The organism is Halomonas getboli, from assembly GCF_023094245.1.
GTDB lineage: Bacteria > Pseudomonadota > Gammaproteobacteria > Pseudomonadales > Halomonadaceae > Halomonas > Halomonas getboli.
Genome location: NZ_JALMEW010000001.1, coordinates 676,429 through 733,741, shown reverse-complemented (window position 1 = coordinate 733,741; position 57,313 = coordinate 676,429). Strand labels below are relative to the sequence as shown.

50 protein-coding genes, 4 tRNA genes and 2 pseudogenes (2 of these 56 running past the window's edge) are annotated in these 57,313 nt (G+C 64.5%); 14 read left to right on the top strand and 42 right to left on the bottom strand.

Features of this window, described 5'->3' with window-relative positions:
- From lon to MYL53_RS03500, 8 genes are all read right to left on the bottom strand, one after another.
- Positions 1–2,157, bottom strand: the 5' portion of a protein-coding gene (gene lon / locus MYL53_RS03535) for an endopeptidase La (protein ID WP_247852035.1). 252 nt of this gene lie to the left of the window's left edge; 2,157 of the gene's 2,409 nt are visible here — the first part of the coding sequence; it begins with the start codon at positions 2,155–2,157; its stop codon lies beyond the left edge, outside the window.
- 166 nt (positions 2,158–2,323) lie between these two features.
- Positions 2,324–3,601, bottom strand: a complete 1,278-nt coding sequence (gene clpX / locus MYL53_RS03530) for an ATP-dependent Clp protease ATP-binding subunit ClpX (RefSeq protein WP_247852034.1) — start codon at positions 3,599–3,601, stop codon at positions 2,324–2,326.
- Between the two features lie 76 nt (positions 3,602–3,677).
- Complete coding sequence (gene clpP / locus MYL53_RS03525; RefSeq protein ID WP_016855021.1) at positions 3,678–4,298, bottom strand: ATP-dependent Clp endopeptidase proteolytic subunit ClpP; 621 nt, start codon at positions 4,296–4,298, stop codon at positions 3,678–3,680.
- A gap of 233 nt (positions 4,299–4,531) precedes the next feature.
- Positions 4,532–5,884, bottom strand: coding sequence for a trigger factor (gene tig, locus MYL53_RS03520; RefSeq protein WP_247852033.1), 1,353 nt, complete (start codon positions 5,882–5,884; stop codon positions 4,532–4,534).
- 322 nt (positions 5,885–6,206) lie between these two features.
- Positions 6,207–6,281: transfer RNA gene (locus tag MYL53_RS03515), tRNA-His, on the bottom strand.
- 22 nt (positions 6,282–6,303) lie between these two features.
- Positions 6,304–6,378 (bottom strand) — tRNA-His (locus MYL53_RS03510).
- 49 nt (positions 6,379–6,427) lie between these two features.
- Positions 6,428–6,504: transfer RNA gene (locus MYL53_RS03505), tRNA-Arg, on the bottom strand.
- Between the two features lie 67 nt (positions 6,505–6,571).
- Positions 6,572–6,648: transfer RNA gene (locus MYL53_RS03500), tRNA-Pro, on the bottom strand.
- A gap of 235 nt (positions 6,649–6,883) precedes the next feature.
- Between MYL53_RS03500 and folD the strand changes: the two genes are divergently transcribed.
- The 4 genes from folD to MYL53_RS03480 all read left to right on the top strand — a co-directional run bounded on the left by folD (position 6,884) and on the right by MYL53_RS03480 (position 10,065).
- Positions 6,884–7,759 (top strand): bifunctional methylenetetrahydrofolate dehydrogenase/methenyltetrahydrofolate cyclohydrolase FolD, encoded by an 876-nt coding sequence (folD, locus tag MYL53_RS03495; RefSeq protein WP_247852032.1) that lies wholly within the window; start codon positions 6,884–6,886, stop codon positions 7,757–7,759.
- Between the two features lie 107 nt (positions 7,760–7,866).
- On the top strand, positions 7,867–8,340 hold the full coding sequence (locus MYL53_RS03490) for an S-ribosylhomocysteine lyase (RefSeq protein ID WP_247852031.1): 474 nt from the start codon (positions 7,867–7,869) through the stop codon (positions 8,338–8,340).
- 63 nt (positions 8,341–8,403) lie between these two features.
- Positions 8,404–9,138 (top strand): 5'-methylthioadenosine/S-adenosylhomocysteine nucleosidase, encoded by a 735-nt coding sequence (mtnN, locus tag MYL53_RS03485; RefSeq protein ID WP_247852030.1) that lies wholly within the window; start codon positions 8,404–8,406, stop codon positions 9,136–9,138.
- Between the two features lie 3 nt (positions 9,139–9,141).
- Entirely contained in the window at positions 9,142–10,065 is a 924-nt protein-coding gene (locus tag MYL53_RS03480; RefSeq protein WP_247852029.1) for an alpha/beta hydrolase fold domain-containing protein, read from the top strand.
- A 77-nt stretch (positions 10,066–10,142) separates the two neighbouring features.
- On the opposite strand, the gene pyrC is transcribed toward MYL53_RS03480, so the two are convergent.
- A complete protein-coding gene (gene pyrC, locus MYL53_RS03475) occupies positions 10,143–11,180 on the bottom strand; it encodes a dihydroorotase (protein WP_247852028.1) in 1,038 nt (345 codons plus the stop codon).
- Between the two features lie 340 nt (positions 11,181–11,520).
- Between pyrC and MYL53_RS03470 the strand changes: the two genes are divergently transcribed.
- The gene (locus MYL53_RS03470) at positions 11,521–11,964 is read left to right on the top strand and encodes a hypothetical protein (RefSeq protein WP_247852027.1); all 444 of its coding nucleotides are present in this window, start codon (positions 11,521–11,523) and stop codon (positions 11,962–11,964) included.
- A gap of 3 nt (positions 11,965–11,967) precedes the next feature.
- Here MYL53_RS03470 and MYL53_RS03465 read toward each other — a convergent pair whose 3' ends face one another.
- Positions 11,968–13,224, bottom strand: coding sequence for an NAD(P)/FAD-dependent oxidoreductase (locus tag MYL53_RS03465; RefSeq protein ID WP_247852026.1), 1,257 nt, complete (start codon positions 13,222–13,224; stop codon positions 11,968–11,970).
- A 72-nt stretch (positions 13,225–13,296) separates the two neighbouring features.
- Positions 13,297–13,752 carry a tellurite resistance TerB family protein gene (locus MYL53_RS03460; protein WP_247852025.1) on the bottom strand — a complete coding sequence of 152 codons (456 nt, stop codon included), beginning with the start codon at positions 13,750–13,752 and terminating at the stop codon, positions 13,297–13,299.
- Positions 13,753–13,764: 12 nt separating this feature from the next.
- On the opposite strand from MYL53_RS03460, the gene MYL53_RS03455 reads away from it, so the two are divergent.
- The gene (locus tag MYL53_RS03455) at positions 13,765–14,226 is read left to right on the top strand and encodes a DUF3592 domain-containing protein (RefSeq protein WP_247852024.1); all 462 of its coding nucleotides are present in this window, start codon (positions 13,765–13,767) and stop codon (positions 14,224–14,226) included.
- 9 nt (positions 14,227–14,235) lie between these two features.
- On the opposite strand, the gene MYL53_RS03450 is transcribed toward MYL53_RS03455, so the two are convergent.
- From MYL53_RS03450 to MYL53_RS03355, 20 genes are all read right to left on the bottom strand, one after another.
- Positions 14,236–15,507 (bottom strand): CDP-glycerol glycerophosphotransferase family protein, encoded by a 1,272-nt coding sequence (locus tag MYL53_RS03450; protein WP_247852023.1) that lies wholly within the window; start codon positions 15,505–15,507, stop codon positions 14,236–14,238.
- 41 nt (positions 15,508–15,548) lie between these two features.
- Entirely contained in the window at positions 15,549–16,010 is a 462-nt protein-coding gene (locus MYL53_RS03445; protein WP_345740350.1) for an adenylyltransferase/cytidyltransferase family protein, read from the bottom strand.
- A 20-nt stretch (positions 16,011–16,030) separates the two neighbouring features.
- Entirely contained in the window at positions 16,031–16,942 is a 912-nt protein-coding gene (locus MYL53_RS03440) for a glycosyltransferase family 2 protein (protein WP_247852022.1), read from the bottom strand.
- Positions 16,921–17,838 carry a ParB N-terminal domain-containing protein gene (locus MYL53_RS03435; RefSeq protein ID WP_247852021.1) on the bottom strand — a complete coding sequence of 306 codons (918 nt, stop codon included), beginning with the start codon at positions 17,836–17,838 and terminating at the stop codon, positions 16,921–16,923. Before MYL53_RS03435 ends, MYL53_RS03440 begins: the two co-directional genes overlap by 22 nt.
- Before the next feature lie 35 nt (positions 17,839–17,873).
- Positions 17,874–19,673: an ABC transporter ATP-binding protein gene (locus tag MYL53_RS03430; protein WP_247852020.1), complete on the bottom strand. Its 1,800-nt coding sequence runs from the start codon at positions 19,671–19,673 to the stop codon at positions 17,874–17,876.
- The gene (locus tag MYL53_RS03425; protein ID WP_247852019.1) at positions 19,670–20,458 is read right to left on the bottom strand and encodes a glycosyltransferase family 4 protein; all 789 of its coding nucleotides are present in this window, start codon (positions 20,456–20,458) and stop codon (positions 19,670–19,672) included. The genes MYL53_RS03430 and MYL53_RS03425 overlap by 4 nt, the downstream gene beginning before the upstream one ends.
- 324 nt (positions 20,459–20,782) lie before the next feature.
- Positions 20,783–21,763, bottom strand: a complete 981-nt coding sequence (locus tag MYL53_RS03420) for a hypothetical protein (RefSeq protein ID WP_247852018.1) — start codon at positions 21,761–21,763, stop codon at positions 20,783–20,785.
- A gap of 22 nt (positions 21,764–21,785) precedes the next feature.
- The gene (locus tag MYL53_RS03415; protein WP_247852017.1) at positions 21,786–23,609 is read right to left on the bottom strand and encodes a hypothetical protein; all 1,824 of its coding nucleotides are present in this window, start codon (positions 23,607–23,609) and stop codon (positions 21,786–21,788) included.
- A gap of 27 nt (positions 23,610–23,636) precedes the next feature.
- Complete coding sequence (locus MYL53_RS03410) at positions 23,637–25,619, bottom strand: polysaccharide biosynthesis protein (RefSeq protein WP_247852016.1); 1,983 nt, start codon at positions 25,617–25,619, stop codon at positions 23,637–23,639.
- A 34-nt stretch (positions 25,620–25,653) separates the two neighbouring features.
- The gene (locus tag MYL53_RS17325) at positions 25,654–26,625 is read right to left on the bottom strand and encodes a D-2-hydroxyacid dehydrogenase (RefSeq protein ID WP_247852015.1); all 972 of its coding nucleotides are present in this window, start codon (positions 26,623–26,625) and stop codon (positions 25,654–25,656) included.
- Positions 26,622–27,482: an aldolase/citrate lyase/malate synthase family protein gene (locus tag MYL53_RS03400; RefSeq protein ID WP_247852014.1), complete on the bottom strand. Its 861-nt coding sequence runs from the start codon at positions 27,480–27,482 to the stop codon at positions 26,622–26,624. The genes MYL53_RS17325 and MYL53_RS03400 overlap by 4 nt, the downstream gene beginning before the upstream one ends.
- Positions 27,479–28,132 carry a sugar transferase gene (locus tag MYL53_RS03395; RefSeq protein WP_247852013.1) on the bottom strand — a complete coding sequence of 218 codons (654 nt, stop codon included), beginning with the start codon at positions 28,130–28,132 and terminating at the stop codon, positions 27,479–27,481. Before MYL53_RS03395 ends, MYL53_RS03400 begins: the two co-directional genes overlap by 4 nt.
- Positions 28,129–29,289: a glycosyltransferase family 4 protein gene (locus tag MYL53_RS03390; RefSeq protein WP_247852012.1), complete on the bottom strand. Its 1,161-nt coding sequence runs from the start codon at positions 29,287–29,289 to the stop codon at positions 28,129–28,131. Before MYL53_RS03390 ends, MYL53_RS03395 begins: the two co-directional genes overlap by 4 nt.
- The gene (locus tag MYL53_RS03385; RefSeq protein ID WP_247852011.1) at positions 29,286–30,440 is read right to left on the bottom strand and encodes a hypothetical protein; all 1,155 of its coding nucleotides are present in this window, start codon (positions 30,438–30,440) and stop codon (positions 29,286–29,288) included. Before MYL53_RS03385 ends, MYL53_RS03390 begins: the two co-directional genes overlap by 4 nt.
- A gap of 45 nt (positions 30,441–30,485) precedes the next feature.
- Positions 30,486–32,741, bottom strand: coding sequence for a polysaccharide biosynthesis tyrosine autokinase (locus MYL53_RS03380; RefSeq protein WP_247852010.1), 2,256 nt, complete (start codon positions 32,739–32,741; stop codon positions 30,486–30,488).
- A 13-nt stretch (positions 32,742–32,754) separates the two neighbouring features.
- The gene (locus MYL53_RS03375; RefSeq protein ID WP_247852384.1) at positions 32,755–33,831 is read right to left on the bottom strand and encodes a polysaccharide export protein; all 1,077 of its coding nucleotides are present in this window, start codon (positions 33,829–33,831) and stop codon (positions 32,755–32,757) included.
- Positions 33,832–34,214: 383 nt separating this feature from the next.
- A complete protein-coding gene (locus tag MYL53_RS03370; RefSeq protein ID WP_247852009.1) occupies positions 34,215–35,540 on the bottom strand; it encodes an O-antigen ligase family protein in 1,326 nt (441 codons plus the stop codon).
- An 89-nt stretch (positions 35,541–35,629) separates the two neighbouring features.
- Positions 35,630–36,973: a UDP-glucose dehydrogenase family protein gene (locus tag MYL53_RS03365; RefSeq protein WP_247852008.1), complete on the bottom strand. Its 1,344-nt coding sequence runs from the start codon at positions 36,971–36,973 to the stop codon at positions 35,630–35,632.
- Between the two features lie 63 nt (positions 36,974–37,036).
- Positions 37,037–37,399, bottom strand: coding sequence for a four helix bundle protein (locus MYL53_RS03360; protein ID WP_247852007.1), 363 nt, complete (start codon positions 37,397–37,399; stop codon positions 37,037–37,039).
- Positions 37,400–37,435: 36 nt separating this feature from the next.
- A complete protein-coding gene (locus MYL53_RS03355; protein ID WP_247852006.1) occupies positions 37,436–38,437 on the bottom strand; it encodes an NAD-dependent epimerase in 1,002 nt (333 codons plus the stop codon).
- 167 nt (positions 38,438–38,604) lie between these two features.
- Between MYL53_RS03355 and MYL53_RS03350 the strand changes: the two genes are divergently transcribed.
- The 5 genes from MYL53_RS03350 to MYL53_RS03330 all read left to right on the top strand — a co-directional run bounded on the left by MYL53_RS03350 (position 38,605) and on the right by MYL53_RS03330 (position 44,777).
- Positions 38,605–40,512 (top strand): LTA synthase family protein, encoded by a 1,908-nt coding sequence (locus tag MYL53_RS03350; protein WP_247852005.1) that lies wholly within the window; start codon positions 38,605–38,607, stop codon positions 40,510–40,512.
- A complete protein-coding gene (locus tag MYL53_RS03345; protein WP_247852004.1) occupies positions 40,509–41,591 on the top strand; it encodes a glycosyltransferase in 1,083 nt (360 codons plus the stop codon). The genes MYL53_RS03350 and MYL53_RS03345 overlap by 4 nt, the downstream gene beginning before the upstream one ends.
- Complete coding sequence (locus tag MYL53_RS03340) at positions 41,588–42,304, top strand: lipopolysaccharide kinase InaA family protein (protein ID WP_247852003.1); 717 nt, start codon at positions 41,588–41,590, stop codon at positions 42,302–42,304. Before MYL53_RS03345 ends, MYL53_RS03340 begins: the two co-directional genes overlap by 4 nt.
- 62 nt (positions 42,305–42,366) lie before the next feature.
- On the top strand, positions 42,367–43,440 hold the full coding sequence (locus MYL53_RS03335) for a 60S ribosomal protein L14 (RefSeq protein ID WP_247852002.1): 1,074 nt from the start codon (positions 42,367–42,369) through the stop codon (positions 43,438–43,440).
- A 29-nt stretch (positions 43,441–43,469) separates the two neighbouring features.
- Positions 43,470–44,777: an asparagine synthase-related protein gene (locus tag MYL53_RS03330; RefSeq protein WP_247852001.1), complete on the top strand. Its 1,308-nt coding sequence runs from the start codon at positions 43,470–43,472 to the stop codon at positions 44,775–44,777.
- A gap of 152 nt (positions 44,778–44,929) precedes the next feature.
- On the opposite strand, the gene MYL53_RS03325 is transcribed toward MYL53_RS03330, so the two are convergent.
- Together MYL53_RS03325 and MYL53_RS03320 are read right to left on the bottom strand one after the other, a co-directional pair.
- Entirely contained in the window at positions 44,930–45,844 is a 915-nt protein-coding gene (locus MYL53_RS03325) for a hypothetical protein (RefSeq protein ID WP_247852000.1), read from the bottom strand.
- A gap of 14 nt (positions 45,845–45,858) precedes the next feature.
- Positions 45,859–47,220: an O-antigen ligase family protein gene (locus tag MYL53_RS03320; protein WP_247851999.1), complete on the bottom strand. Its 1,362-nt coding sequence runs from the start codon at positions 47,218–47,220 to the stop codon at positions 45,859–45,861.
- Positions 47,221–47,491: 271 nt separating this feature from the next.
- Here MYL53_RS03320 and MYL53_RS03315 point away from each other — a divergent pair, with 271 nt between their 5' ends.
- On the top strand, positions 47,492–48,691 hold the full coding sequence (locus tag MYL53_RS03315; RefSeq protein WP_247851998.1) for a glycosyltransferase: 1,200 nt from the start codon (positions 47,492–47,494) through the stop codon (positions 48,689–48,691).
- On the top strand, positions 48,675–49,964 hold the full coding sequence (locus tag MYL53_RS03310) for a PIG-L deacetylase family protein (RefSeq protein WP_247851997.1): 1,290 nt from the start codon (positions 48,675–48,677) through the stop codon (positions 49,962–49,964). Before MYL53_RS03315 ends, MYL53_RS03310 begins: the two co-directional genes overlap by 17 nt.
- 95 nt (positions 49,965–50,059) lie before the next feature.
- On the opposite strand, the gene galE is transcribed toward MYL53_RS03310, so the two are convergent.
- The 7 genes and pseudogenes from galE to MYL53_RS17365 form a co-directional block, all read right to left on the bottom strand.
- Positions 50,060–51,070: a UDP-glucose 4-epimerase GalE gene (gene galE / locus MYL53_RS03305; protein ID WP_247852383.1), complete on the bottom strand. Its 1,011-nt coding sequence runs from the start codon at positions 51,068–51,070 to the stop codon at positions 50,060–50,062.
- Between the two features lie 19 nt (positions 51,071–51,089).
- A complete protein-coding gene (locus MYL53_RS03300; protein WP_247851996.1) occupies positions 51,090–52,349 on the bottom strand; it encodes a hypothetical protein in 1,260 nt (419 codons plus the stop codon).
- Between the two features lie 21 nt (positions 52,350–52,370).
- Positions 52,371–53,723, bottom strand: a complete 1,353-nt coding sequence (locus tag MYL53_RS03295) for an undecaprenyl-phosphate glucose phosphotransferase (RefSeq protein ID WP_247851995.1) — start codon at positions 53,721–53,723, stop codon at positions 52,371–52,373.
- Between the two features lie 61 nt (positions 53,724–53,784).
- Complete coding sequence (locus tag MYL53_RS03290) at positions 53,785–54,258, bottom strand: adenylyltransferase/cytidyltransferase family protein (RefSeq protein WP_345740349.1); 474 nt, start codon at positions 54,256–54,258, stop codon at positions 53,785–53,787.
- 12 nt (positions 54,259–54,270) lie between these two features.
- Positions 54,271–54,678: a hypothetical protein gene (locus MYL53_RS03285; protein ID WP_247851994.1), complete on the bottom strand. Its 408-nt coding sequence runs from the start codon at positions 54,676–54,678 to the stop codon at positions 54,271–54,273.
- A pseudogene (locus MYL53_RS03280) lies at positions 54,675–55,295 on the bottom strand (ISAs1 family transposase); the annotation flags it as partial. The pseudogene MYL53_RS03280 and the gene MYL53_RS03285, both read right to left, overlap by 4 nt.
- Positions 55,235–55,390, bottom strand: a complete 156-nt coding sequence (locus tag MYL53_RS17365; RefSeq protein WP_425591734.1) for a transposase family protein — start codon at positions 55,388–55,390, stop codon at positions 55,235–55,237. The pseudogene MYL53_RS03280 and the gene MYL53_RS17365, both read right to left, overlap by 61 nt.
- Before the next feature lie 180 nt (positions 55,391–55,570).
- Between MYL53_RS17365 and MYL53_RS03275 the strand changes: the two are divergent.
- Positions 55,571–55,741, top strand: a pseudogene (locus MYL53_RS03275) (transposase); the annotation flags it as partial.
- A 153-nt stretch (positions 55,742–55,894) separates the two neighbouring features.
- Here MYL53_RS03275 and MYL53_RS03270 read toward each other — a convergent pair.
- Together MYL53_RS03270 and MYL53_RS03265 are read right to left on the bottom strand one after the other, a co-directional pair.
- On the bottom strand, positions 55,895–56,785 hold the full coding sequence (locus MYL53_RS03270; protein WP_247851992.1) for a GT-D fold domain-containing glycosyltransferase: 891 nt from the start codon (positions 56,783–56,785) through the stop codon (positions 55,895–55,897).
- 35 nt (positions 56,786–56,820) lie between these two features.
- Positions 56,821–57,313, bottom strand: partial view of a bifunctional glycosyltransferase/CDP-glycerol:glycerophosphate glycerophosphotransferase gene (locus MYL53_RS03265; protein ID WP_247852381.1) — the end only. It continues 3,044 nt past the right edge of the window; 493 of the gene's 3,537 nt are visible here — the last part of the coding sequence; the start codon falls outside the window, past its right edge; its stop codon occupies positions 56,821–56,823.

The window sequence follows — 57,313 nt, the reverse complement described above, 5'->3', positions numbered from 1 at the left end:
CATCACCTCGCCGCGCAGATTGACCTCACCGGTCATCGCCACGTCACAGCGAACGGGCCGGCCGGTATAGGCCGAGATCATCGCCGTGACCATGGCAACGCCGGCGCTGGGGCCGTCCTTCGGGGTCGCCCCCTCCGGCACGTGGATGTGCAGGTCTTCCTTCTCGAAGCGCTCGGGGTCGATGCCGAAGCTGGCGGCACGGGCCCGCACCACGGTCTGGGCCGCACTCACGGACTCCTTCATCACGTCACCCAGCGAGCCAGTCTTGTTGATGCGTCCCTTGCCGGGGGTCACCACCGATTCGATGTTGAGCAGCTCGCCGCCCACCGAGGTCCAGGCCAGGCCGGTGACGCGCCCCACCTGGTCTTCCTGGTCGGCCAGACCATAGCTGTAGCGACGCACACCGGCGTAGCGCTCGATATCGGCGCCCGCCAGACTCACGGGCGCCTGGGCACCTTCCTTGCCCTCCTGCTCGAGACGCTCGCGCAGCACCTTGCGGCAGACCTTGGCGATCTGACGCTCGAGTTCGCGCACGCCGGCCTCGCGGCTGTAATAGCGGATCAGTTCCAGCAGCGCCTCGTCGGCGAAGCCGAGCTCGTCTTCCTTGAAGCCGTTGGCCTTGAGCTGCTTGGGCACCAGATAGCGCTTGGCGATGGCCAGCTTCTCGTCCTCGGTGTAACCCGGCAGACGGATCACTTCCATGCGGTCGAGCAGCGGGCCCGGAATGTTCATCGAGTTGGCGGTGCAGATGAACAGGGTCTCGGACAGATCGTAGTCCAGCTCCAGGTAGTGGTCGCTGAACTTGTCGTTCTGCTCCGGATCGAGCACCTCGAGCAGCGCCGAAGACGGGTCGCCGCGATGGTCCATGCCGACCTTGTCGACCTCGTCGAGCAGGAACAGCGGGTTCTTGACCCCGGCCTTGCTCATGCGCTGGATCGGCTTGCCGGGCAGCGAGCCGATATAGGTACGGCGGTGGCCGCGGATCTCGGACTCGTCGCGCACGCCGCCGAGCGCCAGCCGCACGTATTTGCGGTTGGTGGCGCGGGCGATGGAGCGGCCGAGCGAGGTCTTGCCGACCCCGGGCGGTCCCACCAGGCACAGCACCGGGCCCTTGAGCTTCTTGACCCGCTTGTGAACGGCCAGGTACTCGAGGATGCGCTCCTTGACCTCCTCGAGGCCGTAGTGATCCTCGTCCAGCACCTTCTGGGCATGGGCGAGGTCGTGGCGAACGCGGGTGCGCTTCTTCCACGGCACCGCGATCAGCCAGTCCAGATAGGAGCGCACCACCGTGGCCTCGGCCGAAGAGGGCGACATCATGCGCAGCTTGCCGAGCTCCTGACGGGCCTTCTCCTCGGCATCCTTGGGCATGCCGGATTCCTCGATGGCCTGCTCGTACTTGTCGGCCTCGTTGGGCGCGTTCTCGAGCTCGCCCATCTCCTTCTGGATGGCCTTCATCTGCTCGTTCAGGTAGTACTCGCGCTGGGACTTCTCCATCTGGTCCTTGACCCGCGAGCGGATGCGCTTCTCCACCTGAAGCAGATCGATCTCGGACTCGATCAGCGCCATCAGATGCTCGATGCGGTCGCGCACGCGATCCATCTCGAGCAGCTGCTGCTTGTCGTCGATCTTCAGCGACAGATGGGCACAGATGGTGTCCACCAGCCGGCTGGGATCCTCGATGCCCGACAGCGAGTTGAGCACCTCGTTGGGCACCTTCTTGGACATCTTCACGTACTGCTCGAACTGATTGAGCAGCACGCGCACCAGCGAATCCTGCTCGCGCTCGGACAGCGGCTCGCTGTGGCGCAGCACCACCTCGGCGCGGCTGTAGCCGTCGTCGACGGCCAGGATGTCCTGGATGTCGGCGCGGGATTCGCCCTCGATCAGCACCTTGACGGTGCCATCAGGCAGCTTGAGCAGCTGCATGATCTCGGCCACGGTGCCGATGGCGAACAGGTCCTCGTTATCGGGATCGTCCTTGCTGGCCTCACGCTGCGCCACCAGCAGCACGCGCTTGTCGGCCTCCATGGCGGCTTCCAGCGCCTGAATGGACTTTTCACGGCCGACGAACAGCGGGATGACCATCTGCGGGTAGACGACCACGTCCCGCAGCGGCAAAAGGGGCAGACTCAGGGTCTGTTCGGCGTTCTGCTGCATCGCAGACCTTCCTCAAACGATCAGTGGAGATACCCAAGGAATGGGGGCGATGACGCGGCATTGCAAGGCCAGGGCAATGACGGCGCAAAGAAAAGGGCCGCCGGGGGGCGGCCCTTGGATCGACGGCGCCCTCTTCGGGGCGCCGCACCGGCGCGAGACGGGCGTCTCAGCCGTCGGTGCCGTCGACCTTCGGCGATTCCTGCTGGGAGTAGATCAGCAGCGGCTCGCTTTCGCCGGCGATGACGGAAGCATCGATCACCACCTTGGAGACGCCTTCCAGGGACGGAATCTCGTACATGGTGTCGAGCAGCACCGACTCGAGGATGGAGCGCAGGCCGCGCGCCCCAGTCTTGCGTTCCATGGCCTTGTGGGCCACGGCGCGCAGGGCGTCCTCGCGGAAGTCGAGCTCCACGTTTTCCATCTCGAACAGCCGACCGTACTGCTTGATCAGCGAGTTCTTCGGCTCGGTGAGGATCTGGATCAGCGCATCCTCGGAGAGCTCGGTCAGGGTCGCGATCACCGGCAGACGACCGACGAACTCGGGAATCAGGCCGAACTTGACCAGATCCTCGGGCTCCACATCCATCAGCAGGTCGCCGACGCCCTTGGTCTCGTCCTTGCTCTTCACCTCGGCGTTGAAGCCGATGCCGCCCTTCTCGGCGCGGTCACGAATGACCTTGTCGAGGCCGGCGAAGGCGCCGCCGACGATGAACAGCATGTTGGTGGTGTCGACCTGGACGAACTCCTGCTGCGGATGCTTGCGGCCGCCCTGGGGCGGCACCGAGGCGGTGGTGCCCTCGATCAGCTTGAGCAGCGCCTGCTGCACGCCCTCACCGGACACGTCCCGGGTGATGGACGGGTTATCCGACTTGCGCGAGATCTTGTCGATCTCGTCGATGTAGACGATGCCGCGCTGGGCCTTGTCCACGTCGTAGTCGCACTTCTGCAGCAGCTTCTGGATGATGTTCTCGACATCCTCGCCGACGTAGCCCGCCTCGGTGAGCGTGGTGGCATCGGCGATGGTGAACGGCACGTTGAGCAGCCGCGCGAGCGTCTCGGCCAGCAGCGTCTTGCCGCTGCCGGTCGGGCCGATCAGCAGGATGTTCGACTTGCCGAGCTCCACCTCGTCCTTGGACGCATGGCGAAGCCGCTTGTAGTGGTTGTAGACCGCCACCGACAGCACCATCTTGGCGCGGTCCTGGCCGATCACGTAGTCGTCGAGGGTGTGACGAATCTCGCGGGGGGCAGGAAGACGCTCTTCGTCGCTCTCGGCATCGGCATCGAGCACCTCCTCGCGAATGATGTCGTTGCACAGATCGACACACTCATCGCAGATATAGACGGACGGGCCGGCAATCAGCTTGCGCACTTCGTTCTGGTTCTTGCCGCAGAACGAGCAGTACAGCAGCTTGCCGCCTTCGTCCTTGCCTTTGCCGTCGGCCATTCGCGTACCTCTCTCGCAGCGGCGGCCCGCGGGCCGCCGGGAATCACGTAATCACAGCGTGGTTGATTTCACGCTATCAGGATGTCGGCCGCTTATCCAGCACGGCGTCGATCAGGCCATATTCCGCCGCCTGAGGGCCGCTCATGAAGTTGTCGCGGTCGGTATCCCGGGCGATGGTCTCGAAGTCCTGACCGGTGTGGTCGGCCAGAATCTGGTTGAGCTTTTCGCGGATGCCGAGGATCTCGCGGGTGTGGATCTCGATGTCCGAGGCCTGACCCTGGTAGCCGCCGAGCGGCTGGTGGATCATCATCCGCGAGTTGGGCAGGCAGTAGCGCTTGCCCGCCGCACCGCCGGCCAGCAGCAGCGCACCCATGCTCGCCGCCTGACCGATGCACACGGTGGAGACATCGGGCTTGATGAACTGCATGGTGTCGTAAATCGACATCCCCGCGGTGACGGAGCCACCCGGCGAGTTGATGTACAGATGAATGTCCTTGTCCGGGTTCTCGGACTCCAGGAACAGCATCTGCGCCACCAGCAGGTTGGCCGTGTAGTCCTCGACCGGCCCCACCAGGAAGATCACGCGCTCCTTGAGCAGGCGGGAGTAGATATCGTAGGCCCGCTCGCCGCGTGCGCTCTGTTCGACCACCATCGGCACCAGGCCGCCGGCGGATTGGGTATCGAACTCGTTGCTCATGGTGATGTCCTTGCGTCCGATGTGTGGGGGCGACACCAGTCGCCCGCCGGGCTGGCTGATCTCGCGGAGGGTCACGGTGTTTTCTTACCTCAGGAAGAGATGGGGGTGAATAGCGGACTATTCAACGCCGCGCCTTCATGACGGCGGAAAAACGCCGCGAGCGATCGCCGATCAGCGCGCCCCGGCGAGACGACCGCCCTCCCGCCAGACGGACGGGAAGGCGGAAACGGCCATCAGGCCTGGGCTTCGGCCTCGTCGGCCTCTTCGTCGGCGTCGCCACCCTGCTGCTGAGCGGCGGCCAGCGCATCCTGATAGCTCATCTCGACGTCCTTGACGCTGGCCTGGGCCAGCAGCACGTCGACGGCCTTCTCTTCGAGCACCGCGGACTTGACCTGATCCTTCATCTGGTCGTTGCCCATGTAGTACTCGACGACCTGCTCCGGCTCCTGGTACTGCTGGGCCAGCTCCTCGACCTTGGCCTTGATCTCGTCGTCGGAGACCTCGAGCTCGTTGACCTTGATCACTTCGGCCAGCAGCAGGCCGATCTGCACGCGGCTCTTGGCCTGCTCGGCGAACAGCTCGTTGGGCAGCTGGCTGACGTCGAAGTCTTCGCCAAGGCCGAACTGCTGGGCAGCCTGACGCTTGAGGCCGTCGGTCTCCTGCTGGATCAGGGCCTGCGGCACCGGGATGTCGTTGGCCTTCTTCAGCGCGTCGAGCACCTGCTGCTTGACGCGGTTATCGACGGCCTGGGTGGCCTCGCGGGTCATGTTCTTGGTGATCTCGTCACGGAACTTGGCCAGATCGCCGTCGTCGACGCCGAACTTCTCGACGAAGGCGGCATCGATCTCGGGCAGCGACTGCGCCTTGACGCCGTTGACCTTGACCTTGAAGGTCGCTTCCTGACCGGCCAGCTGCTCGGCCTGGTAGTCCTCGGGGAAGGTGACCTTGAGCTCCTTGTCCTCACCGGCCTTGGCGCCGATCAGCTGCTCTTCGAAGCCCGGGATGAAGCTGCCGGAGCCGATCACCAGGTCGTGGCCTTCGGCGCTGCCGCCTTCGAACGGCTCGTCGCCCAGGTAGCCCTGGAAGTCGATGTTGAGCTGGTCGCCGTCTTCGGCGGCACGCTCGACCTCTTCCCAGTCGGCGTTCTGCTTGCGCAGGGTCTCGATCATCTCGTCGACGTCCGCGTCGGTCACTTCGACCACCGGACGCTCGACTTCGGTGCCCTCGATGGAGGCCAGCTCGACTTCCGGATAGATCTCCAGGGTCGCGGTGAACTCGAGGTCCTTGCCGGCCTCGTTGACGTCGGCTTCGATCTGCGGGTAGCCGGCCGGGTTCAGGTTCTCGTCGGTGATGGCCTTGACGTAACGCTCGCGCATCACCTCGCCGACCACCTCGTCACGCACGCCGCGGCCGTAGCGCTGGCGGATCACGGACATCGGCACCTTGCCCTGGCGGAAGCCGTCCAGGCGCACGTTCTTGGCGGCATCCTTGAGGCGAGAGGCGACGGCCTCGTCGATTTCGGCGGCCGGCACCTGCACCTTGATGCGGCGTTCAATCTGGGAGGTCGTATCGACGGAAACTTGCATGAATGGTCCTCTACCGACTGGGGCGTTCTGTGTGTAAAAGCGCTGCGTATAAAGCGTTCAAACGTTCAAGGGCAAGAATTCTATGAATCCCGCCGAGCACTGGCAAGCGCCATGGGTGTTCACATGGGGACGACAGGCCGGCAACACAAGGGTCCGGCGGCGAATTTCCGGTATCGCCACCCGCGCCGATGCCACCATCCTGCGCTAGAGCGCCGTGACGCACGACAGGCTGACACGAGAAATCCGCCGCACACCCGAAATGGGCGGCAACGTCATGATTCGAATGCAATAAAAACCAAGGAACGACTGGGAAGGGAGGCAATGGGGTGGATGATGGGGATCGAACCCACGACCACCGGAGCCACAATCCGGGGCTCTACCACTGAGCTACATCCACCACTGCCTGGGTGATATCGAAATGGGGTGGATGATGGGGATCGAACCCACGACCACCGGAGCCACAATCCGGGGCTCTACCACTGAGCTACATCCACCATTTCGATTTCGCTCGACCGTCACGAGCCTACATAGACGCCACCACGGTGGCACGCCCAGCAGGACTCGAACCTGCAACCTACGGCTTAGAAGGCCGTTGCTCTATCCGGTTGAGCTATGGGCGCATTCTACGTTCCCGAGCATCTTACCGCAAGCAGAAAATTGATTTTTTTCTATTCAATCAACAGCTTGTGGTCGGGGTGGAGGGATTTGAACCCCCGACATCCTGCTCCCAAAGCAGGCGCGCTACCAGACTGCGCTACACCCCGCCGGCTCTTGCACGGCCTCGACGCCGCCGCAGGGGCCTCATCGAGCGCTGCGTATTCTACGGATCTCTCCGCGTCCGTCAAGCCACAATGCCCTTTGATCAGGATGTTAGCCCACGGCACCGCCTGGACCGCCCTCCCCGCGGGCCGCGCCGACGAGATCGCTTTGCCTGAACGCCGGCTCATGCGAAAATCGCCCCTCTTTTTTCTCACCGTCTTTCATCCAGAGGAAATCTCGATGTCCGCCCAACTGATCGATGGCAAGTCCATTGCCGCCCGAGTCCGCCAGCAGGTCGCACGCCAGGTGCAGGCACGCCGCGAGGCCGGCGCACGGGTCCCCGGACTGGCCGTCGTGCTGGTGGGCGAAGACCCGGCGTCTTCCGTCTACGTGCGCAACAAGCAGCGCGCCTGCGAAGAAGCCGGCATCGAATCGATCAAGTACGAGCTGCCCGCCGAGACCGCCCAGGCCGAGCTCGAGGCCTTGGTCGACCGCCTCAACGCCGACCCGAGCGTCGACGGCATCCTGGTCCAGCTGCCGCTGCCCGAGCATCTGGACTCGCGCCCGATCCTCGAGCGCATCCTGCCGCACAAGGACGTCGACGGCTTCCACCCCTACAACCTGGGACGGCTGGCCCAGCGCCTGCCGCTGCTGCGCCCCTGCACCCCCAAGGGCATCATCACCCTGCTGCAGGACACCGGCGTGGACATCCGCGGCCTCGACGCCACCGTGGTCGGCGCTTCCAACATCGTCGGCCGCCCCATGGCGCTGGAGCTGATGCTGGCCGGCTGCACCACCACCGTCTGCCACCGCTTCACCCGCAACCTCGAGGAGCACGTGCGCCGCGCCGAGCTGCTGGTGGTCGCGGTGGGCCGCCCGGGGCTGGTCAAGGGCGAGTGGGTGCGCGACGACGCCATCGTCATCGACGTGGGCATCAACCGCCAGGACGACGGCCGCCTGGTCGGCGACGTGCAGTTCGAGCCCGCCGCCGCCCGCGCCAGCTACATCACCCCGGTCCCCGGCGGTGTGGGCCCGATGACCGTCGCCTCGCTGCTCGAGAACACCCTGCTCGCCGCCGAGATGCACGACGCCATGGACGCCAAGGGCGAGCGCTGAAGCGCCACGCCCGAAACGGGCCGCGGAGGCCGGCCGCTGCCGTGCACCCGTGGCCCGATTTCGTTAAAATGTGCCGCTAATTTCCCCCGACTCGCGAGGATCGCCCGATGAGCGACAAGATGAACGTCGAAAGCTTCAACCTGGATCACACCAAGGTGAAGGCACCCTACGTCCGTCTGGCCGGCGTCACCGTCGGTCAGCACGGCGACGAGATCACCAAGTACGACATGCGCATCTGTCAGCCCAATCAGGATCACATGGCGATGCCCGGCCTTCACTCCCTCGAGCATCTGATGGCCGAGATGTCGCGCAACCATACCGACAAGGTCGTCGATATCAGTCCGATGGGCTGCCAGACCGGCTTCTACTGGGCGATGATCAACCACGACGACTACGACGGCATCCTGACGCTGATCGAGAAGACCCTCGAGGACGTGCTCGAAGCCACCGAAGTCCCCGCCTGCAACGAGATGCAGTGCGGCTGGGCCGCCAGTCACAGCCTGGAAGGCGCCAAGGACATCGCCCGCGGCTTTATCGCCAAGCGTGACGAGTGGCACCAGGTCTTCGGCGACGAAGACTGACAGACGCTCCGCCTCACGCCCCCTAACCCCTCACTCCCTTCACCCTGCGGAGACACCGGATAGATGAAACGCATCGGCATCATCGGCGCCATGGCCCAGGAAGTCGCCCGACTGGCGGACATGCTCGAGGACCGCGAGACCCGCACCCACGTCGGCTCCACCTTCCACCAGGGCCGGCTGCACGGCGTCGAGGTGGTGATCCTGCAGTCCGGGATCGGCAAGGTGAACGCCGCCATCGGCACCACCCTGCTGATGGACATGTACCAGCCGGAAGCGATCATCAACACCGGCTCCGCCGGCGGCTTCGGTGAAGGGCTCGAGATCGGTGACGTGGTGGTCTCCAGCGAGGTACGCCACCACGATGTCGACGCCGTGGTGTTCGGCTACGAGCATGGCCAGGTGCCGCAGATGCCGGCCGCCTATCTGCCCGACCAGCGCCTGGTGACGGTCGCCCGCGAGTGCGTCGAGGCGATGAACGAGGTCAGCGTGGTCGAGGGGCTGATCGCCACCGGCGACGTCTTCATGGCCTGCCCCGAGCTGGTGGCCAAGACGCGTTCGCGCTTCCCCACCATGCTCGCCGCCGAGATGGAGGCCGCAGCCATCGCCCAGACCTGCCATCTCTACGGCTGTCCCTTCGTGGTGATCCGCGCGCTGTCCGACATCGCCGGCGGCGGCGACAACCATCTGTCCTTCGAGGAGTTCCTCGACAAGGCCGCCGATCACTCCACGCGCATGGTCACCGCCATGGTGGCCCGGCTCGGCGAACCCGCGACCGCGAGCGTCGCCGTCGAGGACTGACGAGTGCCCGGGCCCCGCTACCGCCTGCTGGGGCTGGCCCTGTGCCTCCCCCTGCTGTTCGGCGGCTGCGCCAGCCAGCGCAGCACCGAAGGCGCACCGGCCATCGAGACTCTAGCGAGCAGTTCCATCAGGGGCGAGACGTCCTTCAGCCGGCTGCCGGATCTTGTCTATACGCCGCCGGAATGGCCCGTCCCGCTGACTGCCCAGGTCTACTTACCGGACACGCCAGGCAAGGCCCGACGCCCGACGGCGCTGGTCGTCCACGGCGGCGGCTGGCAGCGACGCGACCCCGGCGATATGGTGCCGATCGCCGAACGACTGGCCGCCCGCGGCTTCGTGGTTGCCAACATCGCCTATCGCTTTGCCCCCGACTACCGCTTCCCCGCCCAGCTGCACGACCTGCAGATCGCCATGGCCTGGCTGCATGATCACGCCGATGCCTGGCGCATCGACACCGATCGCATTGTCGGCGTGGGCTATTCCAGCGGTGCGCACCTCGTCAGCCTGCTCGGCGTGCAGCAGTCGGGCTCCCCGCTCGATACGCCCTACGGCGGCGACAGCACCCGCCTGGCCGCGGTAGTGGCCGGCGGCCTGCCCAGCGACCTGATGAAGTTCGACGACGGCCGCCTGGTCAGGGAATTCATCGGCGGTACCCGTGCCGAGAAACCCCGCGCCTATCGTCTGGCCTCACCCGCCCGACAGGTCGGGCCGCAGACGCCGCCCCACTTCCTGTTCCACGGCGATCGGGACAGCCTGGTGCCGGTGGATCACGCCACCGACATGTATCGTCGCCTCGACGCCGCCGGCGTTCCCGCCGAGCTCTACCTGCAGAAATGGCGAGGTCATATCACCGCCTTCCTGACCCGCGACGGCGCCATGGACGCCGCCCTGGCCTTTCTCGACGAGCAGCTCTCGGTTACGGAGTGAGAGGCCCGGCGGCGAAAGGCAAGTCGGTGGTACGGGATCAGACCACTTAAGGGTCTGACCCCACTCGGATCCGCCCGCTAGTCGCGCAGCTTCCACCCCAGCGTCTCGCCGCCCTGCAGGGGCACGATCTCCTGCCCATCCACATACGGCAGCGTCTGCGGAATGGTCCAGTCCTCACGCACCAGGGTCACGGTCTCGGCATTGCGCGGCAGGCCGTAGAAGTCCGGACCGTGGTGGCTGGCGAAGCCTTCCAGACGATCCAGCGCGCCGGCCTGCTCGAAGGCCGTGGCATAGAGCTCCAGGGCGTGCGGCGCGGTGTAGGCGCCGGCGCAGCCGCAGGCGCTTTCCTTGTCGCCCCTGGCGTGGGGCGCGCTGTCGGTACCGAGGAAGAACTTGCCACTGCCCGAGGTCGCCGCCTCGATCAGCGCCTGGCGATGTCGCTCGCGCTTGAGGATCGGCAGGCAGTAGTAGTGCGGCTTGATGCCGCCCACCAGCATCTGGTTGCGGTTGAACAGCAGATGGTGGGCGGTGATGGTCGCCGCCACGTTGGCCGGCGCCTCGGCGACGAAGGTCGCGGCATCGGCGGTGGTGATGTGCTCGAAGACCACCCTGAGCGACGGGTGGCGCGCCAGCAGGGGCTTCATCACGCGCTCGATGAAGGTCGCCTCACGGTCGAAGATATCGATCTCGGCGTCGGTCACCTCGCCGTGCACCAGCAGCGGCATGCCGAGCCGGGCCATGGCAGCGATGGCCGCATCGCAGTTCGCCAGGTCGGTGACGCCGGAGTCGGAATTGGTGGTGGCGCCGGCCGGATACAGCTTGACCGCCTGCACCCGCCCGGAGGCGTGGGCGCGCTCGATCTCCTCGGCCGAGGTGCGATCGGTGAGGTAGAGCGTCATCAGCGGCTCGAAGTCGACGCCCTCCGGCAGCGCGGCCAGGATGCGCTCGCGATAGGCCAGCGCCTGCTCGGTGGTGGTCACCGGCGGCTTGAGGTTGGGCATGATGATGGCACGGCCCATCTGCCGGGCGCTGGCGGGCACCACCGCGTCCAGCGCCGCGCCATCGCGCAGGTGAAGGTGCCAGTCGTCGGGGCGGGTCAGGGTCAAGGAGGTCACGATCTATCCTGTCTCGGCGGGTCCGGGAGTGGGCCGCGAAGGCCCGGCGATGGCGGCAGTATACCGGAAGCGGGCCTCGGGCCGGGATGCGATTTGCGCCCTCGGCCTTGCGGGGCACGCCCCACGGCCCGTTCGCGCGCCCGACGACGGAGGCGAACACGGGTGCGTCCGCCGGGCTCGATGCCGTATCATGGGCGCGGATCTCGCCCCGCCTGACCGACCCTCGCGCGCCCCGTGGACGTGGCCCGCACGACGCGATGCGTCATGCCGGCGCCCCTGGCCAGGCCGACCGGCCCGGGAGAGATCCGCGACACGTCCGACAGAATTTCCGGGAGAGAACATGCCGAAGGTACGTCGCTACGCCGACCTCGTCGCCATCCTGGCCGGCCTGATGTGGCTGCTGGTCTACTGGTCGGTGAGCTATTCGGTGTACATCGACAACATCGAACCGACGCTGGCCTCGCTGCTGATGGCCGGCAGCCTGATCACGATCAGCTTCGTGCACCGCCCCATCCGCGTGCTGCTGAGCCGCTACCACGTGCGCAAGCGGCGCACCGAGATGTGGATGCACATCCTCGCCCTGCCCCTCGGCCTGGCCTTCCTGCTGGCGATTCTCATCGAACATCTGATCACGCCGCTCAACGGCATCCAGAAGATGCTGCTGTTCAATGTCCTGGCCACCGCCGGCTGGCTGGTGTTCATCGTCACCCTAGCGGTCAAGCTGCTGTTCCACGTGTTCAAGGAAAAGCGCCGCCATCACGACGAACACCAGGCCCAGGGCTGAGCCTCAGCCCCTGAAACGCTCGACCCTGAACGGCCGCATGTCGATCGCCGGCCGCTCTCCCGCCATCATCTGCGCCAGCAGCTCGCCGGTGGCCGGCCCCAGGGTGAAACCCTGATGGCCATGGCCGAAGGCACACCATAGCCCCGCCTGGCCCGCGACCGGGCCGATCACCGGCTTCATGTCCGGCGTACAGGGACGCGCCCCCTTCCAGGGCTCGGCGTCGAGACGCTCGCCGAGCGGATAAAGCTCGCGGGCGCGCGCCTCTGCCGCCGCCAGCTGTTGTGTATGGGGCGGCGCCTCCAGGCGCTCGAGTTCGGCTCCGGTGGTCAGACGAATACCGGCCCGCATCGGCGCCAGCAGATAGCCGACCTCGGCATCCATCACCCAGTGGTTCAAGCGCGCCTCGCCGGCGCTGGCGTAATGCATGTGATAGCCGCGCTTGGGAAACAGCGGCACCGACACGCCCAACCGCGACAGCCACTGGCGCGACCAGGGCCCGAGCGCCAGCACTACCGACCCGGCCGACAGCGCCTCTCCCCTCGCGGTGGTGACGCGCCAGCGCTCGCCCTGCCGCGACAGCGCCTCGACCTCGTCGCGCACGATGCGACCGCCCTCGCGTTCGAAGGCGCGCGCATAGGCCGCCACCAGCGCACCGGGATCGGACACCGTCCAGGGATCCAGCCAGTGAATGGCGCCGGCCAGGCCAGCGCTCGCCCCCAGACTCGGCTCCATGGCAACCAGCGCCTCGGCGTCGAGGGCCCGGTAGCGCACGCCGAACTCCGCGGCGTTGTCCTCGGCCTGGGCAAGACGTTGATTGAGGCCGTGTTCACTGCGATACACCTCGAGCCAGCCGTCGCGACGCACCAGCGACTCGGCGCCGGCCGCCTCGATCATCTCGGCATGGGCGTCCAGGCAGCGCGCGATCAGCGACGCATATTCGGGCACGATCCGGCGATAGCGATGCGGCGCGGAATGCTTCCAGTATTGCCACAGGGGACCGGCGGCCTCGAGCATGCCGCCGGGACGATAGCGAATATCCACCTGACGATTGGGCAGCACCCGCCACAGGGTGCCGAGATCGCGCGGGAAGGGATAGGGCCTCACCGCCTCGCGCTGGATGATGCCGGCATTGCCGAACGAGGTCTCCCGCCCCGGCTCGCGGCGATCCACGAGGGTCACCTCGTGTCCTTGCCGCACCAGATGCCAGGCCACCGATACGCCGACCATGCCCGCGCCCAGCACGATGATGTCCCGCGCCATTCGTCTCTCCCCGATGTCATGCCATGAGGCCCCATCATCGGGGAGAGCGGCGACACAAGACAAGCGCGACGCTCACTCGCCGTCGCGCTCCACCTCGAGCCTGGTGCGGATGAAGTCGCCGTGCCCGACGTGCAGCAGTTCGGCCAGCCGGCGAATGCGATGCTCCTCCAGCGGGTCCTTGACGCCATCGACCAGCGCCAGCGTCCACATCTCGCGCACCAGTTCGACCCGTTCGGCGTACTCGCAGCCGTCGCGCACCGCCTTCAGGAAGCGGTGATGATCCACCGCCGACTCCGTCTCGTCGCAGGCCTGCCGGACCAGCGCCTGCGCCTCGTCCTGCGGCAGGGAGAAGCGCGCCGCCAGCAGCGACGCGAGCCGCTCGAGCTCGACCTCTTCCAGATGATAATCCGCGCGAATCACCTCGCACAGCAGCACCGCGGTGGCCAGAGCGCGGCCGGGCTCGGCCTTTTCAGCGGCCGCCCCGGCCGCCATCATGTCCTGGAAGATACGCTGCAGGGATTGAATCATGGGGACTCCGCTATGCCTGATTTGACGCTCCTCATCGCCTTCGCCTGTGGTGCGGGCGCGGTGCTGGCCGCGCGCGGCGCCTGGCGACGTCGTGCCGTCAATCGCTGGCCCACGGCCCGGGCTCGCGTCGAGCATACCGAGGTGCAGGTCGTCGATGACCACCATCGCCGGGCCGACCGCGACGACCATCCGCGGCGCTTTCTGGCCCGCGTCCACTATCGCTTCGAGGTCGAGGGAGACGAGTACCGCTCTGACAACGGCCGCTTCGACGGCGTTCCCGACTTCCCCAACCGCGAGGCCGCCGAGGCCTTCCTCGCCCGCACGCCGCCGGGTAGCCGGCTGACCGTGCGCTACGACCCCGCCTCGCCCGAGCTCACCCAGCACGGCGAGTATCGACTGCCCACGGCCCGCCTGGGACTGGCGGCCTTTCTGGCCGTGGCGTCCATCGGGGCACTGTGGCTGAGGATCGGCTGAGACGTCCCACTATCGCTGCGTGTCCCCTCTTTTCAACGCGGCTCCCGTCTCGCTTGCCCGACCGCCGTCTCCCTCTGGCGGCCATGATGACGCCAAGCCCAGGCGCCGTCGCATCTCGGCAACGATACGCGAGCACGACTGACCGTCATAGCGGCTGGCGTGCTGGGCCACGAAGCCGGCCAGTCGCTCGGCGAACCGGCCCGACGCGACTTCCTGCCAGGCGAGCGGCAGCTGGGACCAGGTTTCGATCACCGGCCCCGGCGCATCGGCCAGATAGTCGCCATACAGGCCGACGTCGTGGTCCCGGTAGTCGACGAGATCCGGCGCTAGCAGGATGATCGGACGCTCCAGGCAGGCATAGTCGAACATCAGGCTGGAATAGTCGGTGATCAACGCGTCGACCGCAGGCAGCAGCGCGTTGACGTCGGGCACCGTCGACACCGGCACCTCGAGGATCCGCGGCTGACCGGCGAGCGCCTCCCTGCCCTGCAGGCGCAGCGAGGCGTGGCCGCGCACCAGCAGCAGCAGCCGCTCCCGCGCCAGCCAGTCGCGCAGCGCCGGCAGGCCGTCCGCCGCGCTCACGTCCAGGCTGCCGCGCCCCTGTTGTCGCAGCGTCGGCGCGTACAGCAGCACGCCGGCATGCTCGCGGGGCTCCACGCCGAGGCGACGCAGCAGCGCCGGGGCATCCTCGCGAAAGGCCTCCCAGCGCGGATAGCCGAGCGCCAGCACGTCTTCCTCCGGCAGTCCGTACGCCGACATCATGCGCCGCTGCGACGTCGTCGAGGCCACCACCATCAGATCCGCCAGGCGCCGCCCCGGCAGCTGCCCCATGGCGTACCGATCGATGAGGCGAGTCCAGCGTCCGAGCCGCCGGGAGCGTGCGTCGCGCCCCATGCGCTTGAGCGGCGTGCCGTGGGTCAGGTTGACCAGCAGCGCTCCCAAGGCGGCGTGGGCGTTGACGTCTTCGGCGTTGTGGGTGACCACGCAGGCCCCGGCGCGCAGCGCCGCCGCGATGCCGGCCCGGGAATAGGCCAGCGCCGCCTCGCCGCCCTCGGCCTGCACCTCGCGCACCGCGCCGATATCGTCGGCCAGCCACACGGCGCGCAGGTCGGGCTCGCGGTCGCGCACGTGGCGATAGAGATAGCGGGCATTGTCCGCATAGCGCTGGCCGTGCCAGGCGCCGAACACCCACAGCCGGGGATCCCTGGGCCAGGCGCGTGCCAGCGGACACAGCCACGACCAGCCGAGCTGACGGATGATGCGCCCTCGATAGTCGCTCATGACGATCTCCCGATTGGCCTTCGTGTGCGCTCGGCCGCCCCTCAGCCGAAGTCCTGCCGCAGCCGCTCCAGCACCTCGAAGGCGTGGAGCACGTCCTCGCGCGAGACGCTGCAGAAGCGGTTCAGGGAGCGTTTCAGCTCGGTCGTCGACACGCCCTCGGTGCGCGGCAGGTACACCACCTCGCAGTACGGCCGGAGAAAGTCGAAGTGACCTTGCCAGTCGTCGCCGATGGCGAAAGTCGACACGGCGTAGCGCTGCACGTCCTCGACCTTCTGCTCCCAGCTGAGCTCGGGAATGACCTCGTCGACGTAGCGGATCGAGCGCACGATCTCGGCCCGCTGCTCGAAGGGGATCAGCGTGCGCTTACCCTTGCCGGCATTGAACTCGTCGGTGGAGACCGCCACGATCAGCCGCTCGCCCAGTCCGGCGATGCGCCGCAGCAGGTTGAGGTGACCGATGTGGAACATGTCGAAGGTGCCGTAGGTGATGACCGTCGATGGCATCGTTACCCTCCCGACTCGCGTCAGTGTGTGGTCGTTCTCGGCCGGATCACCGGCAGCATCAGCGTCACGGCATGGTAGAGGTGGCGTGGACGCAGCGCCCCCAGCCGCAGGGCGCGCAGATCGTCCGCGACCGACTGCCCCAGGCGCCGCTTCTCCACCGCCCAGGACAGCACCTTGCGGTTCACCGCCGCCCGCAGGTAATGCCGTTCGCAGCGTCCCAGCTCCGCCTCGCACTCGTGACGCGCGTCCACGCTGGGATGCAGGGCGCGCAAATTCTCGGGGTTGCGCGTGACGCCGCTGTGATCGAGCAGCCACAGGCTGGTCACGGTGGCGTCGTAGTGCATGCTGTCGAGGGCGCACAGCGTCTTGAGCCAGAAGTAGACGTCCCCGCCGCGGCGGTAACGCTCCTCGGGAAAGCCACCCAGCGCGAGAAAGCGCTCCCGTCGCAGGCAGGCGCCATTCATGTGGATGAAGTCGCAGCGGGCGAAGGCCGCCAGCGCCTGGCGCCGGGTCAGCGTGCCTTCGGGCAGACCGCCGATGCGGGGCAGCCGTTGATGGTTCTCCATCTTCTGATAGGCGTTGACGAACAGCTCCAGCCGGGGATGCAGCTGGATGGCATCGGCGAAGCACGACAGGTGATCGAACAGCAGCAGATCGTCGGCATCGAAGAACACCAGCCAGCGCCCGCGCGCCTCGCGAGCACCGAGATTACGCGCGGCATAGCCCCCCGCGCCCGGAACATCGCGCTGCAGCAGCCGCAGCCGACCCGCGGCGGCCTCGCGTTCCAGTATCGCCAGGCCACCGTCGGTAGAGCCGTCGTCCACCGCGATCAGCTCGAAATCGCGGCAGGTCTGCTGATACACGCACGACAGCGCCGCTCCCAGCGTCGCGATCTTGTTGTAGACCGGCATCACCAGCGAGAACTGAGGCATGGGTCCGTCCTCCGTGCCGTCCGCGATCCCTTCGGCCTCGCCCCTGCCTCGTCCGCCGGCGGAAAACCTCCGTCGAAGACCTCGAGCGCCGCCTCGACGGAAAACGTGCTGTCGACCACCCGCGGCCAGTAGATGGCCTGATCACGGTGCACGAAGCGCGTCACTCGCACCGCGATACGCTCGTGGCCCAGGCCACGCAGCACCGCGAAGCGGTGCTGGCCGGACAGCACCTGCCAGCCCCATCGGCCGTCTGCATCCACCAGCACGATGGCGCGAATGTCGCCGTCGTCGCCGCTATGGCGCCGCACGCCGTGCTCGCGTATCGACACGGCCAGCCGCCAGAGCCGCTCGACCTCGACCTCCAGCTTGCGCGGCGACACCGGCCCGCAGAACTTCCAGCCGTCGCGCTCGACGTCGAGGGCCCGACCGGCCAGGCGGCGCGTCTCGCGCCCCTCGGTGCGGCGGCGCTGCGCGCGTTTCGCCTCGACGCTCAGCGGATCCCAGGGCCAGGCCAGGCTCCAGCAGGGGCGCTCGGCCAGGGCCGCGTGCTGCTCCGGGTCCAGGCCGAAGAAGGCCGCGGCATTGGCCGGCTGCCACTGCTCGTAGTAAGTCGTCAGGGCCTCGCGCAGCGCTTCGCGGCCATGCCCCGCCGCGGTGTCGTCCAGGGCGCCGGACAGCGGCGAGCGGCGCACCGGCGGATAGTGAAAGAGGCCGATGCCGCTCGCGGCCGGCAGCGCCAGCAGCAGATCGCGCCCCGGATATCTCAGCCCGAACACCAGCGGATGGTCGCGCTCTTCACGCAGGTCGATCGCGCACTGCCGCGCCCGCGAGCAGACGTGAATCCCCAGCCGGGCGGCACCATGGCGCACCAGGCGCTTCAGATAAAAGGCATCCATCGATATCCTCCTTGGCCCGATGGCCGGCGACGGGCTCAGAGATCGGCCATCAGCCGGAAAGTGGCGTTGCGACTGGCCAGGCCGTCAAAATCCCCCGCATCGACCAGGCGGCCATGATCGAGCATGTAGATAGTGTCGCAGTGGCGCACGGTCCCCAGCCGATGGGCGATCAGCACCACGGTCATCTGGCCGGCGAAGCGCTGGATGTCGGCCATCACCTGCCGCTCCGTGACGCCGTCCAGGGCGCTGGTGGCCTCGTCGAAGACCAGCACGCCGGCGCGCCGATAGAGCGCCCGGGCGATGCCGATGCGCTGGCGCTGCCCACCGGACAGCTGCACGCCCCGCTCACCGACGTGGCTGTCCAACCCGTCCGGCAGGCTCGCGACCAGCTCGTCGAGCTGGGCCATGCGCACCGCCTCCAGCACCCGCGCCTCGTCGATGGCATCCCGCGCCATGCCAAACGCCACGTTCTCGCGGATGCTGCCTTCGGTCAGGAAGATCTGCTGGGGAACGAAGCCGATGCCCTCCTGCCAGCGCCGCAGGCGAGCCGCGTCCAGCGGCACGCCATCGATCGTCACCCGCCCCGCATCCGGCGTGAGCAGGCCCAGCAGGATGTCGACGAGCGTGCTCTTGCCGCTGCCCGAGGCCCCGACCAGCCCCACCATGTGATTGGCGGGAATGCGCAGGCTCACCCCCGACAGTGCCGCCTCAGCGGCCCGGGGATAGCGAAAGGAGACCTCCTCGAGCTCGATCGCGACGGCCGGCACCAGCGGCCGCACCGAGGGCTCCTCCGACACCGGTGGCGGGGCATCGCGACTGGCGGCGAGATCCTCGCGCAGCACCTCGAAGGCCGCCAGATTGCCGCGGATGTGCGCCACGTTGACGTAGATCCGCTGGAAGGCGGGCAACATCTTGAAGCCCGCCAGGGCATAGACCGACAGCGCCGGCAGGATATGCGACGCCTCGCCGTCGTGTCGGCCCAGCAGGTAGAGGACCAGCAGGATCACCGAACCGAAGGCCAGCAGCTCGATGGCGTAGCGCGGCGCCTCGCCCAGGCCCTGGCACACCCCCTGCCCCCGCGCGACCTTGTGACTGGCGGCCTCGAAGCGCTGCACATAGGGCCCCTGCCGATGCCACAGCAGCAGCTCACGGATGCCGCCGAAGCCCTCGCTCATCAACTGGTAGCGCTCGGCCTGATGCCGCGACACCCGCTTGCCGGTGGCGGTCAGGGCCTTGCGCACCGTGCGATAGAGCAGCAGATAGGCGCCGACGAAGATCGCCAGCCCGGTCAGCGCCACCCAGGGGTTGTAGAGGAACACCATGGTGGTCATGAAGACGACCAGCACCAGGCGAGCGTTCAGCTGCAGGCAGGGAATGACGATGCGCTGGGTCAGGCGTTGCACCTCCTGAGAGGTCTTGTGCATCAGTCGGCTGCTGCTGTGGCGAACGTGGAACAGCCAGGGGCGATGCAGGAAGTCCCGATACAGCCGGCTCGAGAGCTCGGCGCCGATCTGGGCGCCATAGAGCGACAGCCGCCAGGTGGTATAGCCCGAGCAGGCCCCCGCCAGCACCAGGGCGGCCAGGGCGCCGCCCCCCATCAGCAGCAGAAACGCCTCGGGGCTGGCGCTACCGCTCAGCTGGTAGAGCCAGGCCATGCGTCCCTCGCCGCTCGTCAGGCGACCGGGATTGCCGATGAGCGCCATGAATTGCGCCACCGCCACCACGCTGACGATCTCGCCCAGCGCCATCAGCACGATCAGGCACTGCAGCCACAGCAGCCGGCGCCGCTGCCGGGGCTCGAGCAGCCGATAGAGCGCCCTGAGATCGGCGATCATGCCAGCACCCTGCCGACATGCTCGGCGTAGTTGCGCGCCGCGTTGTCGGCCGTGTAACGCCGCGCCAGGGCATAGGCGCGGGCGTGCAGTGCCGCCCGGTCGGCGGCCAGGTAGGCCTCGATGCGCTCGGCGATGTCCTCCGGCGCGCTGCTCGCGGCCAGAAAGCCGTCGACGCCGTCGGTGACGATGCCGTCGATGCCCCAACCGCGCAGCCCCACCACCACGCAGCCGTTGGCCATCGCCTCGAGATAGGCCAGGCCCAGGGTCTCGATGGTGCTCGGCATCAGGAACAGGTCGGCCCGGAACATCGCCTCCAGTACTCTCGCCCGCGGCTGGAAGCCATGACGCACGACGATATCGCCAAGTGCCAGGCGCTCGATCGCCGCGTCCACGCGTGCCCGGATCTCGCCGTCGCCGTAGAGGTCGACCCGCACCGGATGCCGACGCGCCACCATCGCGATCGCCGCCAGCGACGGCTCGATGTTCTTGGTCGCGATGAACTTGCTGGCCATCACCACCCGCAGGGTGTCACCGCCCCAGCGCTTGGCGCCGAAATCGCAGAACTCCCGCTCGGGAATGCCGGAATAGACGATGCCGTCGCACTCATGGCCGGTCAGTCGCCGCAGCTGGTCGGCCACCGAGTTCGAGCGGCACAGCACCAGATCGGCGCACGCCAGCGAACGCCGCAGGCTGTGGTGATGCAGGTCGTTGCTGTGCACCACGAACACCAGGCGCGAGTCCGGCCCGGCCAGGATCCGCCGCGCCGCCTCGACATGTCGAGCCATATGGACCACCAGTACTCCAGGAGCAAGATCGGCCCCCAGCGATTGCAGCAGTCGTCGCGTGGTCAAGGCAGAGTACCAACGCCCAATGCCAATTCTGGGAACCTCATACACAACGAGATCTTCCACCGTGAAGCGCCTGGGGAGTGTCACCCCTCGCCGATTGATCAGGGAGGAAAACTTGACGACCTGATCAATTCCGAGGCCGGCCTCACGAGCCTGCTCTACCAGCTCCCGAACCGCGATCGTTCCACCCTCGAGCGTTCTCTGATCACCCTCGGGAAACAGTGACGTACACAAGATGGCATGCATGCAGAACGTCTCCACTCAATGTCGACGACAGCGCATCAGCCATCGCAACAGACCATATGCGCCGGTACGGTGAGCCAGACGAGACGTCGCCCGCCGCGTCATTTTCACCACAGTGAGAAACTTTCGGGTCATTGTTCCCTGCCTCTGGAACTCTCCCTCCCTTGCCTTGGTAAACAAGCGCCGCCATTTGAGACGCCAGATACAACGCCCAATGACCAAGCGACACTGACGTCCTTCCTCCAAGGCCGTCATCATCGCCAGGTCATTGAGATCCTTGAGACGCTGGCGGCTCTGCTTCATATGTCTCAGCTGCTCAAAGGACACGAACTTGAGTCCATCGACCACGAAGTGATAGCGGTCATCGTCGATCAGCAGGCGCTTGTCGACGGCATGATGAATCAGCGCCTCATCGTTGGCGCTGAACAATGGATCCTCCAGATCGATCTCCTGGAGAGACAGGAAATCAATGTCCCCGGCAAGCCGAATGCCATACAGCTCCAGCACCAGGCTGGAATCGAACAGCACCTCCTGCGGCGACAGGCCGTGGCGCGCGAGAAAGCCGCGCAGCTGCTCGACGCGGGCCGGCCAGCGGTCGGCATAGCGCTCGTGCTGCGCATGGTTGAGGAAGTGCACGCCATGGGGGTTGAGCAGCAGGTGCGAGATCGCCGTGACCTCCTGCGGACGGCTGAGCAGCAGCCAGCCGTCCTCACCGCAGCGCGACGGGAGCGGCATCCCGGCGGCCAGCACCAGGCACTTGATGGCCAGCTGCAGGCCATCCGGGCTGTCCTCCGGCCATGCGGGCGGCATCGGCAGCAGCCGCGGCCGCAGATAGCGCCAGCCGCCCGCCGTCAGCACCACCTCGTGGCTTTCCAGCACCACGCCGGACGGCACCATGGCCATGCCCCATTCCCAGCTCGCCGGCCGCAGGGCCAGCAGCGTCGCGCCCTCCGCCGACGCGTCCGGCCCCGCCGACCGCTCCCGCGCTTGCTGGTTCATCCGCACCTCCTCCCCACCTCAGTCAATGCATCACTGGCGAACCGTGTCGCCGGCGCTTCAGGCCACGGGCGTACGAATTGGCCAGGCAGTAATAGCCGAAGGTCAGCCCCCTGACACACTGCAGTACGGGCCCGGGAAAGGCATGCAGGCAGAAGAAGCGCGGCAGTCCGGTATAGGAGAGCCAGTAGCGGCGATACAGGCCTCTCGGATTGCGAAACACCGGGAAGTCGCCGCGAAAGTCGCTCGGCGGCGTGAACCAGGCGTAGTTGCCCGCCAGCCCGTCCCGAGGCTCGCCGAGGTACTGCAGGAACTCGAAGTCGATGATCTTCAGCCCCCGTTCGGGGTCATAGACCAGATTCTTGGGACACAGATCGATGCACTCGTAGCCCTGGCGCCGATAGTGCAGGATCACCGCCTTCAGCCGCTCCACCACCCACAGCGGCACGAAGGGGTGGCGATGCCGCCAGGGGCGCAGCGGCGACAGCGATGGCAGCTCGTTGCGGTAGTACTCGATGACGATGTAGTTCGGCCCCACCTCCAGCAGCTGCGAGATCTCGGCCAGGCCTTGCCCCACCCGACGCGCCTCGACCTCGCGCTGGAGATAGCGCTCGCGCCCCCGGCGAAAGGTCTTGCAGATCGCCTGGCGGCCGTGAAAGTCGATCAGCTCCACCTTGGCGCGTCGCGCGTTGCCGCTGAGGTCCGCGAGCACCGGGTAGGGATGGCAGAACCCGGCCTGACACCCTTCCGCCGCCGCCAACCATCCGGGCAGCCGCCCCGGCGCCATGGTCTCGAGATAGGCCATGGCCTGGCGCGCATTGTCGGCGGAGTGCAGGATGTTGCAGCGCCGATTCACCGGCAATGAGGCGTTGAAGCGATCGCGCACCAGCTGCTTGGCCCCGTGCAGGCGCAAATTGTCGAGCCCGGGATGCTGGTCCGCCATCGTCGCGCCGACCGCCATCGGCCTGGCATCGTGCACCACCAGGTAATAGACCGGCTCGCCGCCGCTCTCGGGCCAGGGGCCGCGCCCCCAGTTGCCACCGCGAATCTCTGCCGCCGCCGCGGGTTGCGCCGCAGGGTCGATGCCGCCTTCGCCGAGCAGGTCGAAGCCGGCATCGAACAAGGCATCGCGCACCATCTGGAGGTGATCGAGGCCTCGCTCGCGGACGATGAACGTGCCCAATCCTCTGTGCGCCGCCGGCAGCCGCCGGCGCTGCGCCTCGAGAGAGGCCTGGAGCCAGGCATTGCCCGCGGCCAGTTTTTCCCGGGTATCCAGCGGCGGGCACCAGCCCCGAGCCTGCAGCAAGGCCTCGAGCGAGGCGAGGCCCATGTCCGTCTCGAGGCCCGCGCGCCGCCGTAGCGCCGCCAGCCGCGCGGCACGCTCGCCCTCGGGCGGGCTTCCCAGGTGATAGACCTGGCGATAGGCCTGGAACAGGAAGTGATCCTCGGGGCGCGGCCAGCGCGGCCGGCCCCCGGCGTGGGCCAGCAGCTCCCGCGCCCTGGCCGGTGGCATCAGCGCCAGGCCGCGATACTGGCCGCCGGCGCGCCCCTCGACGCCATATACCCGGCAGCGCGTGCGGCCCCGGCGGTGCATCATCGGCCGCAGCCGCGTCAGGTCGTCATCGTCGACGAGCAGCACCAGCTCGCGCTCGAGGTCGTCGGGGTCGCCGAGCAGCACGGGATCGATGCCGGCCTCATGCAGACTCGCCAACCAGGCCTCTGGCGTCAGCCCAGCCGGCACGAAGCTGCGATCGTGGCCGCGACGCTCGCCGGCGCGCGAGCCGACGGCCAGGCGACGGGCATGACGCCTCACCTGGCGGATAAGGGGTGACACATGAACGTTGGGCATGTGAACTCTCCTGCGAATGACGCCGGCTCACGCCGGACCGGATGACCGGAAACGCTCCTGCAACAGCGCGGCGATGGAGCTCGGCGACGACGGCCCCGTCGGCGCGAGCGGCGGCCGCGCATGGCGCGCCTCCCATACCAGGTCCACCAGGCGGCCCTCGGGGGCATAGCCCAGCGGCGCCCGCAGCAGCAGCCGCTGGATGCGCCCGTGCTGCGACGCCGTCATGGCCTCATGGAGTTCCATCAGATAGGGCTCGAGCTTCTCCCACGGCCACAAGTGCTCGCGTGACGTCATGATCCGCGGGTGGCGCGTCTTGCCCACGTCGCCGCCGATCAACAGCTCCTCATAAAGTTTCTCCCCCGGCCGCAGCCCGGTGTAGACGATCTCGATGTCGCCGTCCGGATGTTCGGCATCGCGCACTTCAAGGCCGGAGAGGCGCACCATCTGACTGGCCAGGTCGGCGATGCGCACCGGCTCGCCCATGTCGAGCACGTACACCTCCCCGCCGCGGCTCATGGCGCCGGCCTGGATGACCAGCTGCGCCGCCTCGGGAATGGTCATGAAGTAGCGGGTAATATCGGGATGGGTCACCTCCAGCGGCCCGCCGCGTTCGATCTGGCGGCGGAACAGCGGCACCACCGAGCCGCTGGAGCCGAGCACGTTGCCGAAGCGCACCATGCTGAAGCGCGGTCGCCCGTCGCCGGTGGCGGCGAAGGCCTGGCAGATCAGCTCGGTCAGGCGCTTGGTCGCGCCCATCACGTTGGTGGGCCGCACCGCCTTGTCGGTGGACACCAGCACGAAGCGCTCGACGCGAGTGTCCACCGCCGCCAGCACCAGCGCCAGGGTGCCGAAGACGTTGTTGCGCAGCCCCTCCACCAGGTTGCACTCGACCATCGGCACGTGCTTGTAGGCCGCTGCGTGATAGACCGTCTGGACATGGAAGCTGTCGAGGATCTCGCGCATGCGCTCGCCCTGTTGGACCGACGCCAGCAGGGCATGCAGACGCGGGGAATTTCCCTGCTCCGCCAGACGCCCCTTGAGCTCCTGCTCGATGGCATAGAGCCCGAACTCGGCGCTATCCACCATCACCAGCGTCCTCGGCCGCTGGGCGATCACCTGGCGACAGAGTTCGGCGCCGATGGAGCCTCCGGCCCCGGTGACCATCACCACCTTGTCCGCCAGGTCGGCCCGCATCAGCTCGGGAAAGGGCGGCACCGGCTCGCGCCCCAGCAGATCCTCGACCTGGACATCGCGAGTATCCGAGACCCGCGCCCGGCCGCCGACCAGATCCTCGGCAGCGGGAATGGTCTGGACGGGAATCGACAGCCGCGCCAGGTGCTCGAGAATCTCGCGGCGGCGGCAGCGCGGCGTGCTGGGCATCGCCAGCAGCACCAGCTCGATATCGAAGCGGCCGATCAGCGTGTCCAGCGCCTCGGGCGCGTGCACCGGCAGCCCCTCGACCAGCGAGCCCTGCAGGCCGCGCCAGTCGTCGACGAAGGCCCGAGGCCGATAGCGATCGCCGTGCTTGAGCGCTCGGGCCAGCTCGCCGCCGGCCGCCCCGGCGCCGTAGATGATCACCGAGCGGCGCAGCGGTTCACGGCTCCATTCGTAGAGCTCGCGCAGCAGCAGCCTGATCCCGCCCACGCCCAGCACCGCCAGCATGGCGAACACCGGCGCCACCTGCCAGGTGATCGGCCAGCCCAGCGCGAGATCGGCGAGCAGCATTGCCCCCACCACCACGGCCACGCCCTCACACAGCACCAGCAAGGCGCCGAGGTGCATGAAGCGCAGCACGATGCGATAGACCCCGAGGGGCCCGAACACCAGCGGCGTGGCCAGAACCACCCCGCCCAACACCAGCCACACGTCCGTAGAGGCCAGCGTCTCACTGCGCTCGGCCAGCGGGATGGCCAGCAGGAAGGCCGCCAGCATCATGGCCATGTCGGCCAGTCGTAGCGCGCCTCGCTTGTACCGACGCGGCAGGCGGACCAATGCATTCAGCCCGATCATGTCGTTTCCCCTGCGTCATCACGTGTCGTTATTATCAGTAGCCGGCCTCGACGTTCACCGGCGTCACCGGCACGCCGCGTTCTTCCAGGGCGCGCAGGTTGTCGAGAAACAGCGCCAGCGCTCTCTCCAGGTAATAGGGCGTGGTGCCGGCCACGTGCGGAGTCAGCAGCACGTCCTCGCGCCCCCACAGCGGCGAACTCGCGAGCAGCGGCTCCTGGGCGAACACATCCAGGGCCGCACCGCCCAATTGGCCGGTCTCCAGTGCCGCGACCAGCGCGTCCTCGTCGACCACGCCACCCCGCGAGACGTCGATCAGCACCGCCCCTCGCGGCAGCCGCCCCAGCAGCGCGGCGTCGACCCGCCCGCGGGTGTGCTCGGTCAGCGGCAGGCACACCACCAGGAAATCCGTCTCGGCCAGGGCGTCCTCCAGCCCCGCGGGCGACAGCGCCTCGGCCCAGGCGCCCACGTCGCCGGGAGTGCGCCGCACCCCGCCGACGCGCATCCCGAACCCCGCGCAGCGTTCGGCGACCATGCCGCCCACCCGCCCCATGCCGAGGATGGTGACCCGAGCGCCGGTGAGCTCGCCCAGCCAGCGTCGCTTCCAGTGGGGGCGCTCGGCGGCCCGCGTCCAGTGGCCGAAATCCTTGGCGAAGTACAGCATCGCGCCGAGCACGTATTCGCTGATCGCCGGGGCATGAATGCCGGCGCTGCGGGTCAGGATCACCGCGTGCTTGTCGAAGGGCATGGCCCAGATCGCCTCGATGCCGGACGACAGGAAGTGGATCCAGTCGTAGTGCGCGAGCCGCGCCAGCGCCTCGGGCAGCCAATCCAGGGTCGGCGTGATCACCGCCTGGGCGACGAGCCCCGCGGGCACTTCCTCGGGCGACCCGGCCAGCACCAGCCGTGTGCCCGGCAGCTCGCGCGCGCCCCAGGCCCGCACCCGATCGCCCTGCTCGGCCAGTACCTCGGGCCGCTGCAGGAACAGCAGCGTCTCGAGCGGGCTCACAGGGAAAGGTCCAGCTGTCCGGCGGGCGACGCCGGCGGCTCGGCGATCTCGAACACGCGGGCCGCCAGGCGCCGATGGTTGGCCTCGAGCCGCTCGGCCCCGGCCCGCCGCCAGCGGCCCTCGGCGATGCGCAGGGCGCGGACCTCCACCGCCAGGTCGACGCGCCGGCGCAGGTCATCCAGCGAGCCGGCACCGCCGTGAAAGGCGCGGCTGAGAATGACCCAGCGCGACCCGAGCCGCACGTGCTCGCCGAGGATCCAGTCCGCGGGCAGCACGCTGCCCTTCAGGCAGCCGACCCCGCCGAAGCCCCACTCCACGCCGGCCGTGGCCAGCTCCCGGGCGACGCCGTCGATCACGCCGCCGGCCAGCGGCTCGAACAGGAAGCCGACGCCGAGGCCCAGCGACAGGTCGTTGAGGCCGACATGGACCTCGTCGATGCCCGGGCGCAGCAGCGGCAGCCAGTGCCCGAGTCGCACCAGCGCCGCCGGCGTCTCCGCCAGGTAGGTGACCGGCACCCGCCCGCGCACCAGCGACTGGAACTGCCGCACCTCCTCGGTGCGGGTGAACATCGGCAGCATCAGGCGCCCCGCCCCGCATTCGAGGGCGCTCTCGACCTCCTGCGGCGAACGCGGGTTCAGCGGGTTCAGTCGCACCATCAGCTCGGCCCGCCGGAGATGCGCGGCCATGGCCGCCACCTCGGCCAGGCTGTGGCAGGCCTGATGAGCGTCGAGGCCGGCCTGACGCTGTGCCTTGCCGAGGACCTCCTGATCCATGAAGATCCTTGCCACGCCGCAGTCCTCGGCCAGCCTGGCCACCTCCGGGCAGGCGGTGATCATCATGCACTTCAGGCCACTCATGGCTCGTGCCTCCCCTCGTCGAGCGGCAGATAGGCGCGCCAGTTGCGCCCCGCCTCGCCGTAGACGCCGCGCGCCGTCAGCACCACCCCGACGGTGGCGAACAGCAGCCGCAGGTCCAGCCCGAGACCTCGCCTTGCCACGTACTCGACGTCGGCGGCCAGCTGGTCGGGCCAGTCCAGCCCGCGGCGGCCGCGCACCTGGGCCAGGCCGGTGATGCCCGGCGCCACGGCGAAGCGCGAGCGGCACTCCAGCGGCACCGCCGCCCACTGCTCGGGCAGCAGCGGGCGCGGGCCGACCAGGCTCATCTCGCCGCGCAGCACGTTCCACAGCTGCGGCAGCTCGTCGAGGCTACTCGCCCTCAGCCAGCGCCCGGCCCGCGTGATGCGCGGATCCCGCCCCGCCTCAAGCACCGCCTCGCGGCGCGGGTCGCCCTCCTGGTGCAGGTGCATGCTGCGCAGCTTGTAGAGCAGGAAGGGCCGGCCGTCGCGGCCCAGCCGGCGCTGGCAATAGAGCGCCGGGCCCGGGCTGTCGAGCCGCACCCACAGCGCCAGCAGCGCCAGCAGCGGCGCCAGCAGGGTCAGCCCCAGGGCGGCGGCCACGACATCCAGGCCTCGCTTGAGTCGGTCGGTGTTCGACGCCTCTACGTTCATAGCCCCATGGCCTCCAGCATCATGCGGTTGACGCGGCACACATCGAAGCGCTCCACGGCCAGCGCCCGCGAGGCACGCCCCATGCGCGCCAGCAGCGCCGGCTGCGCCAGCAGCACGCCCATGGCATCGGCCAGCGCCTCGATATCGCCGGGCGGCACCAGCAGGCCGTTGCCGCCGTCGCGCACCGTCTCGCGGCAGCCCGGCGCATCGGTGGTGATCACCGCGCGCCCGGTGGCCAGCGCCTCGAGCACACAGCGCGGCACGCCCTCGCGGTAGCGCGACGGAAAGACGAAGGCATGGCAGGCGGCGAGCCAGGGGCGCACGTCGTCGACGCCGCCGACGAACTCGACGATGCCCTCTCGCCGCCAGCGCACCACGTCTTCGGCCGCGCAGGCGTGCGGCAGCGAGGCGTCGTGCGGCCCCACCGCCACGAAGCGCGCTTCGGGCCACTCGGCCTTGAGCCGCGCGGCCGCGGCCACGAATTCGGCCACGCCCTTGTCGCGCAGCAGCCGGCCGACATAGAGCAGCAGCGGCGGCCCCTCGGGGATCGGGCAGGCCGGAAACGCCTCGAGATTGATGCCCGACCCGTCGACGCAGGTAGCGCGCGTGCGGCGGCCGATCAGCCCCCGGGCGTCGAACTCGGCCCGGTCGTCGGGATTCTGGAAGAACACGCCGTGCTGGCCGGCCAGACCCAGCCGGTACAGCGCCGCGACCGTGGCCGTGAGCCCGCGATCGCGCCATCCGCGCGGCTCGGCGAAGGCATGCCCCAGGCCGGTGATCAACGCGTGGCACCGCGGCACCCCGGCCAGGCGCGCGGCGAGGCCGCCGTAGATCACCGGCTTGGCGGTATAGCCCAACACCGCCCGCGGCTGCAGTCGACGCATCAGCCGCCACAGGGCCAGCAGCGTTGCCAGGTCGCGGCGCGGCGACAGCGCCGCTCGCGCCATCGGCAGCGGGAAAACAGGAATGCCCAGCGCCTGAACGCCCGGCAGCATGTCCGCGGTGGGCACCGCCGCGGCGACCGTATGCCCGCGGGCCTGGATGTCGCGGATCAGGTCGCCGCGATTGGCAATCAGCGAGCGGGCGTTGCCGGCCACGATCAGCACGTCCAGCGGTGCGCTCGGCACCGAGACCAGCGACGACAACGACGAGCTCATGCGCGCCCCTCCCGCCAGGGCCGCCCGACGTTCGCGACGTGCCCGGCCTGATCGACCGGCCGGTGCAGGCAGTACCAGAGCACCACCAGCATCAGCCAGAACACCGTGGTTCTCAGCCCGTTATGGGTCACCGAATAGAGCATCGGACCGGCCAGCATCAGCCAGGCATGGGGCGGCGCGCCCCATACCGTCAGCGCCAGCACCGTCAGGAACAGCGCCAGCCCCGGCACGCCGTAGGAGAACAGCATGGTGCCGAAGGACGAGTGGATCTCGGCCTTGCCGTAGGGGGCGAAGCGCTCGCGGCTGCCCTCGCCTGCGCCCAGCAGGTTGTACTGCGGGAAGATCACCATGCGCTGGTACTGGCGATCCTCGTAGATGCCGTCGACCTTCTCCGGCGCGCGGTCGAAGCGGGCCGTCAGGTTGTGCTCGATGCGCCCTCCGGTCACCGCGTCGAAGCCCACCACCGCCATCAGCAGCAGCGGCACCAGCAGCGCGATGCGCAGCAGATGGCGCAGCTGCCCCATGCCGGCGACCAGCCAGCCCAGCGTCACCAGCACCAGCCCCGACATGGCCCCCAGCGACGAGGCCGCCAGGATATTGCCCACCGCGCAGGCCGCCCCGATCAGCGGCAGCGGGCGCAGCGGCGGGCGGAAATCGAAGCTGGCCAGCAGGATCACCAGCGAGCACAGCGAGAAGAAGGCCAGCTGGTTGGGATTGTTGAAGGTGCCCGTGGCCCGGACCCGCCCCAGCAGCAGGTCCAGCGCCACCCCGCCGAAGGCCACCGCCAGGGCGATGACCAGCCCCCCCCGGATCAACGCCAGGGCGCTCGGCACCGACATCAGGAAGCGCAGCAGGCTGACGCCGAGCAGGAAGTTGTAGAGCACGAACAGCAGATAGAGCAGGAAGCCGCGATCCTGATAGACCACGACCCAGCCCAGGCACACCAGCGTCACCCAGGCCACCAGGGCCAGCCAGGCCAGCATGAAGCGATGATGCAACAGGCCGCGATCGTCGCGCAGCGCGACCAGTAGCATGCTGGCGATGAACGGCAGCAGCACGAAGTCGGTGGGCTGCGGCAGGCCGCTGGGAAACAGGTAGAACGAGGCCAGCGACAAGCCCAGCAGCAGGAAGGTACCGCCGATGGCATTCATGACGCCCCTCCCCCGATCGCCGGAACCGGCCCGGGCGGACGCCGCTCAGCGGTAGGCATAGAGGTAGCTCCCGTCGTAGCCGTAGCGTGCCCCGGCGCTCTTCTCGACGCCGTTGAGAATGGTGCCCTTGAGGTGCACGCCGCCGTGTTCCAGGCGCCGCTTGGCGGCCCGCACTTCCTTCAGGGTGTTGCGCCCGAAGCGCACCACCATCAGGCTGGTGCCCGCCAGCTTGCCGACCACCGCGGCATCGGTTACCGCCAGCACCGGCGGCGTGTCCAGCACCACCAGCTCGTAGTCCTGGCTGACCCGCTCGAGGAAATCGTGGAAGCCGTGCTGCATCAGCAGCTCCGACGGATTGGGCGGTACCCGGCCGCGGGCCACGTAGTCCAGCCCCTCGATGCCGCTGGCGCGGATCGCCGTGGCCAGATCGATGCGCTGGGCCAGCAGGTCGGACAGGCCCTCGTCGGCGTCGGCGCGGAAGGCATGATGCAGGTGGCCGCGGCGCAGATCGGCATCGACCAGCAGCACCCGCTGCCCGGCCTGGGCGCAGATCGCCGCCAGGTTCGCGGCGACGAAGCTCTTGCCCACCTCGGGGCTGGCGCCGGTGATCATCAGCCGGTTGTTGCGCGCCTCGAGCATGGCGAAATAGAGGCTGGTGCGCAGCGCGCGCAGCGACTCGATGGCCATGTCCTCGGCATCGGCCGCGGCGAGCAGGCCGCGAAACACGTTCTGGCCCTGGCGAGCATGGCGCCGCCGTACCCGACGCGTCATCCGCGACTGCCGGGCGGAGGACGGCACGGCCGCATAGACCGGCAGCCCCAGGTCCTCGAGCTGGTCGGTGCTCTCCACCGAGCGGCTGAGCACCAGCCTCAGCACCACCACCACCATCGCCAGCAGCGCGCCGAACAGGCCGCTGGCCACCGAGACCAGCGGCACCTGCGGCGCGATGGTGCCGCGCAGCAGCACCGCCGGGTCGAGGATGCGCACGTTGCCCACGGTACCGGCCTTGATCAGGCGCATTTCCTGACGCTGATTGAGCAGCTGCACGAAGATCTGTTGGTTCACCTGCGCATCGCGGTTGAGGCGCAGCACCTCCTGCTGGGTTTCCGGCAGCTGGCCGACCTGAGACTCCAGCTGGCGTTTCTGCTCGGTCAGCTGTGCCCGCTGGCGCAGCAGCGCCTGGTAGTTGGGGTGCGTCGGACGGAAGCGCTCGGCCAGGTCGGCCTCGGCCAGAGCCAGATCGGCCAGCCGGTTCTCCACGTCGACCAGGCTGCCGAGCAGCGTCTGGGTCTCGAAGTTCAGGTCCACCGAGTCGCGCTGGGCGCGATAGTCGTTGAGCCGGTTCTCGGCCGCGGTCAGCTGGGCGTTGACCTGGGGAATCTGCTCGTCGAGGAAGGCGATCTGCTTGGCCGCCTCCTCGGACTGGCGCTGGACGTTCTGGCTCAGGAAGACGCCGGTGATGGTATCCAGGATGGTGTCGATGCGTTCGCGATCCGGCCCGTTCAGCGTGAGCTGGAAGACCCCGGAGCCGGCGGCCCTGGGCACGATGGTGAAGCGCCGCTGCAGGGCGCCGATGGCCTGGAGCCGGGACACCCGGGTGATCTGGAACTCGGCGCCGAGATGCGCCACCAGCCGCGACACGAACAGTCGATGCCCGGCGTCGTCGATCAGCGTCTCGCCGACCCGGCCGGCCAGCACCCGGCCGCTGTCGTCCCACAGCTCCACCGTCGCCGGCCCGGTGACCTTGAGCCGATAGGCGTCGCCCAGGCGCTCCCGGGGCACCTCGAAGCGCGACACCGCCAGCGACTCGCCGGCCCACACATAGGGCATACCGTTGCCCCAGGCGGCCCCGGGCCAGCGCGCCAGGATGGCGTCCGGCATCAGGCGATCGGCCCACTCGCGGGTCACGCCATGGTGCACCAGCACGTTGCCGAGCCACGGCAGGCGGCGCGGCTCGATCTGCACCGCCAGGTCGAGGCGATCCACGGTCTCGCCCATCACCAGCCGCGACTGCAGGATCTCCATCTCGGCGGAGGCCGGATTGGCCATGGGATTGCCCACCGCCAGCCCGTCCAGCACGCCGAGGCCCGGCCCGCGGTTCTCGACCTGGATCAGGGCATCGGCCTGGTAGATGCGCGGCTGGGACGTCGCGTAGAGATAGCCCGCCACCAGGAAGGCCAGCGCCGTGAACAGGATCGCCCACTTGTGGTCGAGCAGCGTCGCCAGCAGCTTGCCGAGGCTGATGTCCGGCGTTTCCTGGGACGACGGCTCCCCGGCGGGATGACTCGGAAAGACGGTCATGTCACGGGCCTCCTCAGAGCTGGCCGACGCCATCGGCGGACTGTGCCACGTCGCCGGGCAAGGCCAGGGTCGGCAGCAGCAGCGAGATCACGTTGTTCCAGCGCGCCAGCGGGGCGGCGGTCACGTAGACCACGTCCTGGGGCTGCAGCGGGAAACGGGTGCCCAGCACCAGCCGCGTGGCGTCGCTGATGTCCAGCTGGTAGACGGTCGCCACCCGCGTGCTGCCTTCCGGGTTGCCGCGCACCACGAAGATGCCGGAGGGCTCGGCGCGGCGCTCGTCGACGCCGCCGGCCCGGGCCAGCGCGCTGGTCAGGGTGATGCGTTCGTTGCCCAGCGCGATCGAGCCGGGCCGGCGCACCTGGCCCAGCACCACCACGTTCTGGTTCTCGGCGGTGGGCACGTGCAGGATGTCGCCGTCGCGCAGCAGGCGGTTCTGGGTCAGGTCGCCGCGCTGCAGCATGTCGTACAGCGACAGCCACTCCTCGCGCCCGTCGCGGGTCAGCAGCACGTGATGCCAGTCGGCGTCGGCCCGCGCACCGCCGACCTCGCTGATGGCGTCCAGCACCGTCAGCGGCTCGACGTCGATCGGCACCATGCCCGGGTTCTGCACCGCCCCGCTGACATAGGCCTTCTGCGAGCGGAACGCCGCCACACCGACCTCGATCTGCGGGTCGGTGATCACGCTGGACAGCCGGCGGGTCAGCAGCCCGCGCACCTCTTCCAGGGTCATGCCGGCCACCTGGAAGCGCCCCACGTAGGGGTAGAACATGGTGCCGTCGGGCCGCACGCGGTTGCCGGTGTCCGCCGCGGCGCGCTCGGCGCCGGCCGGAATGGTCAGCTCGGGATGGTCGTAGACGATGATGCTGAGCACGTCGCCGGGGCCGATGCGGTACTCGTAGTCGTCGACCGCCTGCTGCAGCGCCACCGAGGTCGGCCGCGCCATCGAGGCTCGATCCCGGCCGACGCTCATGGCGCCGACCAGGTCCACGGTGATCGGCACCACGTCCACGCGATCGTCCAGCGATTCGCCGGCGGTATCCGGGTCGATATGCCCGCCGGGGGCAAAGGCACAGCCTCCCAGCGCCAGCATCGTCACGAGGACGACACCTTGTAACAGGATGTACGAGAACCCCGGCGCGTCAGGCGCTCTGCTGTTCGCGTCTGCCTGCTGCGTCATGTTCATGACCCGCCTCCTCTGTGGCTGGCACGCTACCGCCCCGAGGGGCTATCTGGCGCGTCCTCGAGGCCCGAAACCGGTACCGCCCCGCGCCATGTCGGACCGTCATCCATCGGTCACATGGCTGTCACGGGGCGGTTAACATCAGCTTACGAAGTTACCGTTCGGTCACAGAGGGATTCTGTTCAGCGCGGGATGATGACTTGGCGTCATGTGCCAGCGGGCAGGAAGCAGGAAGAAAGGCATGTGGGCCCTATGGCCGCACATCATGGCCGGCGGAGGAGCCGGGCCATGCGTCAGGAAGGAGTGGCAGGGAAGGAAAAGTACGAGCGATCTCTCAGCAGCCCCCAGGGCACCAGCAACCAGAGGGCATAGACGACGACGCCGTCGGGATAGGCCAGGAAGCTGTAGGTCAGCCCGAAGATCAGATAGCCGCCGGGCACCAGCAGCAGGCCGGTACGCAGCGCCGCGGCCATGGCGTCTTCGCGACTCGGCCGTGGCCGGCACAGCACGAGGGGCGTGCCCAGCAGCGCCAACACCGACAGCGCGGCCAGCGCTCCTCGCCGCGCCCAGGCGTCGATCAGGTCCTGATGCGCGTGCCAGAAGCCCCCGAGATCCGCATCGACCGTGATCCTGCCCTCATCGGTGAGGCGCTGCATGCCCGCGGCGAAACCGTCATGCCCCTGGCCCAGCCAGGGGCGCTCCAGCGCCAGCCGAAGGCCGCCCTCCCACAGCGCCACCCGGGTGCTCACGGAGCTGGGCTGTGCGGGCCGGGTGACGAAGGCCTCCACTTCCGTCACCGCCTCGGCCAGGCGCGACTGAACGCCGGTGGCCGGCACCAGATACAGCGACCCCGCCACCAGCACCATGCCCGCCGGCCATGCCAGCCAGTGACGCCACGTCAACCGGCGCCCCTGGCGGACATGGCCGAGCGGATAGATCCACAGCGCCAGCGGCAGGGCCAGCCAGCCACCGCGACTGCCGGCGAGCCCCGAGGCCAGCAGGCCGCCGACCGCCCCCGCCAGCAGCCACCCGCGCATGCCGCCCCGCTCGCGACCACGCGCGCCCCCCAGGCCCGCCAGACACAGCAGGCCGTTGAGCAGTGCCAGGTTGCCGAACAGGATGGGATCGAGCGCGAAGAAGCCCTCCGGACGGCTGTCGCCTTCGACGAAGCCCTGCCAGGCGGCGAAGACACCGCAAGAGACGCCACCGAGGGCGACCCCGCGCCACCACCAGAGCGGTGACGGCGGCAAGACCCGAAGCAGCATCAGCGCCGGCAGCGCCAGAAGGGCCGCCAGCATCACGCCGAGCCCATGCCCGTCGACGCCATGCACCAGCATCGTCAGCCCCTCGGCCAGGGCCAACCCCAGAAAGGGCAAACCGATAGCGAATTCTCGGCGTTCCCACGGCGCCTCCCTGCCGGAAAGCGGCAAGCCGGAAAGCGAACGCGCAGTCAGCAGACGCAGCCCGCCCAGGGCCAGGACGCCCAAGGCCAGCCAGCCGCCGAGCGGAACGACCAGCGGCAGCGCCCCCGCCATGGCGACGCCCAGGCGGGCACAGCGCGCCGGCGACAGGTATTGCCCCGCTCCGAATCGATCCCCTTCCCCTCGCCCCTTGCGCATGACACCCGCCCTCCAGAACCCAAAGCGCCGCCCCTGAAGCCAAGGGCGGCGCTTCTCGACGCACGTCTTCATCGTGCTTCGACGTGATGTCAGGCCCGGTGGCTGACCGAATCGCCCCGCCCCACGGCATAGTAGAGCAGCCCGGCCGCCTTGACCGCCTCGGGATCGAAGAGGTTGCGGCCGTCGACCACCACCGGCAGCGACAGCTGCGACTTCAGCCAGGCGAAGTCGACGCTGCGGAAGCTCTTCCACTCGGTGCAGATCACCAGCGCATCGGCCCCCACCACCGCCTCGGTGCGATCGCCGACCAGCGCCAGGTCGTCGCGTTCGCCGTAGAGGCGGCGGCATTCGTCCATGGCCTCCGGGTCGAAGGCGCGCACCCGCGCCCCGGCGGCCCACAGCGCCTCCATCAGCGTGCGGCTCGGTGCATCGCGCATGTCATCGGTGTTGGGCTTGAAGGCCAGACCCCACAGGGCGATGGTCTTGCCCTTGAGGTCGCCGTCGAAGGCACGGGACAGCTTGGCGAACAGGGTCTGCTTCTGGCGCCGATTGACGGCCTCCACCGCGGTCAGCAGCTCGGCCGAGTAGTCCACCTCACCGGCGGTGCGGGCCAGGGCCTGAACGTCCTTGGGGAAGCAGGAGCCGCCGTAGCCGCAGCCCGGATAGATGAAGTGGTAGCCGATGCGCGGATCGGAGCCGATGCCGCGCCGCACCTGCTCCACGTCGGCCCCCAGCCGCTCGGAGAGATTGGCGATCTCGTTCATGAAGCTGATCTTGGTCGCCAGCATGGCGTTGGCGGCATACTTGGTCAGCTCCGCCGCGCGCACGTCCATGAACATCAGCTTTTCCTGAAGGCGGATGTAGGGCGCATAGCACTCGCGCATCAGCGTCTTCACCCGCTCCGACTCGGTGCCGACGATGATCCGCGCACCGTGGGTGAAGTCCTCGATCGCCGCGCCTTCCTTGAGGAACTCGGGGTTGGAGCACACCTCGAAGTCGATCGCCTCGCCGCGCTCGGCCAGCACCCCGGCCACGGTCGCCCGCACGCGATCGGCGGTACCCACCGGCACGGTGGACTTGTCGACGATGATCTTCTCCTCGGTCATGTGGCGGCCGATGGTCTCGGCCACCGCCAGCACGTACTTGAGGTCCGCGCTGCCATCCTCATCGGGCGGCGTGCCCACGGCGATGAACTGCAGCGTGCCGAAACCCACCGCCGCGGCCGGATCGGTGGTGAAGCGCAGTCGATCCTCGGCCACGTTGGCCTTGACCATCTCCTCCAGGCCCGGCTCGTAGATCGGAATCTCGCCGCCCTCGAGACGGGCGATCTTGTCCGCATCCACGTCCATGCACAGCACGTCGTGGCCCACATCGGCCAGGCAGGTACCCGTGACCAGCCCCACATAGCCCGTACCGAAGATCGTGATTTTCATGGGTTTCCCTTCTTGTTGCAGTGAGGAGCGAAGGGTAAGGAGTGAGGAGACACTGCCGTCCCCCTACTCCTGACGCCTCGTCCCCTCGATATGTTTGATCAATCCGCCAAGCTGGCCAAAAACGCTTTCGATGGACTCGCCCAGCTGGCCATCATCGGCCCCATAGCCAAGGTGCTGGAGCAATAGATACTGTGTCTCGAGCTCACTCAAGGAACCGCGGGCGATGCGTAAAAATCGCAGGAAATCCGCCGAACCGCCTCGCCCGGCGCCTTCGGCAATATTGCTCGGTACCGAGACCGCAGCACGCCGCATCTGACTCACAAGGCCGAAGCGCTCGGAGTCCGGCAATGAGGCCGTCAACTGGTAAACGTCAACAACCAGCTGCATGGCCTGCTGCCAGGCATGCAAACGGTGATGACGCCTCACGCCTTACTCCTCACTCTTCGCCTCACACCTCACACCTCACACCTCATAATACCCCCGATACCACTCCACGAAGCGTGCGACGCCCTCCTCGACCCCGACCCGGGGCTGATAGCCGGTGACCTCGAGCAGGGCTGACGTATCCGCCCAGGTGCGCGGCACGTCGCCGGGCTGCATGGGCTGGAAGTCGCAGATCGCTTCGCGACCGGTCGCCGCTTCCACCGCGCGCACGAAGTCCATCAGCGCCACCGGGCTACCGTGACCGATGTTGTAGAGCGCATAGGGCGCGGCGCTGGTATCGGGCGCTTCGCCGCCGTCCTGGACCCGACGCTGCGGCAGCACGTCCAGGATGCGCACGATGCCTTCGACGATATCGTCGATATAGGTGAAGTCCCGCGACATGTCACCGTGGTTGAAGACCTGTAGCGGCTCGCCGGCGAGGATGGCTCGAGTGAACTTGAACATCGCCATGTCCGGGCGGCCCCAGGGGCCGTAGACGGTGAAGAAGCGCAGCCCGGTGGTCGGCAGGTCATAGAGGTGGGAATAGGTGTGTGCCATCAGCTCGTTGGCCTTCTTGGTGGCCGCGTAGAGGCTGATGGGATGATCGACGTTGTCCGAGGTGTCGAACGGCACCTTGTCGTTGGTGCCGTAGACCGAACTGGAGGAGGCGTAGACCAGATGACCCACGCGACCATGCCGGCAGCCCTCCAGCACGTTGAGGTGCCCGATCAGGTTGGCATCGGCGTAGGCGTGGGGGTTCTCCAGCGAATAGCGCACGCCCGCCTGGGCCGCCAGGTGGATCACCCGGTCGAAGCGCTCGCGCTCGAACAGCACGGCCACGGCCTCTCGGTCGGCCAGGTCGAGACGTTCGAAGCGCACGTCATCGCAGCCGGCCAGGTCATCCAGGCGCGCCTGCTTGAGCGAGACATCGTAGTAGTCATTGAGATTGTCGACGCCGACGATCTCATAGCCCTGACCGGAGAGTCGCCTGGCGACGGCATGACCGATGAATCCCGCCATGCCCGTGATCAATAACTTCATGCTCTCCTGCGCCTCCTGACTCGTGTTCTTCGGGCACTGCTGGCCCTTATGGTGGCGCGCATTGTACCCCAACGCCAGGTCGGTCCGAAGCGTGCTAGAATCGCCCGTTTATCGCCATGCGCCACTATCTGCACCAGCATACGCACCAACATCGGGCCGCCACTTTCATGTCGATCAACAAGCCAACGCCTCCCGGACTCTTCACGACCTGGCTGCGCTTCTTCGCCGTCCTCGCCCTGCTGACCTGGGGGCTGCGGCTCGTGTCCTCCTGGCTGATGACCCCCGAAGGCCTGTGGCCGGTTGCCTGGTGGTGGGGGCTGCGCTTCGACCTGGCCATCTCGTCCCTGCTGGCCGGGCTGACGGTGCTGATCCTGTGGCCCGTCTCCCGATTGCTGCCGCGGCTTCCCCGGCGCGGCTGGCTGGTGCCCGCCGCCGCCGTATTGCTGTTCGCCCAGCTCGGCGACTGGCTCTACTGGCAGGAAACCGGCCGCCACGTGGGCTACGAGGCCTCGGAGCTCGCGAACTCCGCCGGCAGCCTCGGCGGCATGCTGCTAGCCCGCTGGCCCTATCTGGTGGGCATTTTCGCGCTGCTGGCGCTCGTCTGGCGTGTGCCGCTGGCCAAGGCCCGCCTGCGCTATCCCCTGGCACCGGAGCTGGCCCTGCTGGCAGCCATCGTCGCGACCGTGCCGATCGTGCGCGGCAGCGTGGACGGCGTGCCCCAGAGCCCCGACGATGCCCAGCGCCTGGGCAATGCCCAGGCCGCCACCGCCGCGCTCAATGGCGCCTATGCCGCCCTGCATGGCCTGCAGCGCGGCCACAAATATGCCCTGGAGCGGACCCCGCTGGACGCGATGGACGACGACGAGGCCCAGGCCCGCGTCGATCAACTGTATCCGGACACACCGGCCGCCAGCGGCGAGCCGCGCCAGATGAACGTGGCCTTCGTGCTGCTGGAAAGCTGGGCCAGCGCCTTCATGGAGCCGCTCGACGACGGTCGTGCCGTGACGCCGCGCTTCGATACCCTGGCCCAGCAGTCGCTCTCCAGCTACGACCTGATCGCCGGCGGCCGGCGCACCACCGAGGGCATGTTCAGCCTGTTCTGCAGCTATCAGAACCCGCCCGGCCAGACCATCGCCCAGACCGAGCTGGCGCGCAACGAATACGACTGCCTGCCCGACCGCCTGGCGCACGCCGGCTGGCAGACCGCCTTCTTCCAGGGCTCCCACGAGAACACCAGCGGCACCGGCGCCTTCGCCCAGTCGCTGGGCTTCCATGACAGCTACGGCAAGGAAAACATCGACCGGCACTCGCTGCCGGAGAACTACTGGGGTGTCTACGACCGCGACCTCTATCGCTTCGCGCTCGACAAGATGGGCGAGATGCAGGAGCCGATGCTGATCGGCATCAACACCAACACCACCCACGACACCCAGGTGCCACCGGGCATCACACCGCTGATCGACAGCGACTCCCGCGCGGCCGGCATCCGCAATACGCTGCACATGGCCGACGCCTCGCTGGGCGATTTCGTCGACGCCATCGAAGCCAGAGACTGGCAGCATCCCTGGCTGATCGTGCTGGTCGCCGACCACACCTCGCGCGTAGAGGGCACCATCCTGCAGCGCTCCCGGCTGCCGTTCCTGCTCTACTCGCCCGGTAACGTCGCGCCCGGCCCCCTGCCCCGCACCGGCCACCAGCGTGACGTGGCCCCCACCGTGGCCGACGTGCTGGGCCTGCCGCTGCCGGCCGCCATGGGCCACTCGCTGCGCGATCCGAATGCGCCCCAGATCGCCGAGTATCATCAGGCCGGCACCCTGGGCTGGGTGATGGACGACCAGGTCGTCGAATTCTCCCTGCGCGACCCCAGCCAGCGGCGCTGCTTCGCCTGGCAGCCGCCGGCCGCGCCGGGCCCCGAACAGCCCTGCGGCGACGAGGCCGACGAAGGCGTCAAGAACGCCTACGCGCTGACCCAGCAGGCCCAGCGTCATCTGTTCGAGGGCACCACGGCCTCGTTCGTGCCGCAGGCACGCCACCAGGACACGCCGACATCCACCCGCGCCGGAACCACGCCATGACCCACGCGACCACGCCCGCGAAGCGCTTCGCCTTCGTCATCGAGGACCTCTACGGCGGCGGCGCCCAGAAATCGCTGCTCTACACGGCCGACCAGCTGCGCCAGCGCGGCCATGCGGTGAAGGTGTTCACGCTGCGCGAGCGGATCGAGCATCGGCTGCCGGAAGGCCTCGAGATCGAGGATCTGGCCGTGGTCACCCGCTTCACCAAGGCCACCAGCACGGTGCTGACCGAGAAATGGCAGGCCCGCCGCATCAAGCGCGCGCTGACGCCCTGGCAACCCGATGTGGTGATCTCCTGCTCCTGCGACAAGATCACCCGCCACCTCGACCTGCCCAATCTCTACTTCTGGGTCAAGTCGGACGCCTCGGCCAAGTTCAGCGATCCCCAGCAGCGCGAGCGCGCCTTCGCCAAGGTCCGGCGCTTCTACAGCGGCCGCCAGGTCATCGCCGTGTCCCAAGGCGTGAAGGAGAATCTGGAGAACGTGGTCGGGCTCGAGGCCGAGCGCATCGTGCCGATCTACAACCCCTACGAGCGCGAGCCCTTCGTGGCCATGGCCGAGGAAGACGCCCCAATCCCCGAAGGCGACTACTTCCTGTGCGTGGCGGCCATAGAGCCCCGCAAGCGCCACGACCGGCTGCTGCGCGCCTATGCCGAGAGCGGCGTGACCACGCCCCTGGCTATCATGGGCAAGGGCAAGCCGGAGAACGAGGCCGCCGTTCGCCAGCAGATCACGGCGCTCGGGCTCGAAGACCGGGTACTGTGGCTGGGCTATCACCACAACCCCTACCCCTTCATCCGCCACGCCAAGGCCATGGTGCTGACCTCGGACGCCGAGGGACTGCCGCGGGTACTGATCGAGGCCCTGCTGCTGCACACGCCCGTGGTCAGCGTCGACTGCCCCAGCGGGCCGCGCGAGATCCTCACCCAGGAGCTGGCCGACTTCCTGGTCACTCCCGACGACGAGGCCGGCCTGGCCCAGGCGCTCGCGCACATGGATCGGGAGCCGGTGACCATCGAGCCCCGCCACTATCGGCAGTTCCTCAAGCGAACGGTGCTGCCCCAGTTCGAGGCGCTGTGACGGTGAAGCTGCTCGACATCCCCTTCGACGATCGCCGCCGGCGCTATCTGGTGTTTCATGCCAATGGCCTGCCGGCCCAACTGCGACTGGCCAGCACCAGCACCACCGCCGCCTTCGAGGCGGTAGGCAGCAGCCGCTTCTATCTGTCGCAGGACGGCCAGATTCTCGCCAAGGTGGTGCCCGACAAGTTCGCCAAGCGCAAGGCGCCGGTCAGCTGGTTCCGCCGCGACTACCTGGAGAAACGCTGGCTGCTGCAGTCCGACGCCCGCAAGGAATTCCTGAGCCTGCGCGTCCTGCAGCGCGCCGGGCTCACCACGCCGCACTGCCACGGCTGGGGCCTGTCGCTCAACCCGGCGAATCGCAACGCCTCGCTGCTGCTGATGGAGCACCGGCAGGACGCCAGGCCCGGCGGCGAAGTATTCGACGCCCTCGACGAAGCCGGCCGCGAGCGTTTCCTCGAGCGCTTCTGCGAGGAAGTCGCCCTGCTCGCCCGCGCCGGCTTCGTGCACCGCGACCTGCACTACAACAACCTGCTGGTCGACGACGACGGCAACCTGATCTGGATCGACGCCCACGTGCGGCGGTTGCCCAGAAAAAAAGCCGACCAATGGCCGGCTCTGGAGCAGTCACTGTCGGCAAACAAGCTGCGTGGTCAAGTTTACCTTGAACAAAGTCGCTTAATGCTAAATCACATCTTTAATTGTCAACCTTAAACTACCCAGAGCGCCTTAATTCCTTTTATCTCATCGTTCATCGACTAACGGACTGCTAAAAAATGAATACCACACTGAGCACTGTGCGGATTCCAGAAAACCTTGCTCTATTCAGAAAGCATAACCCAAAAGATCATCTGGGCCCTGAAGATCTAGCGCATCTTGACACAAAGACTATCTTCTATGACATTTTTATCAATCATTCTGGCAAGCAACTAATTGCCATAGGCCCTCCCGCCTTAAACTTGTACAACTATATCCATACAACAGAAGTACTAATAGATGGAAAGCGAACAGCGTTTTCCTTCCGTGACCTACCTGAATACAAGCTGTCTATCTTGACAGCAAAAATAGAGTCGAACAAAGACATCCGACTTGACATCATCTTCAAAGACTTCAAAAACACTTTCACCATTGAGCATAACAAAACAAAGTCTGGAAAAAAGATCCTGGCGGCCATATCCAAAAATAACGAACCAGAATGGGTCGCCACATGGGCCGAGTTTCACAGACACAATTACAATCTGGATGACGTCATTGTTTATGACAACGGAAGTGAAAACATAGAAGATTTAAGACATGCTTTAGACGGAAAAGCCCATATCATTGACTGGCATTTTCCCTATGGCCCACCAGGAAAAAGATTTAACAAATTCGCACAACCTGGGGCACTCAACCACTGCCTAAAAAAGTTCTGTCATCAAGGAATGCTTTTCAACCTTGATATTGACGAGCTATTGATTGCCGAAAACACAACCCTGGAGAAAGAAGCACAACGCAATGGAACCGTATATATTGACAGCCATAATGTTCCCAAGACACAAAACTTAACACCACCTTATACACATTATGACTTCACGCTATGTCATCCTGAGAGGAGAAAAAAAGCAAGAAAATTTGTCTGCATGGAAAAGTCTGTTGACGTCATATCCCAACACAACACATGGAAGCACTCAAGACTCCCATTATCGAAGAAGCTGCATAGAACCAAGCCCGAAAAATTAGAAAGCGACCACGCCTACTTTCTACATTTTCTAGCCATCACCACCAACTGGCAGCCTAGTTTAGGAAAACTCGACATTGTAGAAAAAAGCACTCTAAAAAACGACAGCAGCCATATCGAAAGAAAACCTTAGGCACGAAAAACTTTGCAATGAGAAAGAGAATGCTTGCACAAGACGCTTACACAGCAACTGACCAAATGGATTACTTGGTCAACACCTATCTTTATTATGGTTACTTACCACCTGCAAGCACACCTGCATCGCTCCATGAGGTTCAATCACCAGAACCGATGCCCAGCTTTTCGACCCATGAAGCAACTCATCTATTTAACCGGGTTGTCGATGACACGCTACTTGACCATTACACGAAGTCCGGTAGATGCATCGTTCCATTGAGTGGAGGGTGGGATAGTCGGATCCTGTTCGGCGCCGCCATGGACAGATTTCCAAAAGATAAAATAACCACCCTCAGCTTCGGAGCTCCAGGGCAACTAGACTACAAAATCGGAAAAAAAATCGCAAAGCATTATGGTGTCGCCCACTATGCGGTTGATCTAACCCTGCATGAAATATCATGGGAAAAATTACAGTCATCGATAACTGAGGCTCCATGGACTTATACACCGGATGCATACTTCAACAATCTGGCTATAAACACTGTCGCTCCCGGCCAGAATGACATCATTCTTAGCGGCTTCATGGGCGATGCTCTCACCGGCGGGCATTTCACCAACAAAAAAGGCCTGGATGCCGAAAAAGATTTTTTTGTCCGCAAGCAACGAAAAGTGAAAAAAAGATGGCTTCCTCGTTCAACGTACTGCCCTTATAAAAGTCTTCCTGATATTTCAGAGACATCTCCACTCCCTACCAGTGAGCAATTAGATATTTGCATTAGGCAGAGCAGCTGCATCTCATCAATCGTGACACCATGCAAAAGCTTACAATCTTGGTCCCCACATATAGGGAAACTTCGTGCATCAAGCACCCCAGTTGTAACCCCCTTTACTCATCCAGAATGGGCGAGCTACTGGCTTCATGCACCAGCCCAGGCCAAAAAAAATCAGAATCTTTATCTTAGCATGCTCAAGCAGCTATATCCTGAGCTGGCTTCTTTGCCAAGCAAATGCTCGTTAGGGGCCCCCAGAAACTCACACTTACGTATACGCATTGCCAGAAGCAAACGTAATGTTAGGCGGCATTTAGGGAAGCGACTTCCCATGCTGGGCATCAAAGAAAACTCGGGTATAAACTACCTTGATTACGACTACGCTTTTAGAAAACGGCATGACTATCGAAAGGTATTAAAAAAAGCCGTCAAAATGCTTTCAAAAAACAATATAGCCACATGGATTGATCATGAAAAGCTCATGGATAATCACGACACTCACAAAGAAGATAACGCAAAGATTTTTTTATTAATCATAGGCCTCGCACTAAACTTGGAAAACGAAGGCCTGATTGAAAAGTAGAGATTGCCTCAAAGCTGGTACCTAGCCAAAAATTTAAAGACTTCCTTTTTCTATGGCGATAGAGAAAGGAAGTCATTTCGGCCCACATATGGAAAGCCAAGCCTGATATTTCACATTGCGCTCAGCTCCCAAGTCCAGCTCCGGATGAGTTCTCACTGTCTCGCTGGCCACTCAAAAGAATCGGGCCACTCGGCAGGATCCAGCTCGCCCGGGCGCTGCTCAGGCATGCAATCACGTAGTCCATCAGCGACACGTTCCAATGCTGCCGGCCCGGTATCCTCGCCAACAATACGCCGCCACCACTCACGATGCACCGCCATCACCCGCACCGGTACGGCACTCAAGCCCAAGCGCTGCGCCATGGCCAGGCGATGCAGGCCGCGGTTGATCTTGATCAACCGCCCCTCTCGGCTCACGGCCACCCCCAGCTTGTCCTTGCCCCGACCACCATCGAAGCCTCGTACCGCCATATCGTCGAGAAAGCTCAGATACACGCGCAGGTACATCAGGATCCGCTCCTCGGAATCCAGCAGCACCCCCTGCTGATGCGAAGACCACGGTTTGCCAACCTTCAAGCGAGCCGCATACTTGGCAAAGCTCTCACTCTGAGTGAGGTCATCGCGATGGTCATCGAGATCGCTGATAAAGCGATAACGCGAGCTGAAACGTAGATCACCGCGGCGCTGATCCCATTCACCGTCCCAGATAAACGCCGCGGACGAGGGTCTCAGCTTGTGAGCATAGCCACGCCAGTCAGTGCTCTGAATCAGGGCGCGCGGATCGACCTGGAGCGTCAGATGATCGCCAAGCGTCTCCTCCATGGCCTGGCGCGGTAGACCATGACGTTCGATAGCCTGGCCACCCGCCTTTCCCTCGCGCCAACGTTCCAGCAACCTTCGCTCGAGGGGCAGCCCGACACGTTCCTGCAGAAACTGGCGCACGCTCACCTGGGTGCGGGCACGCCGAATGGGCCAGCGCATGCGCTCGTCATACAGCGGGAAGAAAGCCGGGTCACCGGCCGGGGCCAGCGGCACCGAAGGCCGCTCGGACGAATGAGAACGTAACATCTTCATAAGCACTTTTATGAGATTCCGGCCGCACCGGCGCCCGATGGCCCGGAACGCTCCCGCCCTACCCGCAGCCAGCGCCAGTAGTGAGTGATCAGACCACCCACCACCAGATTGTGCACATACACCCCCGTCCAGAAGGAGTTATAGGACTCGAACTGATTGACCACCATCCAGTAAACGAAGAACCCGGCGCCGAACAGCGCCATGTCGCCGGGCAACACGCCGCCTCGCCAGGCTCTCCAGGTCGCGAGACCCACCCAGAAGGCAAACGCCGCGATGACGGCCAGCCCCAGGATCCCGTAGGCCACCCAGACTTCGATAAAGAAGTTATGCAGGTGGCCAAAGTTATTTTTGACACGATCCGGCAGCCACGGCGTGTGGTCGATCACCAGCCCACGGCCCTGCCCACCCCAGCCGACCAGCGGCCGCTGCTCGATCCATTCGAAGGCCGCCTGCCAGGAGTGAATGCGGATGCCGATGCTGGTATAGGGCACGTCATCGATATTGCCTTCCAGCAGCATGCCGATGACCGCGGATTCCTTGCCTGCACGCTCGAGCAGCGGGCCCTTGAGCGCGCTACCCGCACCAACGATCACCAGCAGCAATATGACCAAACCAGACACGAGGAACTTGCGGTTAACCGGCGCCCCACCGAGAAAGCGCCGTGCCACCAGCCACACGACCAGCACCAAAGGCAATGCCAGGAGCAGCGCCAACCAGACGGCACGGGTCTGGCCGATCAGCACCGCGATGGCCGACAGCACGAGCATCACACACCAGGCAACCGCACGTACGGCACGCCAACGGCCCGGCGCCAGAAAGCGTGGCGTGAACACCACCAACCCCAGCAGCGCGACGCCGAACAGCATCGCCCCGTGCTGATAATTGCGAACGCCGAAGCCAACGCGGTGCCCCTCGAAGCCACGCAGCCACTCGTTGAGCCCATCGCCCTGAACGACACTGGAGAGAATCAACCCCATCACCGCCAGACACCAGACCAGCAGCGTATTGCGGGTGCTGCCGCCCAGCCACCAGGCAACTGAGATGAAGATGAACAGCTTGGCCAAGCGGTCGACCTGCGGGTTGTCGGCCACCCATTGGGGATGGTGGTAGTAGCCCAGCGTCCAGGAAATCACCTGCACCACCACCACCGCCAGCAGCAGCCACAGGGCCGCACTGCTGCGGATGCCGCGCCCCAGGCTCAGCACAATGATCAAACCCAGCACCGCCATGACGGTTTCGGCATGCGACCCGAGCTCCGGCCATAGCATCCGGAAGACCGCACACAGCAACAACGCGATGACACCCGCGCCCCATACGGCTCTCGGGCATGTCCATCCCACCGGCGATTCCCAAATATCTTGCGACTTCACGACCACTGTCCCTGCGAATGTTTTTAGAGCCGCGTACTCTACCGAAGCGCCCACGGCGCGTACATAGAGCCGCTACCTCGTGAGGTAAGCACGCTGCAACCTGACAGAGGCCAAGGTCTCTCTACACTTGATGCGATAGAATACATATACAAATCAACATCGCGCGGATAACATATAGCATCCTCATAGTTTGGCATCGCATCGCTTTTCGGTCCATCGAAAAAGCCGACCCGCCAACAAAACGACGATACAAGCCCGGACGATTCGGCCCTTGCAGCAAGCGACTTCTCCCCGACGAATCCTGATCGCCCTGCGCCGCCTAGGCACCGGCGGCATCGAAACGGCCACCCTGACGCTGGCCAACGCCATGGCTGCGGCCGGAAATGAGGTCCACCTGCTGGTGCTGAAGGGGCAGCCAAGCCAGCAGCCCCACGCCGATGTCACGCTCCATTGTCGAGACCTCGACAGGCAACAGCGCAGCGGCGTGACCGGCATGGCCTGGCATCTGTTGAACCGCCTGGTGTTATCCCCCCTCATCCCACGTTCGGGGTTCGTATGGCAGGGGTGGCGCTGCAGTCGTGCCTTTGACGACTTCGTTGTCGACCTCGAGCGACGTCACGGCGCTTTGGACCTGATCCTGCTGAGGGGCCAGGGCGCCTTCGAGCTGCTGTGGAACGTGCAGGATCCCCGCACCTGGCGAGTCGTGGAAGCCGTCACCGGTCGCTTTCCCAAGCATGCCCTGGGGCGCTGGCTGGCACGTCGGCTCTTGCAAGGCAAGCGCGTGGTCAGCGTGTCCCAAGGCGTGAAGGCCAACCTGCACGCCTACCTGGAAGCCCAGCAGGTACAACTCAGGGCCAGCCGCGTGATCTACAACGCCGTACCGGTCGATGATCTGCGCCAGAAGGCACTCGAGACAGGACAACCCGCAATTCCTGCTCCCTTCCTGGTGCATGTTGCACGACTGGTGCCCGTCAAGCGCCAGTCCCTGCTGCTCCAGGCGTTCGCCCAGGCCCGGCGACAAGGGCTAGACCATCATCTGGCGATCATCGGCGACGGCTCCGAACGGCCCCAGCTGGAAGCCCTCACGCGCGAACTGGAACTCGAAGATGTCGTTCACTTCCTCGGGCAGCAGTCCAACCCCTACCCCTGGGTGGCACAGGCCGATGCCCTGGTGCTGAGCTCGCGCTTCGAGGGGCTGGGCATCGTGCTGATCGAAGCACTGGCCCTCGGCACGCCTTGCGTTGCCGCACGAGCGCCCGGCGGCATCGCCGAAGTGCTGATCGACGAACAGCAGCAGCTGATCACCGATGCCACGCCCGAGGCGCTGGCCGAAGGGATGCTCAAGGCAGTAGCATCTCCTGTCGAGATTCGAACGGCCTGGGTGGAGCGGTTCTCTGAAGCCCGGATCGTCAGCGCATTTCTCGACCTTATCGATGACAGCAGCGAGCCGGCCGATGCCCAACACGCATGATCACTATCTTCCCCTGGCGCCTGACGTTGAACTGGACGTCCGGATCGATGATCAGGGGCGGCTGCAGCTGCCCGACCTCGAACACCCGGCCCAGGACGTCAGCTGGATGCTGGAGGTGCGCTACACCGCCCAAGGGCGCTGGAAACTGCCCGGCATCACGGTCAGCGAGCAAGACAAACCACGCTTCACCCAGTACTTCGAAGCCGGGCAGGCCGGCAAGCGGCTGCTCAACCTCAATGGCATCGAGGACCTCGAAGTCATCACGCTGACGCCCCAGGCATGCCGACTGGGCAGCGAAACGCGCCTTCTCGGCTTCCAGCGCCCGAGCCTCGACGACGGCCCGCTGCTGATCGTCGCCCCGCACCCGGACGATGCCGAGCTCGCCGCCTACGGCCTGTATCGTCAGCATGCGAGCAACACCTGGATCATCACGCTGACCGCCGGCGAGCGGCACAAGCGCCTCGATCGCCAGTACGTTCCGGGGCTCGATGACGACCTGAAGAGTGCCAGCCGTCGCAAGGGGCTGATTCGCAGCTGGAACAGCGCCACCACGCCCATGCTGGCCGGCATTCCCCAGGATCGGCTCATCATGCTGGGCTATTTCAACGACAGCCTGCAAAAGCTGCTCGAGGCACCGGGCGATCGCCTGCCCTCGATGGGCGATGCCCGCCTGACGCCGGCAGACTTCCGGCGTTGGAATGCACGCCCGCTGGCCTCGGACACGCAGGACGGCGGCCCACAGAACCGCGGCCATGACCTGCTGGCCGATCTCACCCGGCTGCTCGACGAGATTCGCCCCAGCACCGTGGTCGTCCCTCATCCCGAGCTCGACCCCCACCCCGATCACCAAGCCGCCACCCGGGCGCTTGCCATGGCTATGGAAGACTCAGAGCACCGGCCAAAGCGCATGCTGCTCTATGCCAATCACCTCAAGAGCCAGCGCGGTTTCCCGCGTGGACCCGCCCACGCCGCGGCGGGCGTCTGGCCCGCCCGACTCGACGCATCGCGCCTGGGGCCATGGTCGCTCTACAGCCAGCCGCTCGATCTCGAGACACAGCGCGAAAAAGCCGTGGCCATGGACAGCATGCACGACCTGCGTGACTGGCCGGGCTGGGAGCGGCGACTCAAGCGAGCCATCAGGCAAAAGCTAAGCGGCATCTCCCACTGGCCGACCTACGGTCAGCACGACTATTTCCAGACCCATATCAAGGCTCAGGAAGTCTTCGCCCTCGTCAGCTCCGAGGCATTGATCGAGGCCTGCAACACACCATGAGCCGCAAACGCAAGCGGGGCGCCCGATTTCCCGAGCGCCCCGCTTGCCGAACGTCGTGATACCGTCTTCATGACGGCATCAACTTGGACTTGCCACTACCGATAGCCTTCCGGGTTGCCCGACTGCCAGCGCCAGGTATCGGTCATCATGTCATCCAGCGTTTTCTCGGCCACCCAGCCGAGCTCTTTCCGAGCCTTGGAGGCATCGGCCCAGAAGGCGGGGAGATCGCCCGCCCGGCGGGCACCGAACCGATAAGGCACCGGCACATCCGTCACACGCGTGAAGCTGTTCACCATCTCCAGCACCGAAATCCCCTGCCCCGTGCCCAGGTTATAGACGGAAATGCCGGGGTCGCCCGCCACCTCCAGGGCCTTGAGATGGCCAACGGCCAGATCCACCACGTGCAGATAGTCGCGCTCGCAGGTACCGTCTGCGGTCTCGTAGTCATTGCCGAAGATCGTCAGCTCGTCGCGCCGCCCCACGGCCACCTGAGCGATGAACGGCATCAGGTTGTTGGGAATGCCCCGCGGGTCCTCACCGATCTTGCCGGAAGGATGCGCGCCGATCGGGTTGAAGTAACGCAGCAGCGTGACCGACCAGCGCTCATCGGCGACCACCAGGTCCTCAAGCAGCTTCTCCACCATCGCCTTGGACGTGCCATAGGGGTTGGAGGTCGTGCCTCGCGGCGTCGTTTCCACATACGGCACCGGCGCCTCGCTGCCATACACCGTGGCCGAGGAGCTGAACACGATGCGGCGCACACCGGCGGCTTCCATGGCCTGGCACAGCACCAGGGTGCCGTTCACGTTGTTCTCGTAGTAGGCCAGCGGCTTGCCGACGCTCTCGCCCACCGCCTTCAGGCCGGCGAAATGGATCACGGCATCGATATCATGCTTGGCGAAGACCGCATCCATGGCCTCACGATCGCGGATGTCAGCGCGCGCGAAATCCACGCCCTTGCCGGTGATCTCCTCGATACGCTGCAGCGCCACTTCTGATCCGTTGCACAGATTATCGACCACGACCACGTCGTGGCCGGCCTCGAGCAGTTCCACGGCGGTATGCGAACCGATATAGCCGGCACCGCCGGTAACAAGTACACGCATCAATTCACTCTTATCTCAATTAACCTCTGAACTGCCATGCCTGGCCATCACGGATCAGCACACCGGAAGTTTCCAAAGAAGTCAGATATCGTCTTGCACGGTCGACATCACCATCAAGCAGGAAACGGTGCGCCACCTTGGACAGATAGGTCACAGCCCTCACGGTACGAGAATAACGAATATTGGGAGGATCAATACTGCAGTCAAAGTCTAGTACCGGCGTACGCCAATCACCGTAGTTCTCTGTCAGATAATGATCCGCATCTGCCGCTCCATATACGGTTTCATGCCCCAACTGATATTCAGACAGTTTGAAGCAATCGTTATCCCAGCGATGGATGGGTGAACCGTGCCAAAGCACCCCCTTTTCCTCCACGTGCACGAAGAGGTCTGCTACCAATCCAGTTTTATGCACTAACTTGACGAGAATAGGTTTTTCCATCTGATAATAACGAACACCACTGTCATCGAGTGGCTCCCGAAAGGTACAGTAGCTTACAGACTTGATGAACCAGACACCCTCAGAAGCTTTTACCGCGCCCTGCAAGCGCTCAAGGTCAAAGTCCGGATAATCGACACCCACGTCGATATCATAGTCATGCCCCAGGAAGTCCTGCTCTCGGACTGCGCCAAGAAACGTCCCACTGACCACATACCACGGCCAGGCAAGATCTGACATCATGTCCCGAAAATCGGCAATAGCCTGGTAAGCGTCCCTCTTGTCGAAAGACTCTCCAGTCTTCTGAAACTTTCTAGCAGCAACAGAAGCAGGAGGCGGTGCTGAAAGCTTTTGACTCAAGGCTGATAGCGCCACGTTCATATTCTGACAAAATAGCTCATCTTCTACATTGAGAGGATGGCGAGGAGTTAATATAAGCTCACCTGTTTTATCACACTCCCGTTCGATGATGCCGCCGTGAAGATCTGCTTGCCAGACATGACGATCAAATTCATCGATGCGCTTATTTTTTTTCAACCAGGTGATAAGCGCGCGACAAGCTGCATCCGACATTTTTTCGGAAATATCGAAAAAATAATCAGAACGAATTGATACAGGAAACCAGCCAGCATGTACAAACCATATGACCCTGCGAATCACAATTTTGATGCCATTCGGCTTCATCGCAAGACAACAGCTATCCTTGGCTACTTCCCGCGGGGCTCCTAGCAGCAATAAGCCACACCAGCTCAGCAGACCATAGAGAATCCTGATAGGCCTCGAGCGCGGCTTGTTAATAAACCTAAGCAGCCCATAGGATTTCTCAACCTCGATATTCATCCCTTCTCCCCTAGCGACGCTTCAATATGCATTTTTATTTATTATTCCTTTAAAAAAGGTCAGAAACATGATCTTCATATCCAACCATAGAGACCAGTTCTCAACATACCAGAGATCGCACTCGATACGTTTTTGAAGGTCAGTATCGCCTCGCCAACCATTGATTTGCGCCCAACCAGTAATACCGGCTTTCACCATATGCTTTTGCATATAGCCAGGGACTTCATGTTTCAAGGTTTCCACGAAAACTGTGCGCTCAGGCCTAGGGCCAACAATCGACATATCACCTTTCAACACATTAAAAAATTGGGGTAGCTCATCGAGGCTGGTGCGACGTAAAAAAGCACCAAAGCGAGTGGTCGTCTTACTTTTCGCCCCCCCCCAGCGCACTCCATCACGCTCAGAATCAACAGGCATGGAACGAAATTTCATCATCATGAAAGGGCGACCATTTAGGCCGACACGTTCTTGGCGATAAAAAATAGGGCCAGGGGAAGTAAGCTTCACTCCAATAGCAGCAAAGAGCAGCACCGGACTCACTATCACCAAAATAGCCAACGCCAAGAACTTATCTTCTAGCCACTTCACAAGACGCGCACTAAAAGACATAGGGGAACAGCTCAAATCCAACAGAAAAAGACCAGCAACATCCGATACATCATGATTGATGAGTCGAAAGTCTCTCATGTCCGGCATGAACCGCACATTACCCGTCGAGAAACTCAGCGAGCGCTGTATCTGTCGAACGAGCTTACCTTCGGAAAGCGGGAGGCAGATCCACACTTCCTGCTCGGCGTGCTCAATGACTTTACCCGGTTCGTATCTCTCACAGTGTTTATCACGAAGAAGTTCGGGAAGTGGATCATCGCCGGTCAAGATCAGATGAGCAACATCGAAACCTGCGGACGGCACACTGGAGAGATGCCGAATAGCCCTGTCACATGATTCAGCATCGCCGATCAATAAAACGGACTTTCGATTAGCACCATCAGCACGCAAGCGGTTCAGTAACGGATAAGCCAAAGCCCGGGCAAAAATGGAGAAGGAAGCGGCACTGACCATCCAATAGCCGACCCAGAGACGAGAGAAATTCGCGCCCGTCTTGGTCATGAACATGATCAAGGCCAACAACCCGCCTACAACCAAATAGCCACTCAACAACTTCAAGATCAATACGACCTGAACCTGTCCTCTCCACGAGCGATAGATGGAGAAATTGGGCAGAACTACCAAGGTCAGCAAGGCCCCGAGCGTTATCCCCCATAAATAGCGTTCCGGCATTTCCCACTCACCAAAACGCAGACAGAATGCAAAGAACCCTGCCAGTATCACAAGCCCGAGATCCACCAACCTTACGAGCTCGGTCGTATACATGGAGAATCCGCTAAGCACACGGTGCTGAGATTTCATGTCACCACTTCATCATCAAACAGAATTATTCCAAGTCACGGCGAAGGAGCTCAAGCACCTCAAAGGCTTGCCTGAGATCTTCCTGAGGAATGCTAAGAAAGTTCTTGAGAGAGCGCTTCAGGTCGGTAGTCGAGATATCTTTAGTGCGCTCAAGATAACGCACCTCGCAAAGATCGGAAAGAAAGTCAAACTTCCCTTTCCAGTCCTCACCTATCGCAAAAATATCGACATCATACTTCTTTACATCCTGAAGCTTTTGCTCCCAACTTTCTTCTGGAACAACAAGATCTACATACTTTATTGACTCAACAATTTGGGCACGCTGCTCATAGGGGATAAGGGTTCTTTTCCCTTTCCCAAGGTTAAAATCATCAGTCGAGACGGCCACAATGACTCTGTCCGCCATCTCACTAAGGCGCTGAAGAAGCCTCAAATGCCCAACATGAAACATATCAAATGTTCCATAGGTAATCACTGTTTTATTCATAAAAGCTTTCACTCCACTTAATTATCATATCACACCATCCCAAAAACTTTGATCGCGCCAAACCCAGCACCAGGCAAAGAGAAATAGGGAAGGCGCATACAAAAACCACGCCCTGAGAATGTCAGCCAGATAGGTCTCATCCAGCACGCCTTCTTCTTTTTTAGCTGGATTCTGCCCCTGAAAGACTTCTCCCCTTTCAAGTAATTCAGCCCGATACGTCGGATCTGGCGAGGTTTTCCGCCGCCTATTAGAGGTGGGTTTTTCAGGCATACTCGCGGAGAGCAACGTCCAGCCGCCAGTGAAGTTTATTTTCCACGAACCAATGCTGGCGGGCCGCTTCGGCAAGTTTTTTGACACTGAGCGCGGTGAGCTGATGTAATAGCGGATCGTTGGCGACTCCCGAACTTCATCACCTTCTAGGCGAAAGCTCATGACCACACCCACCGTTTTAACCCTGACCTCTCGTAGCTAATCTCCCGAAACTCTTCAGTAATCTCACTCACCATGTGGTCGCGAGTCTCTTGCCGCCTCCGGTTCTTTTCATCCGGGACATAGGCATCACCATCGAAGTTGACCACCTTGGCCATGGGGAACGCCGCCTCAAATTCCTCTGCCAGGGCTGGCTGACTTTCCTTCACCGAGAGTAGGTAATCGGCGCCCTTCTGCAGGACCTGCGTAGCAATCTTCTTCTGGCAACCCATGGCCTCGATTGTTACCAGACAACCGCGCAGATTCAGCATCTTGAGTAGTTCAGGAATCCTCGTTATCACGTTAGACTTATCCGCCGTCTTAATCTGCCCCAGCACCACGCCATTCGCCGCGCTGAAGGCACAGACCAAGTGTATCGCCCCTTTGCCCTGGCTGTGGCAACACGAGTCTCGGGGCGTCTTGCCATCAATGGCCGCCACCGTCCCATCAGTCGTGTCATGGAAGGCCTCCATCCACTCGGCAAAGGCGCTTTGGAGTTGCTCCGCATTGACCAGCGCCATCACTCTGGCCAACGTGTAGTGAGTGGGCGCGCTGGTCTCAAGAGCGCCGTACTGGCGGAAAAATCTAGCTTGGCGTGGCTAAAATTTTCGATTTTGTCCCAATCCTTGGCACCACAGATCACAGCACAAGCGGTCAGAAACAAGATATCCGACAGCTGATGCTACACATTCCAAGTCTGGCGAACTCCGGGAACAATCAAAAAATGGTGCATAAGCGACGGTGTCGGCATCAGGTCATCCATGAGCAAAAACCGTTAGATGGCCACATTAGCTCCTACTGGTAAAAAGCTACGAAGCACGTCATAGAGAGGTTTTTCATGCGTTTTTCCTACCTAGACAAGCCCCGGTATCGGGAGCGAAACATTATTGAGCGCTGCTTTGGTTGGATCAAAGAGCTACGGCGGGACTTCAACCGTTACGACAAGTTGGCCAGCAGCTTCCAGACGATAGTAGGCCTAGCCTGCATAGACCGTTGTTTGCACGCAGACTTTTCAGACAGAACTTAGATGCAGCCCCGGCCAATCAAACCAAAAAAACACCCAGCCAAGTATATTTCCGAACTTTACAACGGCACATCTCACTTAACTTCTAAAGACTCACCATAGCATCAAATAAATAAAAGCCGACAAACTTACCAAACTCCTCTTCTTTTATTGCCACTAACACTTCCTAGTGGTCACACTTTTCTTTTCAGGCCAGCACCCACCCTCAAAAACATTACTGTATGAATCACTAATATGACCAATATCAACAGCCCGCCGGTTATCTTGGGCTATCCTATGTGATAAGACTGTTCCTGCCGGGCCAAGCGCAACAAGAAATAGAGACGAGCTAGTATCTCTTCGAACTTCGTCAAGAAGTCGCTCAATATCGTCATAAGCATTAGTTGGACTGGAGTCAATACGTCGCCATGTAGATACATTATCGAAAAGAGCCGGTATCCGATTGAAGCGAGATTCTCTACCAGCAATCAAGCATACATCTTCTTTTTCCCAAACTTGACGCCATAGGTCGACACCTTCCTGGCCCATCTGTTGGAAAAATATCGGGCGAGACACATGACTGTTGCCAAAAGTGCCCCCTTCAGGGATGAGTGCCTCAAGCTCGGTCCACAGATCCAACCACACACCAGTCCAGTGTAGGTCTGTGTATGCATGCGGGAAGCCAGTCAAAAGTCCAGACACATCACCTGAGCCGACTAGAGCTTCTTCGAGCTCTCTGCGCAAATTAGCCGAATTAGTCTGAAATTTTAAATTATAGTCAGCACGAAGCATAAGCTTAAGCTCTCCATCTCCGAACCTAGCAAAACTTCTTTTTTCACGCACGATAGTTTCGAGCGTTTCGCGAAAACCAAGCTGGCGCTCACGCATAAAACTTCGCATTTTATCGAGGGTCGGCTTGGCAAGCGCATTCCGGATCACCTCATAAGACCGGCGTTGTTGTTGAAGTTCCCAACGAATATCCTGAAGAAGCTTATGCTCCAGAGCATTGGATGAGCTTGAGGGCTGATAGCCTATAGAAGCTACGATGCGACGAAAAATATTACGCACTTAAGTTTTCCCGAATTTTTGGAATAAAGCCACATCTAACGAGTTGGCGTAAGAATATCGACAATCATACCACAGGAAGGCGCAAGAGCATCCAATACTCTAGCAGCCGCACTCCCGTCGTCTTGTGGAGCGTAAGTAGCGAGAAACTGATCGAACCGCTCCCCATAAGAAGATTGGAAGTCTTGGCTGAGCTCGTGGACGAGAGCAGCTGTGTCCTTGCACAGCGGGCCGGGTGCAACCTGCTCCAGAGGCTTGTAGAAACCGCGAGTAGCGCTACCGTATTGCTCGAGATCAGGGACAAGGAAGTAGATCGGCTTCCGCATCACTGCGTAGTCATAAAAGATAGAGGAATAGTCGGTGACGAGAGCATCAGAGGCAAGCATAATCTCGTTGACGTCCGGATAGCGTGTCACATCGATTACGCCCTCGTGCGACCCACCGGAGGCGTTGGCGGTGTTGGAGTGCCCGCGATAGAGTACAACAACATTCTCACCAACGCCCTCTCGCAGGACATCGAAGTCCAGAAAG

Excerpts from the sequence above, each read along its gene's own strand:
- MYL53_RS03385 (WP_247852011.1), bottom strand. The coding sequence starts at position 30,440 with ATGAATGCCATCGGCGGTACCTTCCTGCTGCTGGGCTTGTCGCTGGCC.
- mtnN (WP_247852030.1), top strand. The coding sequence starts at position 8,404 with ATGAAACGCATCGGCATCATCGGCGCCATGGCCCAGGAAGTCGCCCGA.
- clpX (WP_247852034.1), bottom strand. The coding sequence starts at position 3,601 with ATGGCCGACGGCAAAGGCAAGGACGAAGGCGGCAAGCTGCTGTACTGC.
- MYL53_RS03465 (WP_247852026.1), bottom strand. The coding sequence starts at position 13,224 with ATGGCGCGGGACATCATCGTGCTGGGCGCGGGCATGGTCGGCGTATCG.
- MYL53_RS03425 (WP_247852019.1), bottom strand. The coding sequence starts at position 20,458 with ATGGCTCGACATGTCGAGGCGGCGCGGCGGATCCTGGCCGGGCCGGAC.
- MYL53_RS03365 (WP_247852008.1), bottom strand. The coding sequence starts at position 36,973 with ATGAAAATCACGATCTTCGGTACGGGCTATGTGGGGCTGGTCACGGGT.
- MYL53_RS03295 (WP_247851995.1), bottom strand. The coding sequence starts at position 53,723 with ATGTATACGACCGAGCTCGTAAGGTTGGTGGATCTCGGGCTTGTGATA.
- MYL53_RS03415 (WP_247852017.1), bottom strand. The coding sequence starts at position 23,609 with ATGCCCAACGTTCATGTGTCACCCCTTATCCGCCAGGTGAGGCGTCAT.
- folD (WP_247852032.1), top strand. The coding sequence starts at position 6,884 with ATGTCCGCCCAACTGATCGATGGCAAGTCCATTGCCGCCCGAGTCCGC.
- galE (WP_247852383.1), bottom strand. The coding sequence starts at position 51,070 with ATGCGTGTACTTGTTACCGGCGGTGCCGGCTATATCGGTTCGCATACC.
- MYL53_RS03330 (WP_247852001.1), top strand. The coding sequence starts at position 43,470 with ATGCTTGCACAAGACGCTTACACAGCAACTGACCAAATGGATTACTTG.
- MYL53_RS03460 (WP_247852025.1), bottom strand. The coding sequence starts at position 13,752 with ATGATTCAATCCCTGCAGCGTATCTTCCAGGACATGATGGCGGCCGGG.
- MYL53_RS03490 (WP_247852031.1), top strand. The coding sequence starts at position 7,867 with ATGAGCGACAAGATGAACGTCGAAAGCTTCAACCTGGATCACACCAAG.
- MYL53_RS03335 (WP_247852002.1), top strand. The coding sequence starts at position 42,367 with ATGAATACCACACTGAGCACTGTGCGGATTCCAGAAAACCTTGCTCTA.
- MYL53_RS03375 (WP_247852384.1), bottom strand. The coding sequence starts at position 33,831 with ATGCTGGCGCTGGGAGGCTGTGCCTTTGCCCCCGGCGGGCATATCGAC.
- MYL53_RS03350 (WP_247852005.1), top strand. The coding sequence starts at position 38,605 with ATGTCGATCAACAAGCCAACGCCTCCCGGACTCTTCACGACCTGGCTG.
- MYL53_RS03310 (WP_247851997.1), top strand. The coding sequence starts at position 48,675 with ATGCCCAACACGCATGATCACTATCTTCCCCTGGCGCCTGACGTTGAA.
- MYL53_RS03455 (WP_247852024.1), top strand. The coding sequence starts at position 13,765 with ATGCCTGATTTGACGCTCCTCATCGCCTTCGCCTGTGGTGCGGGCGCG.
- MYL53_RS03395 (WP_247852013.1), bottom strand. The coding sequence starts at position 28,132 with ATGAACGTAGAGGCGTCGAACACCGACCGACTCAAGCGAGGCCTGGAT.
- MYL53_RS03470 (WP_247852027.1), top strand. The coding sequence starts at position 11,521 with ATGCCGAAGGTACGTCGCTACGCCGACCTCGTCGCCATCCTGGCCGGC.
- MYL53_RS03450 (WP_247852023.1), bottom strand. The coding sequence starts at position 15,507 with ATGAGCGACTATCGAGGGCGCATCATCCGTCAGCTCGGCTGGTCGTGG.
- MYL53_RS03325 (WP_247852000.1), bottom strand. The coding sequence starts at position 45,844 with ATGTTACGTTCTCATTCGTCCGAGCGGCCTTCGGTGCCGCTGGCCCCG.
- MYL53_RS03355 (WP_247852006.1), bottom strand. The coding sequence starts at position 38,437 with ATGAAGTTATTGATCACGGGCATGGCGGGATTCATCGGTCATGCCGTC.
- MYL53_RS03435 (WP_247852021.1), bottom strand. The coding sequence starts at position 17,838 with ATGGATGCCTTTTATCTGAAGCGCCTGGTGCGCCATGGTGCCGCCCGG.
- MYL53_RS03380 (WP_247852010.1), bottom strand. The coding sequence starts at position 32,741 with ATGACCGTCTTTCCGAGTCATCCCGCCGGGGAGCCGTCGTCCCAGGAA.
- MYL53_RS03420 (WP_247852018.1), bottom strand. The coding sequence starts at position 21,763 with ATGAACCAGCAAGCGCGGGAGCGGTCGGCGGGGCCGGACGCGTCGGCG.
- MYL53_RS03430 (WP_247852020.1), bottom strand. The coding sequence starts at position 19,673 with ATGATCGCCGATCTCAGGGCGCTCTATCGGCTGCTCGAGCCCCGGCAG.
- MYL53_RS03370 (WP_247852009.1), bottom strand. The coding sequence starts at position 35,540 with ATGCGCAAGGGGCGAGGGGAAGGGGATCGATTCGGAGCGGGGCAATAC.
- MYL53_RS03445 (WP_345740350.1), bottom strand. The coding sequence starts at position 16,010 with ATGCCATCGACGGTCATCACCTACGGCACCTTCGACATGTTCCACATC.
- clpP (WP_016855021.1), bottom strand. The coding sequence starts at position 4,298 with ATGAGCAACGAGTTCGATACCCAATCCGCCGGCGGCCTGGTGCCGATG.
- MYL53_RS03345 (WP_247852004.1), top strand. The coding sequence starts at position 40,509 with ATGACCCACGCGACCACGCCCGCGAAGCGCTTCGCCTTCGTCATCGAG.
- tig (WP_247852033.1), bottom strand. The coding sequence starts at position 5,884 with ATGCAAGTTTCCGTCGATACGACCTCCCAGATTGAACGCCGCATCAAG.
- MYL53_RS03300 (WP_247851996.1), bottom strand. The coding sequence starts at position 52,349 with ATGAATATCGAGGTTGAGAAATCCTATGGGCTGCTTAGGTTTATTAAC.
- MYL53_RS03390 (WP_247852012.1), bottom strand. The coding sequence starts at position 29,289 with ATGAGCTCGTCGTTGTCGTCGCTGGTCTCGGTGCCGAGCGCACCGCTG.
- MYL53_RS03410 (WP_247852016.1), bottom strand. The coding sequence starts at position 25,619 with ATGATCGGGCTGAATGCATTGGTCCGCCTGCCGCGTCGGTACAAGCGA.
- MYL53_RS03400 (WP_247852014.1), bottom strand. The coding sequence starts at position 27,482 with ATGAGTGGCCTGAAGTGCATGATGATCACCGCCTGCCCGGAGGTGGCC.
- MYL53_RS03440 (WP_247852022.1), bottom strand. The coding sequence starts at position 16,942 with ATGCCTCAGTTCTCGCTGGTGATGCCGGTCTACAACAAGATCGCGACG.
- MYL53_RS03285 (WP_247851994.1), bottom strand. The coding sequence starts at position 54,678 with ATGAGCTTTCGCCTAGAAGGTGATGAAGTTCGGGAGTCGCCAACGATC.